At 69.9% G+C, this 55,539-nt stretch carries 57 protein-coding genes and 1 pseudogene (2 of these 58 running past the window's edge); 24 read left to right on the top strand and 34 right to left on the bottom strand.

All coding sequences use genetic code 11. The features are described 5' to 3' along the window. On the top strand, positions 1-80 hold the final stretch of the coding sequence (locus tag HPO96_RS31905; protein ID WP_171678095.1) for a DUF3499 family protein. The gene continues 304 nt to the left of window position 1, outside the view; 80 of the gene's 384 nt are visible here — the last part of the coding sequence; its start codon lies off the left edge, out of view; the stop codon is at positions 78-80. On the opposite strand, the gene HPO96_RS31900 is transcribed toward HPO96_RS31905, so the two are convergent. From HPO96_RS31900 to HPO96_RS31885, 4 genes are all read right to left on the bottom strand, one after another. Next, positions 77-1,561 carry a DUF5719 family protein gene (locus tag HPO96_RS31900; RefSeq protein ID WP_171678094.1) on the bottom strand — a complete coding sequence of 495 codons (1,485 nt, stop codon included), beginning with the start codon at positions 1,559-1,561 and terminating at the stop codon, positions 77-79. The two genes, HPO96_RS31905 and HPO96_RS31900, sit on opposite strands and share 4 nt — an antisense overlap. Then, entirely contained in the window at positions 1,558-4,470 is a 2,913-nt protein-coding gene (locus tag HPO96_RS31895; protein WP_171678093.1) for a glycosyltransferase, read from the bottom strand. Before HPO96_RS31895 ends, HPO96_RS31900 begins: the two co-directional genes overlap by 4 nt. Before the next feature lie 156 nt (positions 4,471-4,626). Beyond that, the gene (locus HPO96_RS31890; RefSeq protein ID WP_171678158.1) at positions 4,627-4,878 is read right to left on the bottom strand and encodes a WhiB family transcriptional regulator; all 252 of its coding nucleotides are present in this window, start codon (positions 4,876-4,878) and stop codon (positions 4,627-4,629) included. A gap of 357 nt (positions 4,879-5,235) precedes the next feature. Continuing rightward, positions 5,236-6,408, bottom strand: a complete 1,173-nt coding sequence (locus HPO96_RS31885) for a cation:proton antiporter (RefSeq protein ID WP_171678092.1) — start codon at positions 6,406-6,408, stop codon at positions 5,236-5,238. Between the two features lie 115 nt (positions 6,409-6,523). On the opposite strand from HPO96_RS31885, the gene cofD reads away from it, so the two are divergent. The 3 genes from cofD to HPO96_RS31870 all read left to right on the top strand — a co-directional run bounded on the left by cofD (position 6,524) and on the right by HPO96_RS31870 (position 9,279). Further along, entirely contained in the window at positions 6,524-7,501 is a 978-nt protein-coding gene (cofD, locus tag HPO96_RS31880) for a 2-phospho-L-lactate transferase (protein WP_171678091.1), read from the top strand. Beyond that, complete coding sequence (locus HPO96_RS31875; RefSeq protein WP_171678090.1) at positions 7,498-8,472, top strand: coenzyme F420-0:L-glutamate ligase; 975 nt, start codon at positions 7,498-7,500, stop codon at positions 8,470-8,472. Before cofD ends, HPO96_RS31875 begins: the two co-directional genes overlap by 4 nt. A gap of 87 nt (positions 8,473-8,559) precedes the next feature. Beyond that, positions 8,560-9,279 (top strand): DUF3105 domain-containing protein, encoded by a 720-nt coding sequence (locus HPO96_RS31870; protein ID WP_171678089.1) that lies wholly within the window; start codon positions 8,560-8,562, stop codon positions 9,277-9,279. Positions 9,280-9,479: 200 nt separating this feature from the next. Here the strand turns inward: HPO96_RS31870 and HPO96_RS31865 are convergent, their stop codons facing one another. The 5 genes from HPO96_RS31865 to HPO96_RS31845 all read right to left on the bottom strand — a co-directional run bounded on the left by HPO96_RS31865 (position 9,480) and on the right by HPO96_RS31845 (position 16,992). After that, entirely contained in the window at positions 9,480-10,577 is a 1,098-nt protein-coding gene (locus HPO96_RS31865; RefSeq protein ID WP_171678088.1) for a mannose-1-phosphate guanylyltransferase, read from the bottom strand. A gap of 11 nt (positions 10,578-10,588) precedes the next feature. Beyond that, positions 10,589-11,656: an NAD(+)/NADH kinase gene (locus HPO96_RS31860; RefSeq protein WP_337796892.1), complete on the bottom strand. Its 1,068-nt coding sequence runs from the start codon at positions 11,654-11,656 to the stop codon at positions 10,589-10,591. An 817-nt stretch (positions 11,657-12,473) separates the two neighbouring features. After that, positions 12,474-12,758: a DUF2470 domain-containing protein gene (locus tag HPO96_RS31855; RefSeq protein WP_171678087.1), complete on the bottom strand. Its 285-nt coding sequence runs from the start codon at positions 12,756-12,758 to the stop codon at positions 12,474-12,476. Next, positions 12,755-16,240 carry an HtaA domain-containing protein gene (locus HPO96_RS31850; RefSeq protein WP_171678086.1) on the bottom strand — a complete coding sequence of 1,162 codons (3,486 nt, stop codon included), beginning with the start codon at positions 16,238-16,240 and terminating at the stop codon, positions 12,755-12,757. Before HPO96_RS31850 ends, HPO96_RS31855 begins: the two co-directional genes overlap by 4 nt. Further along, positions 16,237-16,992: a hypothetical protein gene (locus HPO96_RS31845; RefSeq protein WP_171678085.1), complete on the bottom strand. Its 756-nt coding sequence runs from the start codon at positions 16,990-16,992 to the stop codon at positions 16,237-16,239. Before HPO96_RS31845 ends, HPO96_RS31850 begins: the two co-directional genes overlap by 4 nt. Before the next feature lie 94 nt (positions 16,993-17,086). Between HPO96_RS31845 and HPO96_RS31840 the strand changes: the two genes are divergently transcribed. The 4 genes from HPO96_RS31840 to HPO96_RS31825 are packed head-to-tail and all read left to right on the top strand — an operon-like array spanning position 17,087 to position 20,746. After that, a complete protein-coding gene (locus HPO96_RS31840; protein ID WP_337796891.1) occupies positions 17,087-17,773 on the top strand; it encodes a biliverdin-producing heme oxygenase in 687 nt (228 codons plus the stop codon). Next, complete coding sequence (locus HPO96_RS31835; protein WP_337796890.1) at positions 17,770-18,912, top strand: heme/hemin ABC transporter substrate-binding protein; 1,143 nt, start codon at positions 17,770-17,772, stop codon at positions 18,910-18,912. The genes HPO96_RS31840 and HPO96_RS31835 overlap by 4 nt, the downstream gene beginning before the upstream one ends. Next, on the top strand, positions 18,909-19,946 hold the full coding sequence (locus tag HPO96_RS31830; protein WP_171678083.1) for a FecCD family ABC transporter permease: 1,038 nt from the start codon (positions 18,909-18,911) through the stop codon (positions 19,944-19,946). The genes HPO96_RS31835 and HPO96_RS31830 overlap by 4 nt, the downstream gene beginning before the upstream one ends. Before the next feature lie 38 nt (positions 19,947-19,984). Beyond that, positions 19,985-20,746, top strand: a complete 762-nt coding sequence (locus HPO96_RS31825) for a heme ABC transporter ATP-binding protein (protein ID WP_337796899.1) — start codon at positions 19,985-19,987, stop codon at positions 20,744-20,746. On the opposite strand, the gene HPO96_RS31820 is transcribed toward HPO96_RS31825, so the two are convergent. From HPO96_RS31820 to tatA, 4 genes are all read right to left on the bottom strand, one after another. Then, positions 20,667-21,779 carry a hemolysin family protein gene (locus HPO96_RS31820; protein ID WP_171678081.1) on the bottom strand — a complete coding sequence of 371 codons (1,113 nt, stop codon included), beginning with the start codon at positions 21,777-21,779 and terminating at the stop codon, positions 20,667-20,669. The genes HPO96_RS31825 and HPO96_RS31820 overlap by 80 nt on opposite strands. Continuing rightward, positions 21,776-23,113: a hemolysin family protein gene (locus HPO96_RS31815; protein ID WP_171678080.1), complete on the bottom strand. Its 1,338-nt coding sequence runs from the start codon at positions 23,111-23,113 to the stop codon at positions 21,776-21,778. The genes HPO96_RS31820 and HPO96_RS31815 overlap by 4 nt, the downstream gene beginning before the upstream one ends. A 36-nt stretch (positions 23,114-23,149) precedes the next feature. Further along, the gene (locus HPO96_RS31810; protein WP_171678079.1) at positions 23,150-24,085 is read right to left on the bottom strand and encodes a hypothetical protein; all 936 of its coding nucleotides are present in this window, start codon (positions 24,083-24,085) and stop codon (positions 23,150-23,152) included. 66 nt (positions 24,086-24,151) lie between these two features. Beyond that, positions 24,152-24,343 (bottom strand): twin-arginine translocase TatA/TatE family subunit, encoded by a 192-nt coding sequence (tatA, locus tag HPO96_RS31805; RefSeq protein ID WP_171678078.1) that lies wholly within the window; start codon positions 24,341-24,343, stop codon positions 24,152-24,154. A gap of 43 nt (positions 24,344-24,386) precedes the next feature. Here tatA and HPO96_RS31800 point away from each other — a divergent pair, with 43 nt between their 5' ends. Both HPO96_RS31800 and HPO96_RS31795 read left to right on the top strand, forming a co-directional pair. After that, positions 24,387-25,067 (top strand): TIGR03089 family protein, encoded by a 681-nt coding sequence (locus tag HPO96_RS31800; protein ID WP_171678077.1) that lies wholly within the window; start codon positions 24,387-24,389, stop codon positions 25,065-25,067. A 3-nt stretch (positions 25,068-25,070) separates the two neighbouring features. Further along, entirely contained in the window at positions 25,071-25,844 is a 774-nt protein-coding gene (locus HPO96_RS31795; RefSeq protein ID WP_171678076.1) for an SDR family NAD(P)-dependent oxidoreductase, read from the top strand. On the opposite strand, the gene HPO96_RS31790 is transcribed toward HPO96_RS31795, so the two are convergent. The 4 genes from HPO96_RS31790 to HPO96_RS31775 form a co-directional block, all read right to left on the bottom strand. Next, positions 25,841-26,164 carry a hypothetical protein gene (locus HPO96_RS31790; protein ID WP_171678075.1) on the bottom strand — a complete coding sequence of 108 codons (324 nt, stop codon included), beginning with the start codon at positions 26,162-26,164 and terminating at the stop codon, positions 25,841-25,843. The genes HPO96_RS31795 and HPO96_RS31790 overlap by 4 nt on opposite strands. A 102-nt stretch (positions 26,165-26,266) precedes the next feature. After that, positions 26,267-27,223, bottom strand: a complete 957-nt coding sequence (gene galE / locus HPO96_RS31785) for a UDP-glucose 4-epimerase GalE (protein ID WP_171678074.1) — start codon at positions 27,221-27,223, stop codon at positions 26,267-26,269. Between the two features lie 183 nt (positions 27,224-27,406). After that, entirely contained in the window at positions 27,407-29,503 is a 2,097-nt protein-coding gene (locus HPO96_RS31780) for a spermine/spermidine synthase domain-containing protein (RefSeq protein ID WP_171678073.1), read from the bottom strand. 106 nt (positions 29,504-29,609) lie between these two features. Beyond that, positions 29,610-30,470 carry a S1 family peptidase gene (locus HPO96_RS31775; protein ID WP_238355692.1) on the bottom strand — a complete coding sequence of 287 codons (861 nt, stop codon included), beginning with the start codon at positions 30,468-30,470 and terminating at the stop codon, positions 29,610-29,612. Positions 30,471-30,728: 258 nt separating this feature from the next. Between HPO96_RS31775 and HPO96_RS31770 the strand changes: the two genes are divergently transcribed. Together HPO96_RS31770 and HPO96_RS31765 are read left to right on the top strand one after the other, a co-directional pair. Next, positions 30,729-32,198 carry an LCP family protein gene (locus HPO96_RS31770; protein WP_171678072.1) on the top strand — a complete coding sequence of 490 codons (1,470 nt, stop codon included), beginning with the start codon at positions 30,729-30,731 and terminating at the stop codon, positions 32,196-32,198. Positions 32,199-32,204: 6 nt separating this feature from the next. Then, entirely contained in the window at positions 32,205-33,209 is a 1,005-nt protein-coding gene (locus tag HPO96_RS31765) for a glycosyltransferase family 2 protein (RefSeq protein WP_171678071.1), read from the top strand. Between the two features lie 3 nt (positions 33,210-33,212). Here HPO96_RS31765 and HPO96_RS31760 read toward each other — a convergent pair whose 3' ends face one another. Further along, positions 33,213-33,914: a tyrosine-protein phosphatase gene (locus tag HPO96_RS31760; protein ID WP_171678070.1), complete on the bottom strand. Its 702-nt coding sequence runs from the start codon at positions 33,912-33,914 to the stop codon at positions 33,213-33,215. A 213-nt stretch (positions 33,915-34,127) separates the two neighbouring features. On the opposite strand from HPO96_RS31760, the gene HPO96_RS31755 reads away from it, so the two are divergent. Beyond that, a complete protein-coding gene (locus HPO96_RS31755; RefSeq protein WP_171678069.1) occupies positions 34,128-34,892 on the top strand; it encodes a S1 family peptidase in 765 nt (254 codons plus the stop codon). Here HPO96_RS31755 and HPO96_RS31750 read toward each other — a convergent pair whose 3' ends face one another. From HPO96_RS31750 to HPO96_RS31740, 3 genes are read right to left on the bottom strand one after another with little or no spacing between them, the layout of a single operon-like run. Then, entirely contained in the window at positions 34,893-35,528 is a 636-nt protein-coding gene (locus tag HPO96_RS31750; protein WP_171678068.1) for a hypothetical protein, read from the bottom strand. An 18-nt stretch (positions 35,529-35,546) separates the two neighbouring features. After that, the gene (locus HPO96_RS31745) at positions 35,547-35,870 is read right to left on the bottom strand and encodes an AzlD domain-containing protein (RefSeq protein ID WP_171678067.1); all 324 of its coding nucleotides are present in this window, start codon (positions 35,868-35,870) and stop codon (positions 35,547-35,549) included. Further along, a complete protein-coding gene (locus tag HPO96_RS31740; RefSeq protein WP_171678066.1) occupies positions 35,867-36,550 on the bottom strand; it encodes an AzlC family ABC transporter permease in 684 nt (227 codons plus the stop codon). Before HPO96_RS31740 ends, HPO96_RS31745 begins: the two co-directional genes overlap by 4 nt. Before the next feature lie 69 nt (positions 36,551-36,619). Here HPO96_RS31740 and HPO96_RS31735 point away from each other — a divergent pair, with 69 nt between their 5' ends. Continuing rightward, a complete protein-coding gene (locus HPO96_RS31735) occupies positions 36,620-37,174 on the top strand; it encodes a helix-turn-helix domain-containing protein (RefSeq protein WP_171678065.1) in 555 nt (184 codons plus the stop codon). 194 nt (positions 37,175-37,368) lie between these two features. Here the strand turns inward: HPO96_RS31735 and HPO96_RS31730 are convergent, their stop codons facing one another. Further along, positions 37,369-38,199 (bottom strand): SAM-dependent methyltransferase, encoded by an 831-nt coding sequence (locus tag HPO96_RS31730; RefSeq protein ID WP_171678064.1) that lies wholly within the window; start codon positions 38,197-38,199, stop codon positions 37,369-37,371. 196 nt (positions 38,200-38,395) lie between these two features. Here HPO96_RS31730 and HPO96_RS31725 point away from each other — a divergent pair, with 196 nt between their 5' ends. Beyond that, positions 38,396-39,223, top strand: a complete 828-nt coding sequence (locus tag HPO96_RS31725; RefSeq protein ID WP_171678154.1) for a helix-turn-helix domain-containing protein — start codon at positions 38,396-38,398, stop codon at positions 39,221-39,223. Here HPO96_RS31725 and HPO96_RS31720 read toward each other — a convergent pair. Beyond that, positions 39,220-39,702 (bottom strand): winged helix-turn-helix transcriptional regulator, encoded by a 483-nt coding sequence (locus HPO96_RS31720; RefSeq protein WP_171678063.1) that lies wholly within the window; start codon positions 39,700-39,702, stop codon positions 39,220-39,222. The genes HPO96_RS31725 and HPO96_RS31720 overlap by 4 nt on opposite strands. Before the next feature lie 56 nt (positions 39,703-39,758). Here HPO96_RS31720 and HPO96_RS31715 point away from each other — a divergent pair, with 56 nt between their 5' ends. Then, positions 39,759-40,328 (top strand): GNAT family N-acetyltransferase, encoded by a 570-nt coding sequence (locus tag HPO96_RS31715; protein WP_337796889.1) that lies wholly within the window; start codon positions 39,759-39,761, stop codon positions 40,326-40,328. Here HPO96_RS31715 and HPO96_RS31710 read toward each other — a convergent pair. Further along, on the bottom strand, positions 40,243-40,833 hold the full coding sequence (locus HPO96_RS31710; RefSeq protein ID WP_171678062.1) for a TetR/AcrR family transcriptional regulator: 591 nt from the start codon (positions 40,831-40,833) through the stop codon (positions 40,243-40,245). The genes HPO96_RS31715 and HPO96_RS31710 overlap by 86 nt on opposite strands. A gap of 54 nt (positions 40,834-40,887) precedes the next feature. Between HPO96_RS31710 and HPO96_RS31705 the strand changes: the two genes are divergently transcribed. After that, complete coding sequence (locus tag HPO96_RS31705) at positions 40,888-41,862, top strand: alpha/beta fold hydrolase (RefSeq protein WP_171678061.1); 975 nt, start codon at positions 40,888-40,890, stop codon at positions 41,860-41,862. Between the two features lie 99 nt (positions 41,863-41,961). On the opposite strand, the gene HPO96_RS31700 is transcribed toward HPO96_RS31705, so the two are convergent. The 6 genes from HPO96_RS31700 to HPO96_RS31675 are packed head-to-tail and all read right to left on the bottom strand — an operon-like array spanning position 41,962 to position 47,632. Continuing rightward, entirely contained in the window at positions 41,962-43,077 is a 1,116-nt protein-coding gene (locus tag HPO96_RS31700; RefSeq protein WP_171678060.1) for an epoxide hydrolase family protein, read from the bottom strand. 48 nt (positions 43,078-43,125) lie between these two features. Next, positions 43,126-43,320 (bottom strand): ferredoxin, encoded by a 195-nt coding sequence (locus HPO96_RS31695; RefSeq protein WP_171678059.1) that lies wholly within the window; start codon positions 43,318-43,320, stop codon positions 43,126-43,128. Positions 43,321-43,344: 24 nt separating this feature from the next. Then, a complete protein-coding gene (locus HPO96_RS31690; protein WP_171678058.1) occupies positions 43,345-44,556 on the bottom strand; it encodes a cytochrome P450 in 1,212 nt (403 codons plus the stop codon). 30 nt (positions 44,557-44,586) lie between these two features. Then, positions 44,587-45,759, bottom strand: coding sequence for an NAD(P)/FAD-dependent oxidoreductase (locus HPO96_RS31685; RefSeq protein WP_171678057.1), 1,173 nt, complete (start codon positions 45,757-45,759; stop codon positions 44,587-44,589). Then, positions 45,756-46,400 carry a TetR/AcrR family transcriptional regulator gene (locus HPO96_RS31680; protein WP_238355691.1) on the bottom strand — a complete coding sequence of 215 codons (645 nt, stop codon included), beginning with the start codon at positions 46,398-46,400 and terminating at the stop codon, positions 45,756-45,758. The genes HPO96_RS31685 and HPO96_RS31680 overlap by 4 nt, the downstream gene beginning before the upstream one ends. A 5-nt stretch (positions 46,401-46,405) precedes the next feature. Then, complete coding sequence (locus tag HPO96_RS31675; RefSeq protein ID WP_337796888.1) at positions 46,406-47,632, bottom strand: cytochrome P450; 1,227 nt, start codon at positions 47,630-47,632, stop codon at positions 46,406-46,408. Between the two features lie 126 nt (positions 47,633-47,758). On the opposite strand from HPO96_RS31675, the gene HPO96_RS31670 reads away from it, so the two are divergent. Together HPO96_RS31670 and HPO96_RS31665 are read left to right on the top strand one after the other, a co-directional pair. Then, a complete protein-coding gene (locus HPO96_RS31670; RefSeq protein WP_171678056.1) occupies positions 47,759-49,195 on the top strand; it encodes an MFS transporter in 1,437 nt (478 codons plus the stop codon). Between the two features lie 15 nt (positions 49,196-49,210). Further along, positions 49,211-50,134 (top strand): aldo/keto reductase, encoded by a 924-nt coding sequence (locus HPO96_RS31665; RefSeq protein WP_171678055.1) that lies wholly within the window; start codon positions 49,211-49,213, stop codon positions 50,132-50,134. Between the two features lie 17 nt (positions 50,135-50,151). On the opposite strand, the gene HPO96_RS31660 is transcribed toward HPO96_RS31665, so the two are convergent. Continuing rightward, positions 50,152-50,721 (bottom strand): dienelactone hydrolase family protein, encoded by a 570-nt coding sequence (locus tag HPO96_RS31660; RefSeq protein WP_171678054.1) that lies wholly within the window; start codon positions 50,719-50,721, stop codon positions 50,152-50,154. Between the two features lie 57 nt (positions 50,722-50,778). Between HPO96_RS31660 and HPO96_RS31655 the strand changes: the two genes are divergently transcribed. The 3 genes and pseudogenes from HPO96_RS31655 to HPO96_RS39335 all read left to right on the top strand — a co-directional run bounded on the left by HPO96_RS31655 (position 50,779) and on the right by HPO96_RS39335 (position 52,335). Then, positions 50,779-51,354 (top strand): helix-turn-helix domain-containing protein, encoded by a 576-nt coding sequence (locus HPO96_RS31655; RefSeq protein ID WP_171678053.1) that lies wholly within the window; start codon positions 50,779-50,781, stop codon positions 51,352-51,354. 353 nt (positions 51,355-51,707) lie between these two features. After that, positions 51,708-52,019: pseudogene (locus HPO96_RS39940) on the top strand (hypothetical protein); the annotation flags it as partial. Positions 52,020-52,122: 103 nt separating this feature from the next. Beyond that, positions 52,123-52,335, top strand: a complete 213-nt coding sequence (locus HPO96_RS39335; protein ID WP_337796898.1) for a GGDEF domain-containing protein — start codon at positions 52,123-52,125, stop codon at positions 52,333-52,335. Here the strand turns inward: HPO96_RS39335 and HPO96_RS31640 are convergent. From HPO96_RS31640 to HPO96_RS38645, 3 genes are read right to left on the bottom strand one after another with little or no spacing between them, the layout of a single operon-like run. Beyond that, positions 52,325-53,392 (bottom strand): beta propeller repeat protein, encoded by a 1,068-nt coding sequence (locus tag HPO96_RS31640; protein WP_171678051.1) that lies wholly within the window; start codon positions 53,390-53,392, stop codon positions 52,325-52,327. The two genes, HPO96_RS39335 and HPO96_RS31640, sit on opposite strands and share 11 nt — an antisense overlap. 39 nt (positions 53,393-53,431) lie before the next feature. After that, entirely contained in the window at positions 53,432-54,058 is a 627-nt protein-coding gene (locus HPO96_RS31635; protein WP_171678050.1) for a hypothetical protein, read from the bottom strand. Positions 54,059-54,076: 18 nt separating this feature from the next. Next, entirely contained in the window at positions 54,077-54,556 is a 480-nt protein-coding gene (locus HPO96_RS38645; protein WP_171678049.1) for a MarR family transcriptional regulator, read from the bottom strand. Between the two features lie 56 nt (positions 54,557-54,612). Between HPO96_RS38645 and HPO96_RS31625 the strand changes: the two genes are divergently transcribed. Together HPO96_RS31625 and HPO96_RS31620 are read left to right on the top strand one after the other, a co-directional pair. Next, entirely contained in the window at positions 54,613-55,533 is a 921-nt protein-coding gene (locus tag HPO96_RS31625; protein ID WP_171678048.1) for a glutamate-cysteine ligase family protein, read from the top strand. Then, on the top strand, positions 55,530-55,539 hold the beginning of the coding sequence (locus tag HPO96_RS31620; RefSeq protein WP_171678047.1) for an ATP-grasp domain-containing protein. The gene runs 944 nt beyond the window's last position; only the first 10 of its 954 coding nucleotides appear in the window; the start codon lies at positions 55,530-55,532; its stop codon lies off the right edge, out of view. Before HPO96_RS31625 ends, HPO96_RS31620 begins: the two co-directional genes overlap by 4 nt.

Below are 55,539 nucleotides of genomic sequence, written 5' to 3'. Positions count from 1 at the left end.
CAGGCGCGCCGGTCGAGGTGGCCCGCCGCGGCCACCTGCGCATGCTGCAGGACCCGGGCGCCAACACCTCAGAGGGCTAGTTGCCCAGGGCGGCCCGGACGTCGGGCTGCGCGCCCAGCTGCGCCCGGAAGACCAGCGACGTGTTCAACGGCCAGGCGGCCATCTGAGCCACGGCGTCGCTGTCTGCCTTCGCCGGGGGCGTCAGAGTGACACCCGCGATCAGCGAGCCGCGCGTCTGCTCGACGGTCAGGTAGGTCGGCTTGGTCTGCGCCTTCAGCTGGATCGGAACGGTCGTGCCACCCGAGACATCTACTGTCCGCGTCTGCAGCACCTTGCCGCTGGCGTCCCGCAGCTCCAGCTTGAGGCTGGCGGGCTTCTCCAGGGCGGTCAGCTGCAGCGTGGCCGGCTGCGCGTGCGGCGGTAGGACGACGTAGCCCGGGCCGCGGAGCGGATCCGACGAGCCGGTCGAGGCGAAGTCCTCGCCGCTCTTGTCGACCATCCGCACCGAGGCGGTGATCGGCTGGTCCGAGGTCAGGCTGATCGCGCTGGCGTCACCCTTCAGCACCACCTGGAGCGGGATCGCGACAACGGCCCCCGCAGGCAGGCGGACGCTCTCCTGGCCGGCCGGCTTGAACGGGCCGTTCGGGCCGTTCACGGTGACGCCGATGGTCGCCTGCAGGTCGGTCGGGTTGGCCACGATGAGCGTCCGGGCACCGGCGCCGGGGGCGACGGCCGGGACGAACACCTTGTTCGCCGGGGCGGCCGACGGGCCGATCCAGTCGACGCCGCCGGGGCTCTTGTCGGCCTTGGCCGCGTTACTGCGCAACGCGGGCGCCACCCGTCCACCGGTCGACTCGACGTGCAGCGCGAGGTCCTTCTGGCTGCGCGCGAACTGCCCGAGGAAGACCTCGGTCGTCGAGTGCGCGGCGACGACGATGCCCCGGGTGGCCGGGAGCTCCAGTTGGCCCTTGTTCGAGAAGATCGTCACGTTGACCGCGGCGTTGACGCTGTCCAGGTTGGTGAGCGTCAGGACGTCGCGGCGGTCGTTCGCCGTCGACGCGCCGACGAACCAGAAGTCGGAGCCGGGCGCCTGGCACGGCGCGCTCGCCATCCCCTGGTTCGCACCCGTCGTCGCAGTCGCCGTGCTGGTGCCGACCGTGCCGGCCGCGAGCGGACCGGTGCCGACGATCGACAGCGTCTTCGGCTGGGCGGACGGCGTCGTCGCGGCGATCTTGTTGCGGACGAGGACCGACCCGACCGGCGCCGGGTCCTTGCCGAGGGGCGTGATCGACAGCGGCTGCTCCTCGCCGGCCGCCGTCGGCGTGCCCTCGGGCAGCGTCGGGGCGACGGCGTTCACCACGGCGGTCTGCTTGCCCGCGGTCAGCGCCGGGCAGGCGAGCGCCGCGCGGTTGACCACCGAGCGGGCCGGGGACTGCGCGGCCGCCGTCGGCGAGACATCCGGCTTCTTCGGCTGCGTGACGACGGCGAGCCCGCCGACGGCAGCGATCGCCAGCACGCAGATGCCGAGCCGGGCGCGCGGATCCGACAGCAGGCCGCTCATCGGTCTCTCCTAGCGTGGGTGCCGTGCGGGACGGCGACAGTCCGCCGGACGGTCGGCAGACAGAAGACCAGCGCGATGATCCAGCCGATCAGGCCGAGGATGCGCCAGAAGCTGTGCGTGACGTCCTTCAGCGGCGACTCGCCCGTGCCGGCCGATCTGTCCACCAGCCACGACGCATCCCCTTCGTTGGCAGAGGCGCGCGTCAGACCGGGCAGCGAGTCGAGCGTCGACTGCAGCGTCGCATCGACCGGAGCCGGGAGGTAGACGTAGTCGACCGCCAGCGCGGCCAACTGACGGCCCTCTTCACCTGAGCCGCCACCGCCGAGTGTCGACAGGACGTCGGTGATCGGCTTGCTCTGCTCGGGTTTCGGCGCGGCCTCGACCGCACCCATCCGCGGGCCGCCGTCCTTGACCAGGGTGTACCGCATCGCGCCGCCGGTCGTCTTACGGACGACGAGAATCGAGTTCTCCGTCGGCGGGCCTTGCGCGGCCACGAGGTACGCCGGCAGGTCCTGAGCCGGGCCGCGGAACAGCGGCCCATCCATCCCGCGGACGAGCCAGAAACCAGAGGTGATGATCGTCGTGACCAGAACCAGGCCCAGCACGCCCTGCGCGATCAGGTCGCTCGTCTTGCCGACAGCGTCCCAGGCGACCGTGACGGCCACGATCCAGCCCGCGGTCATCAGGAACATCAGCGGGCCGCTACCGCCGCCGAGCCGGCTGGCGACCAGCGTTCCGACCAGACCGGCCAGAGCGGCCGCCCAGCCGAGCAGCTCGTACCGCTGCCGCGACTCGCGCACCAGGCTGACCAGAGCGACCAGAATCAGCGGCAGCGCGAACCACCACGGAGTCGGCCCGCCAACCGGCGTACCGGTCAGGAGATGCGCCAGGCTGTCGCCCGGACCGATCGCAGCCGTCGGACGGCCACCGGCCTCCTGACCGAGTAGCGACGGGTGCAGCACGAGCTGAATCGTCCACGGCAGCACCAGCACCATGCCGAGGACGACGGAGAACACCAACTGGCGGCCCTGTCGCCGCCACCCCAGACCGAGCACGGCGCCGATCACCAGCGTGATGCCGACCAGCACACCCAGCGCCGGCGTGAACGCGAACAGCACGGCTTGGCAGATACCTGCGAACCAGGCGGCCCGCCAACTGCCCTGGATGATCACCCGCCGCCGCCGCGCCACAGTATGCACCGCGGCGCCCAGCAGCGGCAGCACGATCGCCGCGACGACCGTCCCGAGCCGGCCCTGTGTGATGGCGCCGTTCGTGAAGACAGCGATGCCGTACGCCGAGGCGCCCCACGCTCGCGCGACCCGGTCGACGATGAACGACCGCAGCAGAGCCCAGGCCGCAAGCCCAGCCAGCGGGACCGCGCCGAGCAACAGAATGTTCGTCGCGCCGGACGGGCCGAACATGACCGTGGAGAACGCCCAGAACTGCGCCAGCCAGGCAGGCGGCGTCACCCCGGGCGGAGCGGACGCGGCGGCATGCCACAACGCGCCCAAGCTCTCATGTGCCGGCAGCAGCAGGCTGGACCGCAGGACGCCGCTGCCGATCAGACTGCGGGCCGCAACGAACGAACCGAGCGCCAGCACGACCCACGCGACCAGGAACGGCCGCCGGATCAGCTGCCGCCGCCAGCGCGGCTGGTCTACCGCTACCCGCGCGGTGCTCTTCGCACGCCGGGCAGTGGTGACGACCTGCTCCTCGGGCTCATCCGCCCAGGCTTCGCGGATCCGCTCGGAGATCGTGCTGGTGGTCTCCTCCAGGTTGTGCCGGAGCGCGTTGACCGACCGGGAGAAAAGGCCCTTGATGTCCTCGTACGGGACGCGGTCCAGACTGCGGCGGTCCTTACGGGCCTGCGTCCAGCCGCCGGCCAGGACGGTACCGAGCAGCGCCGTCCATTCGTCGACGGCGCCGGACGGCGTCTTACCGAGCAGGAACCAGACCGAGCGCAGGATCGTGCCCAGCAGGAAGCGCAGGATCAGCAGCGGCACCAGCTTGCCCGGTGCGTTCGCCAGGACCGTGTAGTAGGCGTGGGCGCGGTCGAGCTGGTACGCATGCCGCCGCGTGCCCGCCAGCGCCCGCTCACCGGTCGCGGCGGCCTGGGCGTGGTAGACGACCGCGTCAGGAGCGACGCCGACCTGGTAGCCGGCCCGGCTCGCGCGCCAGCCGAAGTCGATGTCGTCGCGGAACATGGGCAGCCGCGGGTCGAAACCGCGCAGCGACTCCCACACGTCGCGCCGGACGAGCATGCCGGCCGAGCTGACGGCGAGCACGTTCCGCGGCTGGTCGTGCTGGCCCTGGTCGAGCTCACCGCTCTCGATGCCGGTGTCGCGGCGGCCGCCCAGCGACGTCGTGACGCCGACCTCGAGCAGCTCGCGGTCCCGCGGCCAGAGCCGCAGCTTCGGGCCCCAGATCCCGACGTCGGGCGCGGTAGTGGCCTGGAGCAACAGCTTCTCCAGGGCCTTCGGCGCCGGCGCGCAGTCGTCGTGCAGCAGCCACAGCCATTCGACGACCGGGATCTGCGCGTCATCGCCGTACGGGCCGTAGGGCGACGGGATCGGCGCGAAACCGACCGCCTCGACGCCGCGGGAGACCGCCGTACCGAAACCCGTCCGGGCGGAGACGCTGACGACCGGCTCGACGCCGGGCATCGCGGCCAGCAGCTCGGCCGTCTCGTCGGTGGAGCCGGTGTCGACCGCGATCAGCCGGTCGGGGCGCGGGTTCAGCGCCCAGAGCGCCTCGGACAGCCGCGGCAACCAGGCGGCGCCTTCGTGCCCGACCACCACCGCGGTGACGACGTGCCTGATCCGCGGGCGACCCATCGGGTCGTCGATGTGGTCGGTCGGGAAGTCGACGGAGTCGAAGAACTCCCAGCCGGCCGGAGCTTCTTGTTCCATGCGGCGCAGTGACACCTCGGTCGGTACGGACGGTCTGGGTCACCATACAGCCGCGCCGGGAGCCTTCGGAAAAGCCGCGGGCCCCGGTGACAGGTGGTCCCCCGGGGCCTCGCGGAAAGATCGTGTGAAGTTGTGTGGCGGCTTCTGCTCAGACCGTCAGACGGCCCTCTTCTTCAGCTTGCGGCGCTCACGCTCCGACAGCCCGCCCCAAATTCCGAAGCGTTCGTCGTTGTGCAGCGCGTACTCCAGGCACTCCCCGCGGACGTCGCACCCGAGGCACACCTTCTTCGCCTCGCGGGTTGACCCGCCCTTCTCCGGGAAGAACGCCTCTGGGTCGGTCTGGGCGCACAGCGCCCGTTCCTGCCAGTTCGGCTCCTCCTCGATCGCCTCACCGTCGACAATCGCCATCAGGCTCTCTGTCACGGTCCGACCTCCTCGACCCTGTTCGTTCCCCTGTACATGTGGGTTTGCGGTCCACATGCCTGACCTCGTCCGTCCTGCGCTCTGCAACGGTCCCCGATACCGAGTGTCCAACGAACGACACGGTTGAAATTACATTCCTGCAATCCACGAAAGTCAAGCCGTGGTCTGCTATTGGCATCATCCGCAACATGGCTGCAAAACAACGAGAGGCCTGTGTACACAGGCCTCTCGTCATCTTGTGGTAGCGCGTGAAGTTCGCTGAACTTGTTTCAGGTCTGCCGGATCCGGTATCGCGGCAAAGGCTTGCTGCCTTTTCGCTGCCTGCTCAGGAAGAGTTCCCGATCAGGACGGCTGCGACCACCAGCCCTGCTGCCCCTGGCCCTGCTGCTGGTTCTGGTCGTCCTTGTCACCCTCGGAAACCCGCGGATCCACGCGGGTTTCGTCCGGCGCGGCCTCGGCCTTCGGCTGCTCGGCGGCGGGCGCGTCGGCAGCCGGAGCGTCTTCGACCGGCCAGCTCTGCTGCTCGCCCTGCCAAGCCTGCGGGGCCTCCGGCTGCGCCTGCTCACCCTGCGACGGCCACTCGGACTGCGGGTAGTCCTGACCGGACGACCACTGCTGCTGCTCCTGCGGCCACTGGGCGGCCTGCTGCTCCTGGCCGCTCCACTGCTGCTGGCCCTCGGAGCTCCACTGCTGCGTCGGCTCGGCGTTCTGACCACCAGCGGACCAGGCCTGCTCGGCCGGCTGCTGCGGCTGCGCCTCGGCGTCGCTCGCAGACCAGGCCTGCTGCTGCTCGCCCTGGTTCCAGCCCTGCTCCTGCGGCCACTGCTGCTCGCCACCCTGCTGGGCAGCGGCGTACCCACCAGCGGCACCAGCAACCGCGCCCGCACCGGCTGCCGCGCCGTAACCGCCGTACTGACCGCCCTGGGCCTGCCCCTGGTCGTACTGGCCTTGCTGGCCGTACTGCCCCTGCTGCTGCCCGTAGCCCTGCTGACCGCCGAACTGCGGCTGCTGCTGGCCGTACTGGTTGCCGTACTGGCCCTGCTGCGCAAACTGACCCGGCTTCGGGGCCCGCACCGGAGCCGGGAGGCCCTGGAAGGTCTTGAAGACGTAGAGGCCCGCAGCGCCGTACAGCGCCAGGCCACCCAGCGCCCAGACGAACGCGACGACCTTCAGGCCGGCGGTGCTGGTCTCGGCGAAACCGGCGAACGCCGTGATCAGGCCGAGCAGCGCAGCGACGCCGGTGATGGCCAGCGCGGCCAGCGTGACGGTCCGCGCGTTCTGGGTGCGCTCACCGGACTCGTTCACCAGCCAGACCGATGCGACCAGCGCCGTCAGCAGCACCAACGCGGGGATGCCGGGAGGGGTGAGAGTGCCTTGCACGCTGCCGGCGGAGGCAGTGAAACCGGCGCCGCCGACGAACAGCCGGATCAGCGCGGCCAGGACGAACAGGCCGGCGAAAGCGAGCAGGATGTACGCGACCGGCTCTCTGAGCTTCTTGGTTGCGTCGGTGACCACGAGGGCTCCTCGGGATGTTGGGGGGCCGTACAACTGAGCTGTGCGGATGTTCGGACCCACCGCAGCATAGTCGTGCGGTGGCTCGGCGCATTGACGACTCGTGCAGACTCTTCCCATGCGATTGACAGTGCTGGCCGGTGGCGTCGGCGGATCCACCTTCCTGCGCGGGCTCATCAAGGCCCGCCCGGACGCCGACATCACCGTGGTGGGGAACACGGCGGACGACATCACGCTGTTCGGGCTCCGGGTCTGCCCGGACCTCGACACGGTGATGTACACGCTTGGCGGCGGTATCTCGGCCGAGCGCGGCTGGGGCCGCGAGGACGAGACCTGGGTGATCAAGGAGGAGTTGGCGGAGTACGGCGTCGAGCCGACCTGGTTCGGGCTCGGCGACCGGGACGTGGCGACCCATCTGGTCCGGACCCAGATGCTGGACGCCGGGTACGGGCTGAGCGCGGTGACCGAGGCGTTGTGTCAGCGCTGGAAGCTCCCGGTGCGGCTGCTGCCGATGAGCGACGACCGGGTCGAGACGCATGTCGTGGTCGACGACCCGGAGCAGCCGGGCAAGCGAAAAGCCATCCACTTCCAGGAGTACTGGGTGCGCTGGCACGCGGAGGTCACGGCCCACCAGATCGTTGCCGTCGGCCAGGAGAAGGCGAAACCGGCCCCCGGCGTCCTGGAGGCGATCCGGGACTGCGACGTGCTGCTGATCCCGCCGTCCAACCCGGTGGTCTCGGTGGGCACGATCCTCGGCGTACCGGGGATCCGGGACGCCGTCCGGGAGACGTCGGCCCCGGTGATCGGGCTGTCGCCGATCATCGGCACCGGTCCGGTCCGCGGGATGGCCGACAAGGTGCTGGCGACCGTGGGCGTCGCGGCGACGGCGTCCGCCGTGGCCCGGTACTACGGGTCCCGCGCGTCCGGCGGCGTCCTCGACGGGTGGCTGATCGACTCGTCGGACGCCATCCAGGCGGATTCGATCGCCGGAGCCGGAATCAACGTGCAGGCGGTGCCGTTGTGGATGACGGACGAGACCACCACCGCCGCGATGGCCGACGCGGCTCTGAACCTCGCGGAGGCAGTGCGGCGATGAGGAAGCACCTGGAAGTCGTACCGGTGACCGGGCTGCCCGAAGTGGCCGCCGGCGACGACCTGGCCGCGCTGATCGGCGAAGCCGCCGACCTGCGCGACGGTGATGTGGTGTCGGTGACGTCGAAGATCATGAGTAAAGCCGAGGGGCGGATCACCACCGGCACCCGGCACGAGGCTGTGAACGCGGAGCTGGTCCGCGTGGTCGCCCAGCGCGGCGACACCCGGATCGTGCAGACGCGTCACGGGTTGGTGATGGCGGCCGCGGGGACGGATACGTCCAACACTGCGCCCGGGACAGTGCTCCTGCTGCCGGTCGACCCAGACGCGTCCGCAGCGGCGCTCAGAACGGCCCTGAAGGACCGGTACGACGTCAATGTCGGCGTAGTGGTCACAGACACGCTGGGGCGGCCGTGGCGGACCGGTCAGATCGATCTGGCGATCGGCGCGGCCGGCGTCCGCGTGGTTGAGGATCTGCGCGGTACGACGGACAGCCACGGCAATGTGCTCGCAGTGACCGAGCCGGCCCTGGCTGACGAGATCGCGAGTGCCAGTGAGCTGGTGAAGGGCAAGGCGGACGGCGTACCAGTGGCGGTGCTGCGCGGGCTGGAGGACGTCGTACTGCCGGTTGGCGAGCACGGGCCGGGCGCGCGGGCGCTGGTACGGGACGCCGAGCACGACATGTTCAGCCTCGGCACGCGGGAGGCGGCGCGGGCCGCCGTACTGGCCCGTCAGGCGCCCAGCGGGCCGCGGGCGGCGGATGCGTCGCTGTGGGAAGGGCTACTCGATACTGTCGAGGGTGTGCGGCTCGACGTGGCTGACAACGCTGTCACGGTCTTTGGTGAGGAACCGGTCACAGTTGGGGTCGTTGCGGAGCGGCTGGCGGTGCTGCTGCACGCGGAGGGCTACGGCGTGAGCGTGCGGACGGGCCCGGGGAGTGAGGCGACGGTCACGTTCGGCTCACGGTCCCGATAGTTTTCTAGGCAACTTCTTAGGGTCCTCTCGTACACTGCATCAGCACGGCGGCGCGGTGGCCGCCCCGACACCGGGAAGACCAACACTGTGGGTAAAGCGTCGTCGCAGAAGCAGTCGCGCCGCCAGATGATCGAGAAGATGCAGCGGGACCAGGCGAGGTCGGACCGGAACCGGACCGTCCTCATCGTGGTCGCATCGATCGTCGTCGGCCTGGCCATCATCGCCTACCCGGCGGTCAAGCTGATCCAGGATTCCCGGGCCAAGGGCCTCGACGTCGGCGAGTTCGGCGTCGCCGCCTCGGCCGCGTCCTGTGACGCGCCGACCGACGACGCGGCCAACGGCACCATGGACCACAAGCCCGAGGGCACCGTCATCGACTACTCGGTCTCGCCGCCCTCGTCCGGCCCGCACTACGCCGACTGGGCGCCGTTCTCGAAGAAGTTCTACACCCTCGACGACCGCCCGGCGATCCCGAACCTGGTGCACAACCTCGAGCACGGCTACACGATCCTCTGGTACCGCGACACCCTCCCCGACGAGCAGAAGTCGCAGATCGAGTCGATCTCCAAGGCCAAACTCCCCGACAGCACCAACGGCAAGTTCATCGCCGCCCCCTTCCGCGTCACCGACGGCAAGGAATGGCCCGCCGGCAAGAACGTCGCCTTCTCCCACTGGTCCGGCAACAAACCCGGCTCCGACAAAGCCTTCGGCCACCGCCAGTTCTGCGGCTCCGTCTCCGGCGAAGCCCTCACCCAGTTCATGGACAAGTACCCCGCCGCCGACGCCCAAGAACCCAACGGCGGCTAACCCCCAGAACAAAGAACTGGCCCCGGCGCACGTTGCGCGCCGGGGCCAGTTCCATGAACGGCCGGCGTCAGGCACGAAGCCGACCGCCGGCCACCCAAGCACATACGGCGCTGACTTCACCCCGCCCTAGCCGGAACTCTTGCGTCGCATACGGACGCTTTGTTTCCACGGAGCCGACGTCGCCGCCGGAGGCTTGCGTACTACAGGTACTTCTCGGCGTGGTCGGATTGGACTTGGGCTACCAGGTCTTTGACGCGTTCGCCGTCGGTGAGGGGGCAGACCATGGTGACGTCCTGGGTGTGGACGATGATGTGGGCGCGGAGGCCTACGGTGGCGATCAGGTGGTTGGGGTCGTCGGTGACGATGATGTTGTCGTGGGAGTCGAGCAGGCAGGAGAGGGTGGTGCCGTCGGTGCGGTTGCCGGCGGCGTCGGCGGCGTAGGTGCCGGCCAGGGCGGCCCAGGAGCCGACGTCGAGCCAGTGGACGGGCATGGGGACGACGACGACCTCGGCGTCCACCTTGCCCTGGGAGGCGGGCTCCATGACGGCGTAGTCGACGCTGATCTTGCGCAGGTTCGGGTAGATGGCGGCCAGGGTGGCGTCGCGGTCGGGGGTGTCCCAGACGGAGGCGACCTGGCGGAGGTTCGCGGCGGACTCGGGGAGCAGCTCGTCGAGCACGCTCAGCACGGTTTCCGCGCGCCAGACGAACATGCCGGAGTTCCACCAGAAGCGGCCGGTGGCCAGGTACTGCTCGGCGGTGGCCAGATCCGGCTTCTCGCGGAAGCGGTCGACGACGTACGCCGACGTCCCGTCGATCGCCGCGCCGCGCTCGATGTAGCCGAGGCCGGTGTGCGGGTGGGTCGGCTCGATGCCGAACGTGACCAGCGACCGGGGCCGTTCCTCGACGACCGCGAACCCGGCCTCGATCGCCGCGCGGAACTCGTCCTCCGGGCTGATCAGGTGGTCCGAGCCGACGAACGCGACGACGGCGTCCGGGTCGTTCCGGGCGACGACGGCCGACGCGAGGCCGACCGCGTTCGCGGTGTCCCGGCGGGCCGGTTCGCCGATGATGGCGTGCGGGCCGAGCTCCGGCAGCTCCTTGCGTACGACGTCGGCGTACGCGCCGACCGTGCACACGTAGATGTTCTCCGGCTCGACGAGCCCCTGCAGCCGGTTGTACGCCACGCGCAGCAACGACTCACCGGCCGCCAGCGGCAGCACCTGCTTCGGCCTGTCGTCCCTGGACATCGGCCACAGCCGCGTCCCCGAGCCCCCGGCCAGGATCACCACGTTTCGCATGGGGACAGACCCTACCGGGATTCGCCAACTCCAGGTGGCAGGCGCAGGTGCGCGAGGTCGGGCGGGACGGGCGAATCCGAAGGCAGGAAGAACGCATCGGACTCCCCGTCGACGCCGGTCGCGGGCGCATCCGTCAGCCGGAACCGGTCCCGCAGGCGGCCGTAGAAGTCCGTCGGCCGCAGTCGCACCAGCCGCAGCGGCCGCGCCGATCCATAGACGCCGATCCAGTCCCCCGGGTCGAGCACGCCGCGCAGCTGCCCGTCGATACTCACCGCCGCCTGCCCCGAATGCGGCAGCACCCGCAGCGCGATCGGCTCATCCGGCGCGGCGATCACGCTGCGGTTGAAGGTCATATGCGGCGCCACCGGCGTGAACACGATCGCATTCGTGTTCGGCGACAGGATCGGCCCACCAGCCGCGAAGCTGTACGCCGTCGACCCAGTCGGCGTCGCCACGATCACGGCGTCCGCCGAGTACGACGCCAGCAACCGCCCGGACAGGTACACCCCCAGCGCCACCTGGTGATCGCGCGCGAGCTTCTCCAGTACGACGTCGTTCAGCGCGGTCACGTCGAGCGCAAGACCCCAGCCGTTCCCCTCGGTGCTCTCCGGCCGCACCGCCGGCGGCGGAAGCGCCGGACCATGCCCGTACCGCAGCAGCGACTCGATTCCCTCCGGGATCTCCAGCGCCCGGGACGCGCGCATCGTCAGCGTCATCCGCTCCTCGATCGTCGCGCCGCCGTGGTGCACGGCCTCGAGCGCCGCCTCGACGTCCTTACACGCCACCTCGGTCAGAAACCCGACCTTGCCCAGGTCCACCCCCAGGACGGCGGCGTCGTTCTTGGCCGCGATCCGCGCGCCGCGCAGGAACGTGCCGTCGCCGCCGAGCGTGACAACCAGATCCGGATCCCCAGCATGGTGCAACTCGGCCATCCCACCGCGCCGATGCCCGTGGTCCTGCCAGACATCGATATCAGTACAGCCGATCCCATGCCGATCCGCCCACTCCCGCACGGTCCCCGCCGTCCGCACAGCCATCTCCCGCCCCTGATGAACCACCAGCCCGATCCGCTCCACCACAGCCCGCTCCTCCCTCACCCACAAGTCCCCCAACCGTAGCCGGAACACCCGCCGCCCCCGTCCCCCATCCGCCGCCCCGCAGGCCGACGCCCCTGGACGCCCCGAGCGCCGTACCCGCGCCCTTGAGCCACGAGCTTCGTAGGTGGACCCACGAGCTTCGTGGGCGGACCCGTGAGCTTCGTGGGCGGACCCGTGAACTGGTGGGTCTGCCACCTGCCTGCAGCAGGCCACCCCACCCGCCGATGGGCGGACCCACCAAACGCGGGGAGGCGGACGCCCGGTGGGTCCGGGGCGGGTGACCCGGCGGGCCGGGTGAGCAGGTGACCCGCGAGGCGGGAGGCCGGGGGTTCAGTGGCGGCCCGGTGGGTCAGGGCGGTAGCCCGGGGTGAGCGCGGGGCCCGGGTGGGTCGGCCCACGAACTGGTGGGTCGGCCACCTGCCTGCGGCAGGCCGTCCCACCCGCCGCTGGGTGGACCCACCAAACGCGAGGACGCGGACGCGCGCGTCCGGGGCGGGTGCCCCGGCCCGTCGGGTGGGCGGGTGGGGTGACCTGGGGTGGGTGACCGGTGTGTGGGTGACCAGCGGGCGGGCGAGTGGGCATCCGCAGGTCGAGCGCTTGGTGGGCGGGCCCAGCACTTGGTGGGTTGGCTACCTGCCTGCGGTAGGCCACCCCACCCGCCGATGGGCGGACCCACCAAATGCGGGGGGACCCGGTGGGAGAGCCGGGGTAGGTGGGTGGTGGGCCGGGGGGCCGGGTGGGTGGTGGGCCGGAGGGCGGGGGTCGGGGGGGCGGGGGGCGGGGGCTGGGGTGGGTGGAGTTAGCCGGCGGCTTCTGCCTCGTGGTGCATTCGGGCGAATTCGGTGCGGAATTGGGGGCGGTCGGTGATGGGTTCGGACCAGGGGATGCGGATTTGGACGGGGGTGCCGGTGGTTAGTTGGGCGGTGAAGATGGCGGCGGTTTGGTCCAGGGCGGTGAGTTCTGCGGCGGTTGCGTCGGGGCGGTTGCCGAGGACTTGGACTATTTCGAGGGAGTGGGCGCTGTGTTCGGCGTTCATGTGTTTGAGGACGGCGGCGATGATCTCCGGCGTGAAGGGGTGGGTCATGCCTTCTTCCTCCGGGTGGCGAGGGTGATCAGGACGCCGGCCAGCAGGAGGACGCCGCCGCCGATGGGCAGCCAGAGTCCCGCGCCACCGGTGTTCGCGAGTGAACCGGTCGGCTTGGTCGGGGTGTCGGTGACTGGCGGCGTCGTCTTCGTGGGAGACGGAGTCGGCGTGGGAGACGGGGTCGGCGTGGGCGTCGGGGTCGGCGTGGGAGACGGGGTCGGCGTGGGTGTCGGCGTCGGGGTGGTTGCTGACGACACCGAGAAGTTGGCGGCCGCGGTCAGGCCGGAGGGGCCGTTCAGCGTCAGGACGTGCTTGCCGACGGCAAAGTCGGCCGGCACCTTCCAGGTGAAGCGAACCTTGCCCTCGGCATCGGCCACCTGCTCACCGACGGCCGGCCCAGCGGACTTGGCCGAAGCGACGGCGGTCGCGAACTCCAGCGGAACCCGGACGTCGAACGCCCGGTTCGCCGTCGACCGGTGGTCGGCCCGCAGGTACAGCACGCAGCCCTTCGCGGTCTTGGCGCAGTCGGTCAGCTCGTCCTTCGAAGACACCGTCAACGTCGTCCGCGCGATCAGGCCGGCCCCGATCTTGACGACGATGTTCTCCGAACCGGCGTACGGGAAGTTGGTGATCCACGCCGACTGCCCGGATTTCCCGGTCATGTCGGCGCCGCCGATCGCCGGGGAGGCCTGCTGCCCCGGGCCGTTGTCGACGGCAGTCAGCGTGTAGAACCCACTGGGCGCGGCCGCGGTGTTCTCCTTGCTGTTCTTCAGTCCGCTGACCTTCACGGCGAGCTTCGCGCCGTCCGCCAGCCGCAGCTTGCCCCCGGCAACTGTCAGCGGCTTGCTGTCGGCGGAGCTGACCGTCACGGTCTGCCCGTTGCTGTTACTGAAGCTGTACTCCGTGGCCCCCGGCGGCGCCTCGGCGTCGACAACCGCCGACACCTTCTGCCCAGCCGGGAATCCGCTGCCGTCAGCAACCAATTCACCGCCCTGCTTCACAGTTTCCGGCGTCACGGCAACCTTCGGCTCGGCACCCGTCACGGTCAGCACGACCGCGGACGTCGTCGCCGAACCGGCTGCATTGCTGAACACGGCCCGGAACCGGGCGTCGTGGTCCGCCGCCTGGACGCCGGTCAGCGCGAGCGTCGTGGTGACAGCGGACGGCGACGCGATCGGCGCCCAGGTCTTGCCTGCGTCCGAACTGCGCTCCCACTGCACGGTCGGCGCCGGCGTACCGGTCGCCGCCGCGGTGAACTGAACATTGCTGCCAGCAACCACAGTCGCAGCCTTGGGCTGGGTGGTCACCACCGGCAGGACCGGCTGCGGGCCGGGGGTCTTGAAGGTGATCGCCTTGAAAACGTCCTGGGTACGGTCGCCGCGCAGGTCGATCACCTCGTTGTCGGAGGCGAGCGGCGAGTTGAAACTCGCGAAGTAGCAGGCAACGGCCTTGCAGTCGATCTGCACACCTTCGTTGGTGAAGGTGACCACTGCCGGGACGGTCGTCTGGAACGCACCGGCCGCCGAGGTGACGACGCGCTGTGCGCCGGTGAACGGCGACGGGTTCGACGTACCAGGAGTGCCCTGCGGGGTCTGAGCGACGTACAGCGCGCGGTTCGGCGCGTAGCCGGCGCCCTTCACGGTGACGGTCTGGCCGTCGGTCAGGTCGGTGCTCGGCTCGACCGTGAGAACCGGCGTGCTGCCGGTGAAGACGATCGGCTTGAAGAGCTCTTGGGCGGCGTTCGGGGCGGCCCCGCCGGCGGCGTACGTCGCGATCCCGTACGTGCCGGTGGCGGCGTCGGCCGGCTTGACGTTCAGCGTGGCCTCGAAGGTGCCGTCCGGCTTGAGCGTGACGAACGCCGGGTCCGGGCCGGGGCGGGACGAGTCGGGCAGAGCCCACTTCTGGTCCAGCACGCGGCGGGTTGCGGCCGGGGCGCCCTCGGAGGGTCGCCAGGTCTTGTCGAAGCTGCCGAAGACGACGTACACGCCGGTGGGCTGGCCGACCGGGACCGGCGGCCGCGTGGACAGATTCGCCGCCGGGTCGAAGCCGCTACCGCGGACGGTCGCGGTCACGCCCTGCGGCGGGACGGTGGTCAGCGGCTTGCCGTCGGGGCCGACGACGTCGAGCTTCGGCTGCCAGACCGGGGTCGTGGTGAGTTCGACGGCGAAGCTGATCGGGTCGAGCGCCGTACCGGCGGTGTAGAAGCCGGCGAAGGCGGGGACGCCGGCTTCGGTCAGGGTGGTGGTCGCGCCGAGGACGGTGGCGACGTCGTCCTTGATCACGACCGGATGCGCGGTCAGATCGACATTTGCGAGCTCGACGTCGTCGTACGTGGTCGGCTGGCCGGTCTCCAGGCTCTTGCTGGTCACGTCGGCGATGATCTTGCCGCTGCTGCCGGCGAGCGCGATACGAATGTCCTTCGCGGTCACCTCGAGGAGCGGGTTACCGGCCTGCATCTCGTGACCCTTGAAGTACACGCCGCCCTGGAAGGCGACTTGCGTCGCCGTGCCGGTGCCGTTCGCGAAGCGGAACGTGCCGTCGGCGTTGCGGGTCGTCGGCGGCTGGAGGGTGATCGAGCCGTGCGCGATCGGACCCTCGATGTACGTGCGGAAGGACGCCTTGAGCCCCCAGTCGAGGGAGCCCGTCGGGGGCGGGGTCGGCGTCGGGTTGTCGCCCGCGAAGGCGACCTTGACGCCGAGCTCGTGGGCCGCGTTGACCGCGCCGCCGCCGGGGTAGGTGTAGACGCCGTAGTTGCGCGGGTTCTCCGCGACGGTCTTCGCCTTCACGGTGACTTCGAAGGTGCCGTCCGGGTTCAGCAGCACCATCCGCGGCTTCTGCGCCGGGAAGTCCCGCTGCACCTGGTCGAACGACGGCTGCGGCACCGCCCACTTCGTGTCGATCAGAGTCCGCGTGCTCGCATCCGCCCCCGTCGACGGCTGCCAGGCCTCCGCAAAACTCCCGAAAACCACATACACCCCAGCCGGCTGCCCAGGCGTCACCGGCACCCGAGTCGACACATTAGCCGCCGGATCAAACCCAGACCCCTTCACCAACAGGTCCTCCCCATTGGTCACCCCAGTCGTCTTCGACACCTCGATCTTGGGAGTAAACGCAGCCGGCGCCTGCGGCGCCGGGTTGGAGGAAGAGCCGGGGTCGAAGGAGGAGCCAGGGGCGGAGGTCGAGCCGGCGTCGCCGGAACCAGAACCCGAGCCCGGGCCGGTCTCGCTGGCGAGAGCGCCTGCACCGGCCGCGACGGGCGCCTGCGGCGTCGGGTCTTCGGCGTGAGCAGGCAGCGTCAGACCGAGCGCAGCGAGAGCAAGCGCCGCGACGGAGGCTGCAGCCCGCACACCGCGACGCCTCGAACGCGCAGCCAAACCCGCGGCAGCGGGAGACGCCGCGGGCGCGTGCTCCGACGGGGCTCGGCGGCTGCGGCCGAGGATGCGGCGGGCTGCGGTGCGGGTGGGCCGGGGGCGGCGGGTCATGCCTGGGGCTCCTTGGTCTTGCGGCGGGAGAGGAGAACTAGGGCGGCGCCGCCGCCTAGGAGGGCTAGGGCTGCTGCGCCGAAGCCGAGGGCGAGGCCGCCGGTGTTGGCGAGGGAGCCTTTGGGTTTGCTGGTGTCGTTACCGCCACTGCCGGTGGTGGGGGCGGTGGTGGGTTGGTTCGTGGGGTTCTTGGTGGGGGTGGTGGTCGGGTTTCCCCCGGAGCCGCTGCCGGTGAAGGTGACGGGGATGAGGACGTCGGCGGAGCGGTCGGCGGTGCGGGTGTGGTCGGCGCGGGTGCCGATGACGCAGCCGAGCGGGGCGGTCTTCTTGTCCAGGCAGTTGGTGAACTGGTCCTTGGCCTTGACGGTGAGCTGGACCTCGAAGGAGCCCTTGCCACCGGATTGGGTGAAGGGGCGGGCGAGGCCTTCGCCGTACGAGGGCGGGTTGGAGGAGATCCAGACCGAGGAGCCGGACTCGCCCTTCATGTCGACGCCGCCCAGACATGGCGACGGTAGTTGCCCTGGGCCCTTGTTCACGCAGAAGGCGACGTAAATGCCCTTGTTCGGATCGAAGCCGCTGCCCTTGACGGTCACCTTGGTCCCGGCCGGGTCGAGTCCGCTCGTCCGGGACGCCGTCACCGTCTGGCCGTTCGGCCCGGAGGCCGCGGGGGCGGCGGCCGCGGGCAACGCCGTACCGGTCACTCCGAGGGCCAGCACCAGCCCGGCCAGCCACAGTCCCACCCTGGTCGTCACGCTCTGTTCCTCCCCAGCTGCACTTCTGTGCTGGACACAAAAAGTGCAGGTTAGCCTCACCTAACATGCAATTGGTTAGGCTAACCTAACTCTCGTGACCCCACAATCGGGCCCGCCGGCCACCGCACAGCCGTCGTTCTCGCAGCGCCTCCGGGAGCGGAGTATGCGTATGCATCAGGACGCCGAAGGAAGCAGCTATCTCACGGCCCTGACCGGAGGCCGGCTCGACCTCACGGCGTACGCCGCCCTGGTCGCGCAGCACGCCGCCATCTACCAGGCCCTCGAAGACCTCGCGGACCGGTTGAGCGGCGACCCCGTGGCCGGCCGATTCGTCTTCCCGGACCTGCACCGGCGGACGGCGCTCGAGGCCGACCTGGCCTTCCTGCGCGCCCGTGGCGTCCCGATCCCGGAGCCGACCGCGGCCACCCGCGAGTACGCCGCCCGCCTGGCCGAGCTGACCGAGTGGCCGGCCGGATTCGTGGCCCACCACTACGTGCGCTACCTGGGCGACCTGTCCGGCGGGCAGGCGATCGGCCGGCTGATCGCGACGGAGTACGGGCTGGTCCCGGGTGGCGACGGCGTCCGGTTCTACGTGTTCGACAACGTGAAGCCGAAGCCGTTCAAGGACGCCTACCGGCTGCTGCTCGACGAGGCGCCGTTCGACGACGCCGAGCAGGAGCGCGTGCTGGAGGAGGTCCTGCTCGCCTACCGGTTCAACGTCGACGTCCTGGCCTCGCTGGCCGATCAGATCCTGCCGCACTACCCCCAGGTCGCCTCGTGACGCTGGACCTGTCCCGCACCTACCGGACGGCGATCCTCGTCGTCCTGCTGCTCATCGTCACCGTGGGGTGCGCCGGACCGGCCACCACCCCGGCCGCCGGGCAGCCCGCGACCGCCGACGCCTGCCGCCCACCGGTCAAGGGTTTCGCGGTCACGACCGACGCCGACGGCAAACCATTGCCCAAGGCAAGCACCACCGAACAACCCGGCCCGGACCCGCACACCCTGACCGGCCCGGCCACCGCGACGCTCAGCGACCACGCGATCCACCCGGTCGTGGCGTCGAGTGAACCGAAGCTGCCGGTCGACGTGAAATCGTGTGACGGCAAGCAGGTGCAGGTCAAGGACGTCAGCCGGATCATCCCGGTCGACCTGTACGGCACGCTGGCCGAGATCGTGTTCAGCCTCGGCCTCGGCGACAAGGTCGTCGGCCGGGACACCTCGACCGGGTTCCCCGAGGCGGCCAAACTGCCGAAGGTGACGCCGTCCGCACACGATCTGAACGCCGAGGCGATCCTGTCCCTCGACCCGACCGTCGTGCTGACCGACAAGAGCATCGGGCCGCCCGAGGTGATCGAGCAGTTGCGGGCGTCCGGCGTACCGGTGATCTTCTTCAGCGACGCGCGGACGATGGACGGGATGCCCAGCCAGATCCGCGCGGTCGCGGCGGCGCTCGGCGTCCCGGAGCGCGGCGAGGAGCTGGTCAAGCGGACCGCGGAGGAGATCTCGACGTCGCTGGCGCTCGCGCCGGCGTCCGGGAAGCCGTTGCGGATGACGTTCCTGTACATCCGCGGGTCGGCCGGGGTGTATCTGATGAGCGGGCCGGGGTCGGGCGCGGACGCGATGATCCAGGCGATCGGCGGGATCGACACCGGGACCGACATCGGGCTGGACAAGACGTTCGTGCCGCTGACCAGCGAGGCGCTGATCCGGGCGCAGCCCGAGGTGATCATCGTGATGACCGAGGGGCTGAAGTCGGTGAAGGGCGTCGACGGGCTGCTGAAGATCCCCGGGATCGGCCAGACGCCGGCCGGGCAGCGACAGCGAATCATCGACATGAACGACACCGAGCTGCTCGGCTTCGGACCGCGGACCGGCCGGACAGTCGCCGCACTCGCGAAGGCGGTCTACACGCCTTGAGCCGGTTGCGATCGCTGGGCCTGGTCGGATTCCTGGTCGTCGCGCTGGTGGCGCTGGTGATCGTTGCCGCGGGCATCGGTCAGCTGCGGATCCCGCCGGCCGAGATCGTCGGATCGATCCTGCATCGGCTCGGGCTCGACCTCGGGCCGATGCCGGCCCATCCCCAGGGTGACAACGCGTTGTGGAAAGTGCGGTTCCCGCGAGTGGCGCTCGCCGTCCTGGTCGGGGCCTCGCTGGCGACCGCGGGTGCGCTGATGCAGGGCGTGTTCGGGAACCCGCTGGCCGAGCCGTCGGTGGTCGGGGTGTCGTCGGGCGCGGCCGTCGGCGCGAGTCTGGTGATCGTGACCGGCGTGAACTTCCTCGGGAACTGGACGATCGCGGCGGCCGCCTTCGTGACCGGCCTGGGGACGACGCTGCTCGTGCACTCGCTGTCGCGGGCCGGCGGGCGCACCGAGGTCGTGACACTGGTGCTGACCGGGATCGCGGTCAACTCGCTGGCCTTCACGCTGATCTCGTTCGCGACGTTCATCGCGAACACGAGCGCGCGTGAACAGCTCGTCTTCTGGCAGCTGGGCAGTCTGAACGGCGCCACCTGGCCGGCCGTGACCGCCGTCCTGCCGTTCACCGTGGTCGGAGTGGTCGCGTCGATCATCCTGGCCCGGCGGCTCGATCTGCTCTCGCTGGGCGATCGGTCCGCGGCGCATCTCGGGGTGGACGTCGAGCGGCTCCGGCTGACGGTGATCGTGGTGGTCGCGCTGCTGGTCGGGGCGGGGGTCGCGTTCGCGGGGATCATCGGGTTCGTGGGCCTCGTCGTACCGCACCTGATCCGGATGATCGCCGGGCCCGGGCACCGGTTGTTGCTCCCGGCAAGCGCATTGGGCGGCGCGGTGCTGACCATCGTGGCCGATCTGCTGGCGCGCACGCTGATCCGGAACGCCGACCTGCCGATCGGCATGATCACCTCGCTCGTCGGCGCGCCGTTCTTCTTCTGGCTGCTCCGCCGGACCCGCATCCGCCAAGGAGGCTGGGGATGAAACGCCGCCTCCCGACCCGAATGGACTCCGGCGCCACGATCGCCGAAGCCCGCGACGTCTCCCTGCGCCTCGGCGGCGCGGTCATCCTGGACGGCGTCTCCCTCACCGTCCGCACCGGCGAAGTCCTCGCCCTGGTCGGCCCGAACGGCGCCGGCAAGTCCACCCTCCTCGGCGTCCTCTCCGGCGACCACACCCCCGACACCGGCGCCGTCCACCTGGCCGGCGAGCCCTTGTCCCATTGGTCTCCCGTCGAAACCGCCATGCGCCGAGCCGTCATGCTCCAGCAGTCCGCCATCTCCTTCCCCTTCTCGGTCGCCGACATCGTCGCCATGGGCCGCTCCCCCTGGCACAACACCCCCCGCGCCACCCACGACGAAGCCGCCATCCAAGAAGCACTCACAACCGCCGACATCACCCCCTTCACCCACCGAACCTTCAACTCACTCTCCGGCGGCGAACGCGCCCGAGTCTCCCTCGCCCGAGCCCTCGCCCAACAAACCCAGCTCCTCCTCCTGGACGAGCCAACCGCAGCCCTCGACCTCCACCACCAAGAAGCAGTCCTCCAACTGGCCCGCGCGCAGGCCGCCGACGCAGACGCGGTGGTGGTTGTGGTGCATGACCTCAACCTGGCAGCGGGGTATGCGGATCGGGTGGTGGTGCTGGATGGGGGGAAGGTGATGGCTGAGGGTGGGCCGAAGGAGGTTTTGACGGCGGAGGTGCTCAGTGGGGTTTATCGGCATCCGGTGGAGGTTTGGGAGCATCCGGGGCACGGTGGGCCGGTGATTCTGCCGCGGCGGTGATGATGGGGTCGGTCTCGTCGTCGAATTCGCCGATGACCTGCTCCAGCAGGTCTTCGAGGGCTACTACGCCGAGGGGGTCGGCGCCGGTGCAGACGACGGCGAGCTGGGAGCGGCGGTCGCGCATGGTGCGGATGGCGGTGGCCACCGGGGTGGTCGGGGCGAGGTTGAGCGGGGCCGTCATCAGGTCTGCGGCGCGGAGAGTGGTGCCGCCGGTGGTGGTGGCGCGGACGGCGTCGCGAACGTGCACGATGCCGCAGATGGTGGGGCCGGTGACGACCGCCAGGCGTGAGCGGCCCTCGCGGCGGCTGGTGAGCTCGACGTCGCGGGCCGAGGCGTCGTAGGGGACGGTGACGAGGCGCTCGATCGGGGTCATCACCTGGGCGATGGTGATGTTCTGCAGGGCGAGCATCGCGGTCAGCAGGTCGTGTTCAGGGGCTTCGAGGGTGCCGTGTTCCCGGGACGAGTCGATCAGCAGCCGCAGCTCGTCGGGGCCGTGCGCGCTGGCGAGCTCGTTCTGCGGGGTGACGCCGATCAGGCGCAGGCAGAGGTTCGCTATCCCGTTCAGCGTCAGCAGCAGCGGACGGACGAGGGTCGTGAACCCGCGGAACGGCATCGCCAGCGCCTGCGCCGCGCGCTCCGGGTTGCTGATCGCCCACGACTTCGGCGCCATCTCGCCGAGCAGCACATGCAGCAGGCCGATCCCGCCGACGGCGATGATCAGCGCGATCACATGCCCGACCCCCTCCGGGAGGTGCACGAGCTCGAACAGCGGATGCAGCAGATGCGCGACCGCCGGCTCACTCAGCGAGCCGAGCCCGAGCGTGCACAACGTGATCCCGAGCTGCGCCCCGGCGAGCATCAGCGACAGCTCGCTGATCCCCGCGATCGCGGACCGCGCCGACCGGCTGCCGGCCGCCGCGGCCTCCTCCAGCCGATGCCGCTTCGACGCGACCAGCGCGAACTCGGCGGCCACGAAGAACCCGTTCGCGGCCAGTAATCCGAGCGAGATGAGCAGTGCGAGCGTCGTACTCATGCGATCCGCTCCATCTCCACGAGGCCGGGCACCCGGCGTTCCAGCGTCTGGACGACGAGTTTCACGAACTCCGCCGGTACCGGACGTCCTTCGTGGTCGAGCCGATGCGGCAGCTCGACGACGACCTCGTCGCCGATCACCGGGATCCGCCCGAGCCGCGCCAGCACCAGCCCGGACACCGTCTCGTAGTCGTCGCTGTCGGGCAGCGCGATCCCGGTCGCCTCCTCGACCTCGTCGAGCCGCCAGCGGGCCGGCAGCACCCACGACCCGTCACCGCCTTGGACAGGCGACGTCTCGGGCAGATCATCCTCGTCGCGAATCGCGCCGACCAGCTCCTCGGCGACGTCCTCCAGCGTGACGATCCCGGCGAACCCGCCGTACTCGTCGACGACGATCGCCAGCTGCCGGTGCGCCGTCCGCAACCGCTCCAGGACGGCGGGTAGCGCGAGCGTCTCCGGGACGACGACCGGCGGCGACGCCAGCGACCCGACGGTCACCTGCAGCCGGTCGACCGGTTCGACCTCGACGACATCCCCGATCGCGATCACGCCGACCACCTCGTCCACCGAGCCGGCGATCACCGGGAACCGGCTGTGCCCGGTGTCCTGCAGCGCGACCACCTTGGTCAGCGGGTCGTCGCGATGCACGGTGACGACGTCGACCCGCGGGACCATCGCCTCGTCCGCCGTCCGGCCGCGGAAGTCGAGCCCGCGGTCGAGCAGCCGCATGGTGTCCTCGTCGAGCAGGCCCTGCTCGTAGGACGACACGATGATCCGGTCCAGCTCCTGGGCGGTCGCGCCCTGCGGCAGCTCCTCGACCGGCTCGATCCCGACCCGGCGCAGGATCCGGTTCGACGCGGCGTCGAAGACGCGGATGATCGGACCGGCGACCGTCAGGTAGATCAGCGTCGACCGGGACAACCGCAAGGCGATCGCCTCGGCCTTCGCGATCGCCAGGTTCTTCGGCGCGAGCTCCCCGAGCACCATCTGGATGATCGTCGCCAGCAGCAGCGCGAGGACGACGGACAACGACAGACTCACCGCCGTCGGCACCCCCGCGCCCTCGAGGACGCCCTCCAGACCTTCGCCCAGGTAGGGCTCGGCGAAGTACCCGGCGAGCAGCGCGGTCACGGTGATCCCGACCTGCGAGCCCGACAGCACGAACGACAACCGCGCCGTCACCTTCAGCGCCCGCGCCGCCGCCGCGCTCCCGCCGTCGGCCAGCGTCTGCAGCCGGCTCCGGTCGACCGCGACGTACGCGAACTCCTGCGACACGAAGTAGCCGGTGGCAACAGTCAGCAGCAGGACGACGCCCAGCCCGACCAGGATCAACATGCCCCAGACTTTATGGGATGCCGGGCTGCCGTCCGGTCAGGCGGTCGGCTCGAGGTCTGGTCGCATCCGGGCCAGCAGCTCGGCCAGCTCGGGCTCGGTGATCTCCGTGGCGAACAGATGCCCGAACGTGGTCGCATCGGCCCAGAAGCAATGTGCTTCGACGAAACCCGGGCCCTGCAGCGACGCGCACCGGATCGTCTCGTTGCCACGGCCGCCGGGGTGGTCGCTGACCCCGTTCAGGAGTTTGCCCTTCTTGCCCAGCGCCACGAAGGCGCGGTCGAAGGTGGCGCTCGGCTGCTGGTTGCCTTCGAGGCCGTAGAAGACCATCACACTCGCCTCCGGGCCGCGCACGCCCTTGTACTTCGGGTGCTCGTACGTGCCGTACTTCAGCGAGCTGCCGTTGCGGAGCTGCCGCTGTGCGTCGGCCTCGACCGCGGGCGGCGTCGGCACTCGCGGGATGCCGCCGGCCACCTCGGGGATCGCGATCCGGCCGTCGAGCCGGACGTCGTAGTGCACGCCCATCGCGAGGATGCCCGCGATCAGGGTCGCGATGGCGAAGCCGCGCAGTAGTTGGGCGCGCTGCAGCTCAGGTGAGGTGAGCGGGCGCGGCGGGCCTGGCGGGACGAACGGCGGCGGCGGGCCGGCGAACTGCGGCTGCCCGAACGGAGGTTGCGCCGGTGGGACGCCGTACCCGGACTGCGGCGGCGGAGGCCCGCCGAACTGGGGCTGGCCGACCGGCTGGCCGAATTGGGGTTGGCCGTATGGGGGCTGGGCCGGCGGGATGCCGTGCGGCTGCTGGGGTGGCGGGGCGAGGTGCGGGGGTGGGAGTTTCGCGCGGGCGGCGGCGACGCGGCGGTTGGTGAGCAGCACCCCGACGACGCCGACGAGCAGCGCGATCAGCCCGATGACGACCGTGACGGTCAGGGCGTTCGGCGGGCCGAATCGCAGTCCGTAACTCGACAGTCCCAGCACGTGACACCCTCTCGGCCGCCTACCCGGCGACGCGCCGGTCAGCAGCAGGGTAAGGCGTTTCCGGGGTCAGCTCCGGGGCTGTTCGATCGGCGTCGAAACGGGCTCGTCGGGCTCGTTCTGGACCTTCTTGAACTCTTTCATCGCCAGCGCGGCGTTGCGGGTCAGCTCAGGGAGTTTCTTCGCGCCGAAGAGGAGTACGACGACGGCCAGGATGACCAGCCATTCGCCGCCCTCCGGCAGTGCCAGGAGTGTCGCCATACCGACCACGGTAGGCCGGTTCGGGAACCGTAGGCTGGGCCATATGTCACGACTTCTGCCTGAGCTGTTCGCGGCCGCGGTCCGGCGCGACGGCGCGAGCCCGCTGCTGACGTACTACGACGACGTCAGCGGTGAGCGGATCGAGCTGAGCGCGCTGACCACGGCGAACTGGGTGGCCAAGACGGCCAACCTGCTCGTCGACGAGTACGACCTGGAGGCCGGAGAGACGGTGGCGATCGGCCTGCCGCCGCACTGGCTCGGGGTCGTCTGGGCGCTCGCGACCTGGTCGGCGGGCGCGTCGCTGACGTCCGGCCAGGGCACGCTCGCGATCACCGGCCCGGACTTCGCCGTCCGCGGCGAGCGGGAGACAATCGCGTCCGCGCTGCTGCCGCTGGGCGGCCGCTTCCGCGAGCCGCTGCCGGACGGCGTCCACGACTACGGCGCCGAGGTCTACAACCACGCCGACGTGTTCGTCCCGTTCGACCCGCCGACCGCCGACTCCCCGGCGTACGACGAGCTGACGCACGCCGAGCTGATCGCGACCGCGACGCCGTTCGCGGATCGCGTGCTGACCACCCGCGACCTGACCACGCCGGCGGGGCTTCAGGTGCTGATCGGGGCGATCACCGATGGCGGCTCGATCGTGCTGTGCCGCAATCTGGATCCCGCGAAACTCGACCGCCGGGTGGCGGACGAGAAGATCGACCGAGTCTTGGAGGACTGAGCATTGCAGCGGTTCGAGGGGCGGGTAGCGCTGGTCACGGCCGGCGCGCAAGGGATCGGCGCCGCGGTGGCGCGGCGGATCGCGGCCGAGGGCGGGAAGGTCGTGGTGACCGATCTGCAGGAGGACAAGGTCAACGAGCTCGCGGCCGAGCTCGACGGGCTCGGGTTACGGGTGGATGTCACGCAGCGGGCGGATGTCGACGCGGCGGTCGCGGCGACGATCGAGCGGTTCGGCCGGCTCGACGTCCTGGTGAACAACGCGGGTGGGTGCATCGTCACCTCGGTCCCCGAGGACACCACCGACGAGGAGTGGCACCGCCAGCTGGATCTCACGCTGGTCGGCGCCGCGCGCTGCATCCAGGCCGCGCTGCCGCACCTCGTGCAGGCCCGCGGCAACGTCGTCACGATCAGCTCGGTGAACGCGATCGGCGCGTTCGGCAATATCGAGTACGCCGCCGCCAAGGCCGGCCAGCTCGCGATGACGACGAACTATGCGGCCCGGTACGGCGGCCTCGGCGTCCGCTTCAATGTCGTTGCCCCCGGCACCATCCGGACGCCGAACTGGGACAACCAGCTGGACACGCTGGAGAAGTTCAAGAAGATGTATCCGCTCGGTCGCGTCGGCGAGCCCGAGGACGTCGCCGCGGCGGTCGCGTTCCTGGCCTCGGACGACGCCTCGTGGATCACCGGGCACACGCTGCCGGTCGAGGGCGGCGTCCTGACCGGCCCGGGTCTGCTCGACCTGACGCCGTCGGGGCCGTTTCGCAAGGAGTACTAGAAGTTGAACCAGTAGGCGACGCGCAGCGGCAGACCTGGGACGGCGATCCCGAACCAGAACGCACGCCCGACCAGGCAGCCGCCGCGATGCCCACGCCGTCCCTGCACGATCAGCGCCCCGAGCACCAGCGCGGCGAGCACACCGAGCACGGCCAGGCCGAAGATCGTCCAGCCGCCGATCAGCGAGCCGACGCCGAGCGCGAGCCAGATCAGCCCGCCGATGAACGACGCCGGGCTGTACGCGCTGTCGCGGCTCCGCCACGGCTGCCGCACCTCGCGCCCACACCCACACCCCGCGGGCGGCTGGTTGAGGTAGCTCATAGTCGGGACTGTAGCGGGGATGCGGACCGCCGGCGCTGCACAATTGCCCGGTGCCTTGCCTGCTGAGCGGGAAGGCGCGGCCGGCGCGTCAATTGTGCAGTTCTAGCGGTTCGCGGGCCAGGCGGCCCAGGCGGACGCGAACATCTCGTCGACGGTGTGGGTGTTCTGCCAGCCCAGGTCGCGGGTGGCGAGGTCGCCGTTCGCGACGACGCGGGAGGGGTCGCCGGGGCGGCGCGGGGTCTCGCCGGGGGTGAAATCGATCCCGGTGACGCGGCGGGCGGCGTCCATGATCTGGCGGACGGACGTGCCGGTGCCGCTGCCGAGGTTGTAGACCGGCGCGAGTTTCGTGCCGCCGTCGAGGGCGCGCGCCGCCGCGACATGCGCCCGGGCGAGATCGGCGACGTGGACGTAGTCCTTGACCGACGTCCCGTCCGGGGTCGGGTGGTCGGTGCCGTAGATCTGCGGCGTCTTTCCCTGGCTGAGCAGGTTGCAGACGATCGGGAACAGGTTGTACGGGCTCGCGTCGTACACCTCGGGATCACCCGAGCCGACCACGTTGAAGTACCGCAACGACGTGTGGTGCAACTCGGTCGCGGCCGCCTGATCACGCAGCAGCCACTCCCCGATCAGCTTCGTCTCCCCGTACGGCGACTCCGGCGCCGGCGCGGTCTCCTCCGTCACCACCTCGTCCGTGGGCGTGCCGTAAACCCCAGCACTCGACGAGAACACCAGATTCCGCACTCCGACGGCGTCCATCGCCTCGAGCAACGACACCATCGCGCTCACGTTCTGCGTGTACGTGTGCAACGGCCGCTCCACCGACACCCCGGCGTACTTGTATCCCGCCAGGTGCACCACCCCGCTCACCCCCGCCAGCGCCCCCCGCACCGCGTCCCCATCCAGCAGGTTCGCCTGCACGAACGGCACCCCGTCCGGCACGAACTCCGCCTTCCCACTCGACAGATCATCGACCACCACCACATCGATGCCGTCAGCAAGAAACGCCCGCACCACATGCGCCCCGATATACCCAGCCCCACCGCTAACAAGCCATGTCATACCCGAATCCTCGCACCCCACCCACACCAAACCCCCCGGAACGGGCCGAACCCGTACCAGCCCCTTCCCCCACCGTTTGCTGGGCCGACCCACCAAACCGTGGGAGGGCCAACCGCGTGCAGTTGGCCCTCCCACTCTCGGACGAGCCGACCCAGCAAAGGCGAAGGGAAGGCGAAGGGGAGGCTAGGTGGAGACTCCGGCTCGGGATTTGGGGGTGAGGAGGAAGGCGCCGACGTAGAGGAGGGCGGCGATGATGAGGAGGCCGTCGAAGCCGATCATCAGGGCGCCGTATTCGAGGCAGCCGCCGAGCATGGCGCCGAGGAGGTTGGCGCCGAAGGAGGCGGTGCCGTCGGCGGTGTCGGTGAAGCGTTTGGCGAAGATGACGTTGGCGGCGAAGATCGGGGTGAAGGCGATCAGGACGGCGACGACGGCGCGGAGGCCGACGGGCATCGAGAGCAGCCAGTCGTCCGGGAAGATCCAGGACAACAGCAGACCGCCGAACAGGATCGCGTACATCACCTTGGTGGGTGGGGTTCTGAAGCGTCTGGTGACTTCGACGGCCGCCAGCACCGCGACCAGGACGCCGGCGAAGACGATCGCGTTCACCACCCACGTCGTCCCGAAGAGCAGGGCGAAGCCGGTGATGCTCTTGGTCTCCAGCAACATGAACCCGGCGCCGAGCAGGAACAGGTCGGCGTACGGGCGCATCCGCTTGTACGACGAGCCGCCGCCGCCGATCCCGACGCCGATCACACCGGCGACCAGGATCAGGCCGATCGTGATCAGGTAGAGCGACGGGATCCGGTCGGTGAACAGGTAGAGGAACGGCCGGTTGTCGGTGGCCGGGGGCGGGGTGGTGGACGTCGTCCCGGCCCAGGCGGCGCCGCAGTTCTGGTCGGTCTCGGTCAGGCCGACGGTGACGACGGCCTGCTGCAGGTCGTCGCCGACCTTGTCCACACAGGGTTTGTGGCCGAAGGCCTGCTCGGCGGTCGAGGCGAGCCGGTCGATCAGCCAGGTCTCGCGGTAGTAGTTGTACATCGCGAACGCGCCGCCCGGGGCCAGGTGGTCGCGCGCGGACTCGAACGCCTGCTGCGTGAACAGGTAGCTCTCCAGCCGCAGCGAGCTCGCGCCGTTCACCAGGGTCAGCGAGTCCGGCAGGGCGAGCAGGATCAGGTCGTACTTCTTGTCGGACCGGGACAGGAACGCGCGCCCGTCGTCGATATGCGACGAGACCCGCGGGTCCTGGTACGGCTTGTCCGGGTGCAGCGCCTTGCCGATATCGCGGATCCGCGGGTCGATCTCGACCGCGTCCACGTGCTCGGCGCCCTTCTTCAGCGCGATCGCGACATCCGAACCGGAGCCGGCGCCGATGATCAGCACGTTCTTGGGCGCCTTACCGGCGTTCGCCCGCTCGTACGGCAGTCCGTACTGCGGCTCCCACTGCAGCCGGAAGTCGGCCGGGATCGCCTGCTGATGCGGTACGCCGTTCACCGTGATCGTCAGCAGCGGCACATCTTGGTGCACCTCGGACTTGGTCTGCACCTTGTAATACGGCGACCAGCTGTTCTCCGACTTCGTCGACTCGGTCAGCAACACCCCGACCATCGCCAGCAGCGGCACCAGCACCAGCGCGCCGGTCACCACGGTCGCAACCACCGACTGCACCGGTACGCCGGCGCCCCGCGACCGCGGGATCATCAGCGCGGCGAAGACGATCGTGACGATCAGCCCCCACCAGACCGGCGGCGCGCCCAGGAACGACAGCGCCGTGAAACCGAGGATGCCGATCAGCGATCCGACCAGGTCGAACCGGTACGCCGTCAGCCGCGGCAGCTCGGTGAAACAGCGACCGACCAGCTCAGCCGGACCAGCCAGCACGACAGCGGCCGCGATGAAGATGATTGGCAGGATCACCCAGACGGGCGGGCCGGTGGTGCTCAGGCTGGTGAAGTAGACGACATCGGACGACGTGCCGCGATCGACCGTGACGGGTTTCCACGCGATCACGAGGACGAGCAGGCCGAGCATCAGCGGCGAGTAGTACGGCAGCCGCTTGGCCTTACCGGCCCGCAGGATGCCGATGCCGATTCCGAGGAAGGAACCGAGCAGCACGAAGTTCGAGAAGTAGCTGAGATGGACGACGTTGGACCCGGTCCAGCGGATCAGTGCGAGCTCGGTGAACAGCATCAGCGCACTTGCTGCCACGAGTCGCGTCCGGACCCCGAAGGGGCTGGGCCAACTGGTCGTCGTCACCGGAGGGGTGGAGGAGTCGACTGCCATGCGGCGCGACGTTACCTCAATCACAGTGGGCTACGTCACTGCCCCTGCGGCGCATACTCCGTTGGGTCGGCCGCGCGCAATGACGGCCGACCCCGGAGAGTGACAGCTACTTCGCGAGCTGGCACCCAGCCTTGTTGAGATCGATCGTCCGGCTCGCCGTCAGACAGGTGTAGAACCACCAGGTCTGCTGGCCGTACGCCGCGCCCTGATCGACCGTGATGTTGCCGTTCGCGTCGACCTCACACGGGTTGTTCAGCGTGCAGCGGCCGCCGTCCTCGTTCCCGGTGTTGTTGACGCCGATCACCTCACCGGTGCTGGTGCTGACGATCGGCGAACCCGACGTGCCGCCGATGGTCTCGCAACCCGGCTGGCGGTACTTGATCGAGTTCTTCATCACCCAGCCGTCCTCGCGCAGCTCGGGAATGGTGGCCTGGACCGAGCAGGTGTAGATCCGCTCCCAGTAACCGGAGATGACGGCCATCCCGGCGCCGTTCGCGGGCGCGGACTTGGCCAGCGTCAGCGGGTTGACCCCCGGCAGCCGCGACTGGATCGCCGCGTACGTCTCGGTCAACCGGTACAGCGCGACGTCGGTCTTGGTCATCGTCGCGTACAGAACGCGGTTCGCACGGACGGTGCCCGCACGGGTCGGTCGCACCTCGGACTTGTACAGCCTGAAGGTCCGGCTGGACGCCTGGTTCACGATCACCCGGTTCGGCGCCGGCATCCCGCTCTCGAGGCAGTGACCGTTGGTGAGAATCAGCGCCGGGTCGGAGGGCTGCGACTCGGCGAAGCGGACCAGCGAACCCGAGCAGTTGCTCAGCCCGGCGATCCCGGTGAAGTCGGCGCCCGGCGCCTGGACGGCGGTGGGCGCAGCGACGGACGCCGGCGCTGCCTGGGCGGTGCTCAGGCCGGTCAGTCCGACGGTGGCCACCGTGACGGCAGCCAGAAGGGGACGAAACAGTTTCATGGGGCGGTTCCTCACTGTTCGGTGTGCAGAACAGATAACCGATCGGTAGCGCGCTGCACCATCACAACCGTGTGAAACCGGGCGACCACAGGGTGTATGCAGGGGTTTTCCTGCACTGGGTGGCCGCCCTGCTACTCTTCGTTTCCGGACCCGCCCCGGCTCGAACCATCGCGGCCTCCGGCACGTCGTACCTCGTGACGGTGGGAGCGACACGGTACGGTCGGCACAGCCCGCCCGAGCCGAGAACGGAAGGACCTCATGCCGCAGGAGAAAGCAGACCTGCGCAACCTCAGCGAGCCGGTGCGGTTCAAGCGGGCCCTGGCGCTGGTGTTGATGACCCTGGTGCTGCCCGGGTCCGCGCAGATCGTCGCGGGTAGTAAACGCGCCGGGCGGTACGCCTGGCGGATCATCGCCGGGTTGCTGGCGATCGTGATCTTCCTGGTCCTGCTGGGATTGATCTGGCGGTCCGGCACGATCAACCTGCTGGCCCGGCCGGGCACGCTGCGCGTCGTCCAGATCCTGCTGATCCTGCTGGCGATCGGCTGGGCCGCGCTGTTCGTCGACGCCTACCGGCTCGGTCAGCCGCTGACGCTGGAGCGCAACCACCGGCTGACCGCCAGCATCCTGGACGCCGTCCTGGTGTTCGTCGTGGCCGGGGCGCTGATCTGGGCCAGCGCGTTCGTGAACACCCAGCGTGACTTCGTCGCCAGCGTCTTCGGCAACGGGCAGAAGTCCAAGGCCGAGCACGGCCGCTACAACGTCCTGCTGATGGGCGGCGACTCCGGCTCGGACCGGATCGGCACCCGGCCGGACAGTATGACCGTGGCCAGTATCGACGCCGACACCGGCCGGACGGTCCTGATCGGCCTGCCGCGGAACCTGGCCAGGGTCCCGTTCCCGGCCGGAACCGCGATGAACAAGGAGTTCCCGGACGGCTTCCGGTGGAAGAAGTGCGCGGCCGAGTGCCTGCTGAACGCCGTCTACACGTACGCCGTCAATCACAAGAACCTCTTCCCCGGCGACCCGAACCCGGGTGAGACCGCGACCACACAGGCCGTCGAGGCGACCACCGGGCTGAAGATCAACTACTACGTGCTGATCGACCTGGCCGGCTTCCGCGACCTGCTGAACGCCGTCGGCGGGATCACCCTGGACATCGGCAAACGGGTCCCGATCGGCGGCGGCAGCTCGCCGATCAAGGGTTACATCGAGGCCGGGAAGAACCAGCACCTGGACGGTTATCACGCGCTGTGGTTCGCCCGGTCCCGCGCCGAGTCCTCGGACTACGAGCGGATGACTCGGCAGAAGTGCGTGATGTCTGCGATGCTGAACCAGCTGTCCCCGCAAACGGTGCTGACCAAGTTCCAGGGCATCGCGGCGGCCAGTAAGCAAGTGGTCAAGACCAGCATTCCGGCCGGTGAGCTCGGTACCTTCACCGACCTCGCGCTGGACGCGAAGAAGCTGCCGGTGTCAAGCTTCTCCGCGGTCCCGCCGTTGATCCACACCGGCAATCCGGACTTCGAGCTGATCCGCTCCAAAGTGGCCGACGCGATCCGGAAATCGGAAGCGCTGGACAAGGCCGCCGAGGAGGGGGACGGTAAGAAGTCCGAGGCACCGAAGAGCACCGCCACCAAGAAGCCGAGCACGTCGACCTCGAAGAAGCCGACGAGCTCACCGACCAAACCCGCCAACGACGTCGACGACGTCGCTTCGATCTGTAAGGCCTGACCTGATATGCCGTTGTCCCACTGGCCGCCCGTGTCCGTCGTGATGCCCGTGCTGAACGAGGAGCGCCACCTCGAAGAGGCGGTCGGCCGCGTTCTCGACCAGAACTACCCCGGCGAGCTCGAAGTCGTGCTGGCCATCGGGCCGAGTAAGGACCGCACCCACGAGATCGCCGGGAAGCTGGCCGATCGCGACCCGCGGATCAGCATCGTGGACAACCCGACCGGTAAGACGCCGGCCGCGCTGAACGTCGGGATCGCGCACGCGCGGCACGACATCCTGGTCCGGGTCGACGGCCACGGCGCGCTCACCGACGGGTACATCACCCGCGCGGTCGAGGTGCTGGACGAGAGCGGCGCGGACAACGTCGGCGGCGTGATGGCCGCCGAGGGCCGGACGCCGACCGAGATGGCGGTCGCCTGCGCGTACCGCTCGCGGCTCGGGCTGGGCGCGTCGACGTTCCACCAGGGCGGTAAGGCGGGGCCGGCCGACACGGTCTACCTCGGGGTTTTCCGGCGGGCGGCGCTGGAGCGGGTCGGCGGGTTCGACGAGACCATGCACCGCGCGCAGGACTGGGAGCTGAACTACCGGATCCGCAAGACCGGCGGCCTGATCTGGTTCAGCCCGGATCTGTCGGTGACGTACCGGCCGCGCTCGTCGCTGTCGGCGGTCGCCAAGCAGTTCTTCCACACCGGGCAGTGGCGGCGCGAGGTCGTCCGCCGGCACCCGGAGACCGCGAACAAGCGCTACCTCGCGCCGCCGCTCGCGGTGATCGCGATCGCCCTCGGCACGCTGCTCGGCATCGTCGGCCTGATCACCGGGATCACCTGGCTCGATCTGGGCTTCCTGGCGCCGGTCGGGTACGGCGTCCTGATCCTGTTCGGCTCGGTCTTCGAGGGGCGCTACCTGCCGTGGAAGGCGCTGGCCCGGATGCCGATGATCGTGATGACCATGCACATGTCGTGGGGGCTCGGCTTCCTGGTCGGTCTGCGCGAGCAGCCGCGGACGGTCTGAGGCTCACTCGACCAGGCGGTCTCGCAGCCGACTCAGGTCGGCGTCGGTGAGACCGCCGTGCCGGAGGTACGCCTCGGCGCCGCCGTACACCTCGTCGATGTGCCGCAGGATCGCGACGATCGACTCGGCGCGGGTGTCGCGGAACTCGATCATCTCCGGGTGTTTGGCGGTGTCGGGCTCCGCGGCCAGCTGCTCCTCCAGCCACGGCTGCAGCCGGCTCTGCGTCAAGAAGTAGTCGGCGACGATCGCGTCGTCCGGCACCCCGGCCACCCGCAGGGCCAGCGCGACCACCATCCCGGTCCGGTCCTTCCCGCCGTGGCAGTGCACGACCACCGCGCCGTCCTGTTCATCCGCGATCGCCTTCACCGCCGCCGCGAACAACTCCGGACGCCGATCCAGCATCCACGTGCACGCGGCGACGATCGTCGGCTGCCCGTGCTGCGGATCTGCCGGATCCGCCACCCGCTGCCGCACCGCCAGCGCACTCCCCGTGAACGGCGTCGGCCCCACCTCGACCTCGCCATCACTCCGCAGATCCAGAATCCGCCCAACTCCCGCACCCTCGACCGCCGCCACCCCCTCCGCCGTCAAGTACTGCAAACTCTCCGACCGAATCAACACCCCCGACCGAACCCGCCCCCCATCCCCCGTCGGCAACCCACCCACATCCCGCACATTCCGGCACCCCGGCCACACCAAATCCATCCCCCCATCCAAACAGAACCCCGGTGAACCGGGGAGAAGCCAAGCAGCCACCCGGCGCCCGCCCTCCGGCCGGAAGACAAAGGAGAGCCGAGCCCCGGACGAGCCCACCAGCAACCCCCGGGGATCAGCCGGCATCCCCCCGCCTTCAACAGGCGGCGGGCGGAGCCCGCGTATGCGGCAGGTGGTGACCGGGTGGGTGGTTATTGTGCGGACATGGGACGGACTGGGCGGGTGCTGCTGGCGTTGGTGATGGTGGTTGTGGGGGCTGGGGTGGGGGCGCCGGGGGCGCGGGCGGTGGTGGGGGGTGAGGTGGTTGCGCCGCCGTCTTGGATGGTGGCGGTGACCAGTCCGGGGATGTTGTTGCGGCCTTCGGGGCAGTTCTGTGGTGGGACGCTGGTGAAGGGGGACAAGGTGGTGACGGCGGCGCATTGTGTCAGTGCGCTGCGGTTGACGCCTTGGTTGGTGCGGGGGATCTTCGGGCGAGCCGATCTGAAGGGGAAGGACGGGGAGAGCGTCTCGGTGAAGAGCATCTGGGTGCATCCCGGGTTCCGCGAGACGAAGTTCGGCGACGACGACGTCGAGCACAACGACGTCGCGGTGCTGACGTTGAGCAAGTCGGTGAACCGTACGACGTTGCCGGTGATCGAGCCGGGTTCGGCGTACCCGGCGGGTGACTCGGCGCAGGTGTTCGGGTGGGGCGGTACGGCGGAGGGCAACACGTCGAACACGCGGTTGCGGACGGCGTCCCTGCCGATCGCGGCCGACTCGACGTGCGCATCGGCGTACGGGAGTTCGTTCGACGCGAGCACGATGGTGTGCGCGGGAACGCCGCAGGCTGACACCTGTCAGTACGACAGCGGTGGGCCGCTCGTCCTGGCGGGCAAGCTGGCCGGGCTGACGTCCTGGGCGCGCGGGTGTGCGCGGGCCGGCTTCCCCGGCGTCTACACGCGGCTGGCGGCGCTCACCCTGCCGTTGTGATCAGCGATCCTGCGGACGGTCCGGGTTCGGGCCGGGGACGTACGGCGGGGGCGCCGGGAAGCTCTGGTTGACCGGCGGCGCCGGACTGCCCGGCGGCGGCGTGTACCCCGGGACGCGACCGACCGGCGCCCGGCGACTCCTGACCATGCCGATCGTGAACAGGATCGCGCCGATCGCCCCGAAGACCAGGAACGATCCGATCGCCCCAAAGATCGACAGCACGAACGACGTCACCGTGGTCCGCGGGCCGACGCCGTACTCCGCGCCGTCCACCTCGTCCGTGCACTCGACGGCGTAGTCACCCGCGGGGACCGGCTCGGCCGACCGGGCGACGACGTACCAGCTGTCGCCGTTGACGGTGATCTGCTCGGTGCCGCGCGGGTCGACCAGCGGGACGTCGTTGCCCTGGGCGTCCTGGACACCGCACGGCTCGCCTTCCACCGGGATCGAGGACCAGATCGTCAGGCCCTTCTCCGTCAGCGTCACAGTGCCTTCGGCGGGCTGTGGCGTGGCAGGAGCGGACGCGACGATCCGCACGACGAAGAACGCCGTGAGCGCCAGGCCGACCAGCCAGCAGGCGATACCGATCCAGACCAGTGTTCGGCGCGGCGCAGCAGGGGCGGAGTAGCTGCTCATGGCGCCACCGTAGCCGGATTACTCAACCCCGAGTAGACGCAGTCCAGCAGCTGTTGCGGCGGCCGCGACCACCACCACGATGAACGGCGCCTTGCGCCACGCGAGGACGCCGCCGACCAGTACGCCGGCCGGTCGGGCGACCCCGACCGGGCCGTGCCCCTCGGTCAGCGCGGCCGTCGCGACCACCGCGCTCAGCAGAACGACGGCCGCCGCGGCGAGCACGCCCTGAACGCGCTCCGACAGCTCGAACCGGCTGCTGATCGCCGGGCCCGCGATCCGCAGCGTAAAGGTGCCGACGGCAAGGATTCCGATCGCGACCAGCAGCAGCGGGACGTTGGTCATCGGGTCGCCTCCACGAGTTTCGGACTGCGGTAGAACGCCAGCCCCAGCAGGGCGCACAGCACCGGGACGCCGGCCGGCAGGAACGGCGTCGTCGCGAGCGCGATCACCACTCCGACGAGCACCGCCGTCCGGGTGGAGCGGTCGCGGAGCGCGGGCAGAACGAGGGCGAGCAGGACGGCGGGGAAGGCGGCGTCGAGGCCGAAGGCGTCGGTGTCGGTGATCACCGAGCCGGCCGCGGCGCCGATCAGGACGCCGAGATTCCAGCAGACGAAGATGCCGACCCCGCAGGCCCAGTACGCCGCGCGCCGCCGGCGCGGATCGTCCTGGCCGATCGCGAACGCGACGTTCTCGTCGGTCATCACGTGACTGCCCAGCCAGCGCCGCCAGCCGGTGCCGACGGCGTCGCTGACCGCCAGGCCGAAGGCGACGTGCCGGGTGTTCACGAGCAGGCCGGCAACCGTTGCGGCGATCGGGCTGCCGCCGGCCGCGACGATCCCGACGAACAGGAACTGCGAGGCGCCGGCGAAGACCACGACCGACAACAGCACCGGCACCCACCAGGCCAGCCCGCCGCCGACGCTGATCGCGCCGTACGAGACCGCGACCACGCCGTCCGCGAGACAGACCAGCGCGATATCCCGGGCGAGCCGCCGGTCGAGTGTTCGCCAGATCGAACGCATGGCCATTATGATGAACACGTCAGCTTTCGTTCGTCAAGCCGAACACCTAGACCGATGGAGCGAACACCGATGGACACCAAGGCCCCACTCGACGTGATCGCCGCCTCGCTCCGCCGGCACCGCGCCCGCGCCGGTCTCTCGCTCAGCGAGGCGGCCAAACGCGCGGGGGTCGCGAAGTCGACGCTCTCCCAGCTCGAATCCGGGACCGGTAACCCGAGCGTCGAGACCCTCTGGGCCCTCGCCGTCGCCCTCGACACCCCGTTCGCCGCGCTCCTCGACCCGCCCCGCCCCCAGGTCCAGCTCATCCGGGCCGGCGAAGGCCCCGTCCTCTACTCCGAGAACACCGAGTACAGCGCCACCCTGGTCGCCTCCTCCCCGCCCTACGCCCGCCGCGACATCTACCGCATCGCCGTCAACCCCGGCCCCGGCCGCCGCTCCGACCCCCACATGCCCGGGGTCGTCGAACACGTCCTCCTGGGCACCGGCAGAGCCCTCGTAGGCCCCGCCGACAACCCCGTCGAACTCCACCCCGGCGACTACCTCGCCTACCCCGGCGACCACCCCCACCTCTTCCAGGCCCTCGCCCCCAACACCCTGGCCACCCTCATCTCCGAACACCCCTAAACCGTTGCCCCCAGCAACAACTCCGCCCGCGGCAGGCGCACCCAACCCCCGGGGGACAGGCCTGCGGCGAGTACAGCTCGGCGCCGTGGCTGCTTGAGCCGGGCGGAGGGGCGGCGCCGCGTTGGGGAACCGGAGTGGGGACGACGAGCGCCCGGAACCAGGGTGGTTCCGGGCGCTTCGGCGTACGAGGGGTTCTAGAGTTTACGGCCGACGGCGCCGACGATGCATTCTTCGACCTGGTTGAGGGGTTTGACGCGGGGGCCGTCCGGCCACCAGTCGTCGCAGAGGACGAGGCCGGGGGCGACGAGCTCCTGGCCGGGGAAGAACTCCATCAGCTCCGCGCGGGTGCGGAACCGGCCACTGCCCATCGGGCTGTGGATGAACTTGTCCTCCATCTTCTGGGCGACCGCCGTGTGCTCCGGCGTCTCGGGGTCGAAGAAGTGCGAGATCACCGTGTACGACCCGGGCACCACCGCGTCGACGTACTGCTGCATGATCTGCGCGCCCTCGGAACCGATGTAGTGGTGCAGCGTGCCGGCCTGCATCACGGCGATCGGCTGGGTGAAGTCGAGGAAGTCCTGCTCCTTGACCACCTTCAGGACCGCTTCGGGCTCGAAGATGTCGGCCGCGAGGAAGAGCGTGTTCTCGTTCTCCTCGAGCAGCGCGCGGCCGTGCGCGAGCACCACCGGGTCGTTGTCGATGTAGAGCACCTTGGCATCGGGCTGGATCCGCTGCACGACCTGGTGGGTGTTCTCGGCCGTCGGCAGACCCGATCCGCAGTCGAGGTACTGCGTGATCCCCGCCTGGCCCGCGAGGAACCGGCAGGAGCGGATCAGGAAGTTCCGGTTCGACCAGGCCAGATCCTGGGCCTGCGGCGCAGCCGCCTGGACACCGCGGAGCACCTCGCGGTCGACCTCGAAGTTGTCCTTGCCGCCCAAGAAGGCGTCGTACACCCGGGCGATACTGGCCCTGGTGGTGTCCACCCCGACCGGAACCGAACTGGGAGCCTTGCTGGTATCTGGCATGCGCTGAACCTCGTGGATGTCGGGAAGTCTGTGAGGAGACTCTACTGACAGTAAGGCCCGCTGAACACGTCGTGCACGCGGGTCCGGGGTAGACGCGGTTACATTCGGTTGTGAAATGATCGCTGCGCACCGAGCGGATGGGGAGGAACGAGGCGTGACGGAACCGGCGTACGGCGGGCCGACCGCCCTGCGCATCATGCTGGGCGCCCACCTGCGCCGCCTGCGTGAGGACGCCGGGATCAGCCGGACGGACGCCGGCTGGGCGATCCGCGGCTCGGAGTCCAAGATCAGCCGCCTCGAGCTCGGCCGGGTCGGCTTCAAGGTTCGCGACGTCGACGACCTGCTCACGCTCTACAAGCTCGAGGACGACGTCGAGCGCGACCGGCTGCTGACGCTGGCCCGCGAGGCGAACAACCCCGGCTGGTGGCAGCGCTACGACGACCTGACACCGAACTGGTTCCACTCCTACCTCGGCCTCGAGATGGCCGCGGACCTGATCCGTACCTTCGAGCTCCAGTTCGTCCCCGGCCTGCTCCAGACGCCGGACTACGCCCGCGCCGTGGTCGAGCTCGGCCGGCTGGACGAGCCGCTCCCGCGCGCCGAGCAGGATCGGCTGATCACCTTGCGGATGCGCCGCCAGGACGTGCTGACGCGGCAGCGGCCGGCGCGGTTGTGGGTCGTCATCGACGAGGCCGTGCTGCACCGCCCGATCGGCAGCAAGACGATCCTGCGCAACCAGCTCGAGTACCTGATCGAGGCGTCCCGGCGGCACAACGTGACGCTGCAGATCATCCCGTTCAGCACCGGCGGTTACACCGCGACCGGCGGCGCGTTCACGCTGCTGCGGTTCACCGACGCCGACCTGCCCGACATCGTCTACATCGAGCACCTGACCAGCGCCGTCTACCTGGACAAACGCGACGACCTCGACACATACGTCGTCACGATGGACGCGCTGTCCATCGCCGCCGCCCAGCCGCGCGACACCGAGCGCCTGATCCGCGCGGCGATCGACAAGCTTTAGCTCGCCAGCTCCCGGCGGACGGCGCCGGGCCCGGGGCGGATGGCCACCTCGCGTGGGATCGGCGCATGCCCGGCCTCGCACTGCAGCACCACCTGCACCTGCCCGCCGCACTCGCGGTGCCGCGCCTCGATCGGCGGGCCGCCGTCGACAGCGACGTACTGATCGCCCCACTGCATCAACGCGACCAGCACCGGGTACAGCGCCAGCCCCGCCTCGGTGAGCCGGTACTCCGACCGCTCCCGCTGCCCCGGCACCCGATACGGATGCCGGCGGATCACACCGCGCTCGATCAACCCGGCCAGCCGATCCGTCAGCACCTGGCGCGGGATCAGCGCGCGAGCCCGGATGTCCTCGAACCGGCGGACGCCGACGAACAACTCCCGCAACACGTGGAACGTCCACTTGTCGCCGAGGATCTCCATCGTCCGGGAGATCGTGCAGTTCTCGGTCGACCAGTTCATCGCCTCCGGTTCCGCCATACCCATCACGATAAGTCTCCTTGACAGACTCAGCAATCCCCAGCCAAGCTGAATCCGTGAACCAGACCCAGGTCACCACCCCTGCCCTCACCATTCGCCCGGCCGCCGAGTCCGACCTGGAAACCCTCGGCGCCCTCCTCACCGCCCTCTCCGATCTGAGCCGCTACCACCGCTTCCAAGCCCCGATCCCCACCCCACCCCGCCCAGCCCTCCTCCGCCATCTCCTCCACCCCACCGGCGCCGCCTGGCTCGCCACCCGCGCCGACCACCCCCTGGCCCACGCCATGTGGGCCTGGGCCACCCCCACCTCCGTCCCCGGCGCCAGCAGTCCGGAAAAGATTGCCGAGCTGGCCGTGGTGGTGGCTGACGGGGAGCAGGGGAAGGGGTTGGGAGTGCGGATGCTGACTGTTGCCGCGGCGGATGCGGTGGAGGCGGGGGCTACGCATTTCTTGTTGGTGGTCGGCGCTTCGAATGAGCGGAGTTTGGGGATGGTGCGGCGGCGGTGGCCGGGGGCGGTGGGTGAGCGGGATGGCAGCTTGCTCAGTTTTGTGGTGCCAGCCAGGCCAGCTGCAGGGCCTCGATCAGAAGTTCGGCCGCGGGAGTTGTGTCGTACGACGGGTCGCTGAGCGACTCCTGGACGATGGCGTCGATACCGCCGCCGATGATGAGAGCCGCCGTGCGGAGGTCGACGTCGTCGGCCAGGCCGTGGGCTGCGCGAGCAGCGCGGAGGAGTTCGGCGAGCGGGGACCAGCGGGCGGCGCGCTGCTCGACGAGCTGCTCCGGGGGGACGACGTTCGTCATCGCCTCGATGATCATCCGGGTGTGCCGCGGGTTCGCGCGTAGGTGACCGATCATCGAGCGGACGTATGCCGCGGGCGCGCCGGCGGGCCCGGCCGCGTCGACCGCCGCGCCGACGGTGGCCACCAGCGCGGACAGAACTTGCGCGTGTGCCGCCTCGACCAGCGCGTTCTTCGAGGCGAAGTGGTAGATGACCGCGGCCTTGGTGATCCCCGCGGCGGCGGCGATCCGCGCCAGCGAGGTGGCCGGGTAGCCGTGCTCGGCGACTTGGTCGATCGTGACGTCGATCAGCTGGGCCCGCCGGGCCTGCTCGGTGAAGGTCCGTTCGCGCATGACCCTCAACTTACCGTATGGTTAAAGGACTTACCACTTGGTTAGGGAGTCGTCATGACGAAGAAACCCCGGCGCCGCCGCCGCCTGCTGATCGCTCTGGGCGTGGTCGCCGTGCTCGTCGTCGGGTTCGCTCTCGTGCTACGTTCGCCGTCCCCCGTCGGGCACTGGAACAGCGCGACCGGCTACCAGGACTACGTCGCGAAATACGACCTCGCGATGCGGGACCTGCCGAAACCCGCCGCGACCCTCGACATCCGCACGGACTACGGCCTGGTCCGCGCGTACCGGTTCGCCGGTGCCCAGCCGAAGGCGCGCCCGCTGGTCCTGCTCCCCGGCACCTCCTCGGGGACGCCGGTCTGGGCCGACAACCTGCCGTCGCTGCTCCAGCTCGGCGACGTCTACGCGATCGACCTGCTCGGCGAGCCCGGGATGTCGATCCAGAATCGCCCGATCACGACGTCCGAGGAGAAGGCGGCCTGGATCGACCAGACCCTGGCCGCGCTGCCCGGCGACAAGTTCCACGTCCTCGGGCTGTCGATCGGCGGGTGGACGGCGATGAACCTCGCGGTGCATCGCCCGGCGCACGTCGCGACCGTCACCACACTCGACGGGGTGAGCATCTTCGACTCGATCCCGGTCGAGACCGTCATCCGCTCGCTGCCGGCCGCCGTGAAATGGCTGCCGCGCTCGTGGCGGGACAGCTTCAACTCCTACACCGCCGGCGGCGCGCCGGTCGAGCAGGTCCCGGTCGCGGAGATGATCGAGTCCGGGATGAAGAACTACACGATGCGCCAGCCGCAACCGCAGCGGATCACCGAGGAGCAGCTCAAGGGGCTGAAGGTCCCGGCGCTCGCGATCATCGCCGGCAAGTCGGTCATGCACGACCCGGCGAAGGCGCGCGCGACCGCCGATCGCGCACTCCCGGCCAAGACGGTCAAGTTCTACCCGGAGGCCTCACACGCGATCAACGGCGAGTACCCGAAGGAGATCGCCGCCGACCTCGCCGGCTTCATCGCCGCACACCCCTGACCGGCAGCACGAACGACAGGAGGTACGCCGCCGGCGCAGCCCCGCGGCACGCTTGGCGACCCGGCCGCGCCGGCCGCCGTGGCCAGGCACCTCCTGTCGTTAGCGTCGGAAGAACTCGCGGATGTCGGCGACCAGCAGGTCGGGGGCTTCGAGGGCCGCGAAGTGGCCGCCGCGGGTGAACTCCGACCAGTGCGTGATGTCGTGCCGCCGGTCGAGTACCCGGCGGATCGCGGGGTCGGTCGGAAACACCGCGACGCCGGTGGGCACAGCCGATTTCGGGTGCGGCGGTTCGGCCCGGCCCTCGTAGTACAGGTTGGCCGAGGTCCCGCTCGTGTTGGTGAACCAGTAGATACTCGCGTCGACGAGCAGATGCTCGACGTCGACGGCGTCCTCGGGCAGCGGGCGGGCCGGATCGGTCCACTCCCAGAACTTCTCCACGATCCACGCGAGCTGCCCGATCGGTGAGTCGCTGAGCCCGAACGACACCGTCTGCGGGCGGGTGCCCTGCAGTTCGGCGTACCCCGTCCCGACCGCGCGCAACTGCTCAGCCGCGGCGAGCCGCGCGCGCTCGACCTCGGTCAGGTGCGGCAGGTCCGCGGGCAGGACGTCGGGAAACGCGAGCCCGCCGTTCAGATGGACGCCGATCACGTGCTCCGGATCGAGGACGCCGAGCCAGGGCGAGACGACCGACCCGGTGTCACCGCCCTGAGCGCCGTACCGGTCGTAGCCGAGGGCCGCCATCAGCTCCGCCCAGGCCCGCGCGATCCGCCGGTGATCCCACCCCGATTCCAGCGGGACGGAGAACCCGTGCCCCGGGACGGACGGCGCCACGACGTGGAACGCGACGCGCGGATCATCGCCGTACGCCGCCGGATCGGTCAACGGGCCGAGCACCGGCAGGAACTCCGCGATCGACCCCGGCCAGCCGTGCGTGAGGACCAAAGGCAACGCGTCCGGCTCGGGTGATCGGACGTGCAGGAAGTGGATCAGCTGCTCATCGATCCGGGTGGTGAACTGCGGGAACGCGTTCAACCGGGCTTCCCATGTCCGCCAGTCGAAGTCGAGCCAGCGGTCGGCGAGCATCCACAGGTAGTCGACCGGCACCCCGCGCGACCAGCCGTCGCCGGGCAGCTGCCGCGGCCAGCGGGCTCGACGCAGGCGGTCGCGCAGGTCGTCGAGCTCGCTGTCCGGTACGGCGATCCTGAACTGGTCCATGGATCGAACCTACGTCGCCGGGCGGGGCGGCCCCGGCGACCCGGCCGATCAGTCCTCGACGACGATGGCGAGCGCCGGGCAGACCGCGGCAGCCTGGTGCACATCGGCCGCGAGCTCGGGCGACGGGTTATCGGTGAGCAGGACGACGATGCCGTCCTCGTCGCGCTGGTCGAAGACGGTGTCGGCCGCGGTCACGCATTGACCGGAGGCGACGCACTTGTCCTGATCGACGATGATCTTCATGTCAGTCTCGATTCTGTCGCGGGGTTACCAGGTGACCGGGAGCGCGTAGACGCCGTACACGCCGCCGTCGTGTTTGAAGGGGATGTCGGTCAGCTCCGCCGCGCGCCGGAGCGTCGGAATCCGCCGGTAGAGGGTGCCGTAGACGACCTGCAGCTCGAGTCGCGCAAGTGGTTGCCCAAGGCATTGATGGACGCCGAACCCGAACGCGACGTGCCGCCGGGCGTCGCGGTCCAGGTCGAGTTCGTCCGGATTCTCGAAGACCGCGGGGTCGCGGTTGGCGATGTCGTTCGGGAAGATCACGCCGTCGCCGGCCCGCAGGGTCTCGCCGTCGAAGTCGATGTCCTCGAGGACGACGCGACGGCGTCCGTTGTGGGTGATGTTCAGGTAGCGGAGCAGCTCCTCGACGGCGCCGGCGACCACGGCCGGGTCGTCGGACTGCTGCAGTTTGGCCAGCTGGTCCGGGTGTTCGAGGAGCGCGAGGGTGCCGAGGGCAATCATGTTCGCGGTCGTCTCGTGGCCGGCGATCAACAGCAGGACGCCGATCCCGGCGGCGTCCCGGCGGGACAGCTCACCGGCCTTGACCCGCTCGGCCAGCCCGGAGAGCAGGTCGTCGCCCGGGGTCTCGAGTTTGTCGCCCATCAGCTCGTTCAGGTAGCCGCCGATGTTGCCGCGGGCCTTGATCCGCTCCTCGATCGGGGCGCTGGTGCGGAGCAGGATGCTGCTGTTGCGCTGGAAGAACTCGTGATCCTCGTACGGGACGCCGAGCAGCTCGCAGATCACCAGCGACGGGATCGGCAGCGCGAACGCCTCGACCAGGTCGACCGGTTTCGGCCCGGCCAGCAGGTCGTCGATCAGCCCGTCGACGATCTGCTGGATCCGCGGGCGCATCGCGGCGACGCGTTTGATCATGAACGGCGCGGTGACCATCCGGCGCAGCCGCGCGTGCTCGGGGTCGTCGAGGACGATGAAGCCGATACCGGCGTTCTCGTCCGGGCTGAGCGGCTCCTTGGTGGTGCCCGGGAAGCCGGGCCGGTAGACGTCGGAGCTGAGCCGCTGATCCGCGAGCAGCCTGCGCTGGTCGGCGTACCGGGTGACCAGCCACGCCGGCCGGCCGAACACCTCGACCTTGACCAGCGGCGCCTCGTCCTGCAGTTCCTTGAGCTGCGGCGGCGGGTCGAACGGACAGCCCTGCGCGCGGGTCATCGGATACGCCGGAGCATGATCGGTCGTTGTCATCGAATCCCTTCCCCAGTGAGGTTTTCGGGTTTACGCCGGCAACAGGTGTTTCCTGTGCAGGCGAGTCTGTTTGGGCATGTTCCAGCCGAGGACGGCGACGATCCGCCCGTCCTTTCGGTAGTGCGCGACGAACCGGCGCTCGTCGATCGACCCCTCGGCCACCGTCACTTCGGCGTCCGCGGCCGGGATCCCGTGCACCTGGATCTTCGTCGTGAACTGATCCGTCCAGAAGTACGGAATCGGCTCGTACTTGGTCGGCTGCCCCGCGATGTTCGCCGCCACCACCGCGGCCTGTTCACTCGCGTTCGTCCGATTCTCCAGCCGCAGCAGCCGATTCAGCCCGCCGTGCCACCACCGAGCCACATCCCCCGCGGCCCAGATCCCCTCCCCCGCCCGGCACCACTCGTCACAAACCACCCCATCCGCCACCTTCAGCCCACTCCCCTGCAACCACTCGGTCGCCGGCGCCGCCCCCAGCGCCACCACCACAACCTCAGCCGCCAGCTGCTCACCCCCAACCAACTCCACCCCACTAACCCGCCCACCCACCGCCGTCAGCCCACCAACCGCCGTCCCCAACCGCAACTCCACTCCAGCCGCGCCATGCACCTCCCCCAACAACCCCGAAACCACCTCCCCCAACTGCCCCCACAACACCCCACGCTGCGGCCCCACCAACACCACCTCACACCCCAACCCCCGAGCCGTAGCCGCCACCTCACCCCCCAAAACCCCATCCCCCACCACCACAACCCGAGGTCCATCCGTTGTTATGTCTCCTGCGGAACGGGCGAGGAGGTCTTCGCGGAGGGCGGTGGCGTCGGCGAGGGTGCGGAGGACGTGGACGCCGGTGAGGGGTTGTTGGTTGGGGAGTTTGCGGGGGGTGAGGCCGGTGGTGATGACGATGTTGTCGGCGGTGAGGGTGCGGCCGGAGGCGGTGTGGACGGTTCGGCGGGCGGCGTCGAGGGCGACTGCCGGGTCGCCGAGGTGGAAGGTGGCGTTGAGGTTGGCCAGGTGTTGTTCGGGGCGGAGGGCGGGGTGGGGGTTGGTGGTTGCGAGGTAGTGCTTGGAGAGGGGTGGGCGGTCGTAGGGGAGGTCGGGTTCGGCGCCCAGCAGGGTGATGGGGGCGTCGTAGTTGTGGCGGCGGAGGGATTCGAGCGTGGCGAGGCCGGCGGCGGAGGCGCCGATGATGAGGGTGCTCATGGGGTGGTGAAGGGAGCGGACCAGATGGCGACGATGCCGTCGATGAGACCGGTGGCCATGTCGTGCCAGGTCGAGCGGGCGGTGAGCTGGTTCTCGGCGAGGGCGCGTTCGAAATCGGCGTTCATCTGGACGATCAGGATGCGCGCCATCGCGCCGCGCTCCATCCGGACGGCGGGCGGCTGCGCCCCCATCGACTCCGAGAGGGCGTCGATCACGCGGAGCATGGTCGGCGAGCCGAGCATCTCTTCGAACATCACATCGCGCAGCGCCGGGTCGGTGGCGAGCTGGGCGGTGAAGCGCGCCATCCAGCTCGGTACGCCGAGGGTCGCGAGGTAGTCCGTCGTCGGGCGGACCAGCACCTCCACCCAGGCGCGCAGATCGGCGTCCGGCGGCAGCGCGGCGACCAGCTCCTGCCGGCGCTCCTCGACGGCGCCCGAGTGCCGGCGCAGGATCGCGCGGATCAGATCGGCCTTGGTGCCGAAGTGGTAGCCGACCGCGGTGTTGTTGCCCTGCCCGGCCGCCTCGCTGATCTGCCGGTTCGACACCTCGTGGATCCCGCGCTCGGCGAACATCCGCTCCGCCGTCACCAGGATCAGCTCGCGGGTCGCGTTCACCCGATCGGTCCGGACCGTCTTCGCCATCATCATCACCACACCACCGGCACTTCCTGCAGACCGCCGACCAGCAGCCCTTCCACCGGTCGCAACCGAGCCGAGGGTACGGCGAGCGCGAGCCCGGGCAACCGGCGTACGAGCACTTCGAGCACGACCTGCAGCTCCGTCCGCGCCAGCGACTGCCCGACGCAGGACTTCGGCCCGGCGCCGAAGGTGATGTGCACGTTCGGACTCCGCGTCAGGTCGAGCGACTCCGCGTCCGCGAATACGCCGTCGTCCCGATTCGCGGCCGCCATACTGCAGACCGCCGTCGTCCCGGCCGGCAGGACGCCGCTCGGCAGCTCGACATCCTCGGTCAGGTATCGCGTCAACCCGAAGCCGGGGTTGGCGTCGTACCGCAGGATCTCCTCGACCGCCGTCCGGATCAGCGCGGGATCGGCGACCAGCTGCTCCCAGGCCGACCGGTCCGACAGCAGCATCGCCATCATCTTGCCGATCATGTTGGTCGTGGTCTCGTGTCCCGCGATCAACAATCCCTTGCCTGTGGCAACCAACGCCTCGGTGCCCAGCTTCGCCCCCGCGGCATCCGCCCCGGTGATCAGATCGCTGAGCAGATCCTCCCCCGGCGCCAGCCGCTTCGCCTCGACATGCCCAGCCATGTACGCCGTCAACTCGGCCTGCGCGGCATCGATCTCCGCCTGCTGATACCGGCTCAGGCTGAGGAACGTGTCCGACCAGTACGCGAACCGGTCCCGATCCGAATCCGGTACGCCGAGCAGATCGCAGATCACCCAGACCGGCAGCGGATACCCCAGCCCGGCCTTCAGATCAGCCGGCGCCCCATGAGCCACCATCTCGTCGACCAGCTGCGACGCCATCGCCTCGATCCGCGGCCGGAGCGCGGCCATCCGCTTGGCGGTGAACCACTTCGTCAGCATCCGCCGCCACCGCTGATGTCCCGCTCCGGACTGCGGGATCGGCGACGGCTCGTCCCGCCGGTCGAAGATCGTGCTCGCGCCCTCCGCGCCGATCCGCGCGCCGCCCTCCTCCTCGGCCGTCCGCCCGAACCGCGGATCCGCGATGAGCTGCCGGACGTCGCCGTACCGGGTCAGCAGCGTCGCCTGATCACCGCTCGGCAGCCGGACGTGGGCGACCGGGCACTGCTGCCGCAGCTCGGCCCACTCGGGCGGCGGCTCGATCGCATCTATCGGGGGCATCGGGTAGTCCAGCGCACGCTCGATCGGCTCACTCTGGGTCACGAGACATCACCTCCGCGTTGATCTCGCTTCCCACCTTGCCTCGCGATCTTGTTTAAGTCAACTGCCTGACTTAATCTATGGTTGCAGAAACCAACTATCTTCCGATCGTTCTCCCGGAGGCGTTCGATGTCCGCTGTCCCCGCCGAACCCGCAGTGCGCGCCGGCGCCGTCGTCCCGGTGCTCGCCGCGGCCGGCATCACGGTCGCGCTCATGCAGACCCTGGTGATTCCCCTGATCCCCGAGCTGCCGCGATTGCTGCACGCCGCCGCCGGCGATACCGCCTGGGTGATCACGGCCACCCTGCTCGCCGCCGCGGTCGCGACCCCGATCATGGGCCGCCTCGGCGACATGTACGGCAAGCGCCGGATGCTGCTGATCAGCATCGGCCTGATGGTCGCGGGCTCGGTCGTCGCCGCGCTGAGCAGCTCACTGCTGCCGATGATCGCCGGCCGCGCCCTGCAGGGGATGGCCTCCGGCGTGATCCCGCTCGGGATCAGCATCATGCGCGACGAACTGCCCAGTGAGCGGCTCGGCACCGCGACCGCGCAGATGAGCGCCTCCCTCGGCGTCGGCGGCGCGCTGGGCCTCCCGGCGTCCGCCCTGCTGGCCGAGTACGCCAGCTGGCACACGCTGTTCTGGGTCTCCGCCGCGCTCGGCCTGGTCGTCTTCGGCCTCGTCGTGCGCTTCGTACCCGAATCGTCGGTCCGCTCCGGCGGCCGCTTCGACGTCCTCGGCGGGATCGGCCTCTCGGTCGGCCTGGTTTCGTTGCTCTTGGCAATCTCCCAGGGCGCCAAGTGGGGCTGGACGAGCAGCCGGACGCTCGGCCTGTTCGCCCTCGCCGTCGTCGCCGTCCTGGCCTGGGGCTGGTGGGAGCGGCGGACGCCGGAGCCGCTCGTCGATCTCCGGACGACGGCCCGCCCGCAGGTCCTGCTGACGAACGCCGCCTCCCTCGTCTTCGGATTCGCCATGTTCGCGATGTCACTGGTCCTGCCCCAACTGCTGCAGATGCCGAAGGCAACCGGATTCGGGCTCGGCCAGTCGATGCTCGGCGCCGGTCTGGTGATGGGCCCGTCGGGTCTGATCATGCTGGTCGCGGCGCCGCTCTCGGCCAAGCTCTCGAAGGCGCGCGGCCCGAAGGTCACGCTGATGCTCGGCGCAGTCGTCGTGGCGGCGGGGTACGGCGTCGGCATCGCGCTGATGGGCTCGGTGTGGGAGCTGGTGCTCGTCTCACTGCTGATCGGCGCCGGCATCGGTCTCGCCTACGGCGCCATGCCCGCGCTGATCATGGCTGCCGTACCGGTCTCGGAGACGGCCGCCGCGAACAGCTTCAACACACTGATGCGTTCGATCGGCACGTCGGTGTCCAGCGCGGTCGCCGGCACCGTCCTGGCCCAACTCACCATCAACCTCGGCGGCTACGCGCTCCCCTCGCAGAACGGGTTCCGCGTCGTCCTGGCCATCGGAGCCGGCGCCGCACTGCTCGCGCTGGCAGTCGCAGCCTGCATTCCGACCCGCCGGACGCCGGTCGAGGCCCCGGCCGCCGTGGTCCAGGCAACCGCGTGAGCTAGCGTCGGTCGTATGACGACGGTCGAGTTGGGCAGCAGTGAAACGACGGCATCGCGCGTGATACTCGGGCTGATGCGAATCAAGGAGAAGACCGACGCCGAGATCCGCACCCTGGTCGGGACCGCGCGCGAGGCCGGCGTGACGATGTTCGACCACGCGGACATCTACGGCGGTCCGCACGGCTGCGAGCAGCGGTACGGCGATGCCGCGCCGGTCCCGGCCGCGGAGCGGGACCAGATCCTGTTGCAGTCGAAGGTCGGGATCCGGTCCGGCTTCTTCGATTCCTCCCGCGAGCACATCCTGTCCAGCGTCGACCAGTCGCTGGCCGCCCTCCGGACCGAGTACCTCGACGTCCTGCTGATCCACCGCCCCGACACGCTCGTCGAGCCGGACGAGGTCGCGGCGGCGTTCGACGAGCTGCACAGCAAGGGCAAGGTCCGCGCGTTCGGCGTCTCGAACCACACGCCCGGGCAGATCGAGCTGCTGAGGAAGTCGGTCCGCCAGCCGCTGATTGCGAACCAGCTCCAGTTCAGCATCGCGAACGCCGCCCTGGTCGCGCAGGGCCTGGCCGCGAACATCATGGGCCTGGAGCAGTCGGCCGACCGCGATCTCGGCATCCTCGACTACAGCCGGCTGAACAACATCACCCTCCAGACCTGGGGTTCGGTGCAGAGTCCGGCGTCCGGCGTCTTCATCGGCGACCGCACGAACTACCCCGCGCTGAACGACGCACTCGACGAGATCGCCAACGCGCACAGCACCAGCGCCGACGCGATCGCCATCGCCTGGCTGGCCCGGCACCCGGCGCAGATGCAGATCGTCATCGGCACCACCACCCCGAGCCGAGTGCAGGACGCCGCTGCGGGCGCGGCAATCCGGCTCAGCCGCGAGGAGTGGTACCGGCTCTACACGGCCGCCGGGAACACGTTGCCCTAAAGGCGTTCGAGACTGCCTCAAAGGCGTTCGAGGAAGGTGAGCGAGCGGGTGAGGAGCAGCTGCGCGGCCGCTTCGTCGTACGACGGCAGCGACGAGTCCGCGAACAGGTGCTCCTTACCCGGGTAGAGGAACAGCTCGACGTCGTCGGTGGCGGCGATCAACTGCTGCGCGCCCTCGGCGTCCTCGAGGTAGAACTCGTCCTCCTCCTTGGCGTGGATCTGCGCGGGCACGCCCTGCGGCCACGTCTCGCCGAACTCGGTGTACGGCAGGACCGAGTAGTAGAACAGGCCGCCGCGAGCGCCGGGCCGGGTCTGGGTGAGCTGCTGGGCCGGCATGACGCCGAGCGAGAAACCGGCGTACACCACCTCGCTCGGATACCCCTCGGCCGCCTTCAGCGCGCGCTCGAGCAGCGTGCCGAACCCGGTCTCCTGGGCGTAGCCGATGCCTTCTTCGAGGGTGGCGTACGTGTTGCCTTCGTACTGGTCGGGCGTGTGGACGGTGTGCCCGGCCTGCCGGAGCTGTTCGGCGAACGCCAGCACGCCGTCGGTCAGGCCCTGGGCGTGGTGAAACAGCACAATCTCGGTCACGATGCGCTCCAATGATCCAAATATCTCGAACAATCGGCGATGTTAGTATGTTCGACTGTGACAGGCAACAGCCCGGTGCCCGACTACGAGCTCGCCGAGACGCTCGAACTGACCACCGCCGAGCAGGTCCGCGCGATCAGCGATCCACTGCGGACGACGATCCTCGGCCTCCTGCACGAACGCGCCGCGACCGTCACCGAACTGGCCACCGCGGTCAAACGCCCGAAGAGCACGGTGGCCCACCACGTCAAGGTGCTCGCGGACGCCGGCATCCTGCGGATCGTCCGGACCCGCAAGGTCCGCGCCATCGAGGAGCGCTTCTACGGCCGCGCCGCCCGGATGTTCTTCGTCGGCCTCGGCCGCCAGGCCAACGGCGTCCCACTCCCTCCCGACTTCAACGACTTCGAAGTCGCCGCCGAAGAATCCCGCACCGCGTACGACGCCGGCCAACTCCGCTCCTTCATCCGGCACGCCCGCATCCCCGAAGAGCGCGCCGCCGAGTTCTGGCAAGCCGTAGACCACCTGATCCACACCTTCGACCAGCTCCCCCGAGCCGGCGACACCACCTACGGCTTCACCGTCGGCCTCTACCCCATCCTCGACTACCCCACCCTCCCCCCACCGACCGCGTGACCATTTGCTGCCACCGCCCGCCGAACCCCGGCGGCATCCGCTACGAATAGGAGCCGACGCCGGGGAGGCACACGATGGAGCGACCGTCGCTGCTCGAAGCAGCCCTCGCCCTCTCCCGCTCCTGGCTCTCCCCCTCCGGCCCCGTCCACGAGGAGCCCCCGCCCGAACCCGACGAACCGAGCGACGGGTAGTAGTCACCTCCCGACCGGTTCGCTGGGCGCGACCAACGGCCTGACGGCCCACCACTACCCGTTCGTCGGTACCGAAGGTGAGACGCGGCAGGAAGCGGCCATCGGGCGTGCGGAGCGGGTTCGGGTCGTAGCTTGGGGTGATGGGTGGGCGGCGGCAGAGCGATGGGGCTCGGGCGGAGTCTGTGGATCTTCGCCGGGGTGATCACGCTTCCGCCGCCGTTGGTGGCATCGCTGGTCGTCCTCACCTCGGTGCATGCGACGTTCAGGCTGCGCAAGGTCCCGGCCCATCGGCGGGTGTTCTCGATCTGCACCCTGATCTTGGCCGCCGCTGCCGGCGCACTGTGCCTGGCGACTCTGACACCGGTCCAGTACCCCGGGTACCCACCGGGGTTCACTGGTCTGGCCAATACGCTGTTCTGGCACGAAACGGCGGCCAAGCAGTTGCAACGCGGCGCCGAGCTCAGCGTGCTCTACATCGACCTCGATCACTTCAAGCGGGTCAACGATCTACTCGGCAGGCTGGGCGGCGAAGAGTTTGCCGTCCTCCTGCCGCCGGACGCCGGTCACCGACGCGGCCGTGATCGCGGAGCGGATCCGGCGGCGGGTCGAGGGCCTTGCCATCGAGGTGGACACCCCGAATGGCAAGGCCCAGTTGACGAATCTGACCTGCTCGGTGGGCACGGGCGGGTACCCGAACCACGGCGACACGCTGGACGCCGTACTGCTGGCGGCCGATACCGCGACTTACCAGGCCAAGAACAGCGGCCGGAACCGCGTCGTCATCGCGTGATGGCTGAGAGGCCCTTGTAGGGGGTGGTGAAGTCGTCTTGGGCGGTGCCTACGGTCAGGAGTTGATTGTTGGTGACGGTTACGCCGGTGAGGACGCCGAGAGGGGTCTTCGGGGCGGGGGCGGCGACGAAGGCTTTGCCGTTGTAGGTGAGGACGTCGGGCTGGTTGCGGGTGTAGTCGCCTTCGTCGATGAAGTGCTCGCCGACGGCCACGGGCCGATTGTTGTGCAGGGCAACGTCGTACAGCTGGGCCCAGCCGGCCGGGACGGGGACGTTCGTCCAGCGGGCGCCGTCGTAGTGCATGGCGAGGCGCCGTTCGCGGGCGGTGTGGTCGACGCCGACGAGCCAGATGTCCTTCGGGCCGGCGACGGCGAGGCCGGTCGGGATCTTGCTGCCGTCGGTCGGGAGGTCGGCGACCAGCTTCCAGGCTTTGCCGTCGAAGCGCGCGAGGCCGGCGTTGAGGCCGAGCCAGGCGTCGTTCGGGCCGACGACGGCGAGGGTGTTGCCGTTGATCGAGCCCTCCAGGCCCTTGATCAGCGGCTGCCATTTACCGCCGACGAACCGGTACGCCGTCGCGTGCTCCCGCCCGGCGACCTCCGCCCAGCCGGAGACCCACGGGACGCCGTCCGGCCCGATCGCGACACTGCTCAGCGAGCCGGTCGGCACCGCCGGGGCGGGGACGACCTTCCAGCGGGTGCCGTCGAAGCGCAGCACGAGCGGTTTCGGCTGCCCCGCAACGCTGTTGTCGTCACCGACCGCCCACACGTTCTTCGGGCCGCCGACCGCGACCGCGTGCAGCGACGCGTTCGTCTTCACCGGATGCGCGACCGGCTTCCATCGACCGGCGTCGAGGCGGAGCACCACTGCCTTCTGCTCACTCTCACCCGTCGCGCCGACCGCCCAGGTCGCATCGACGTCGTCGATCATCACCGAGGCCTGATTCACCGGAACGTCCTGCCACTGCAGAGCGGCCGGCGTGGCTTGGGCGGTCAGCGCGGACGCCGTGAGCAGCCCCACCGCCCCGGCTCCGAACGCCATCCGCCCACTGCGACGCCTCACCAGCTGAACCACGAGCTCCTCCAAGTCGTTGGAATTACGTCAACGACTGGATGCTCCTACCGCGGATTTTGTTCGCGACCACGCGACGAAGTGCAGAACCGGCCCCCACAACGCGACCATCACCAGGAACGGCAGCAGATCGCCCAGCCCGAACTCACCCGACCACCACAGCTGCGCCGACGCGTACGGCGCGAAAAACGCGCGCACCGACTCCGGAAGCGCGAAGTACAGACCGAGCGGAATCACGATCGTCAGCACGCCCGCGATCCACGCCCGCCCGAGGAGGACGCCGAGACCGATACCAGTCGTCTGCGCGACCAACTGGGTGACGAAGGCGCCGAGCACGATCACCGGCGCGTACTGCCATTGGTCGCCGGACGACGACGGGATCAGCACGGCAATCAGCAGCGCCGCGGCCAACCCGATCGCACCGAGCAGCAGCGCCCAGACATATGCCTCGCGATAGGCCGGCTGCGCCGCCGTCCGCCGGTAGCGGACGCCGATCTGCGCGCCGATGAACGGTAAGCCGATCGAGATGATGCTCAGCGCGGTCGTCGCCGCGAGCGCGAGCGTACGATCCGCTTCCGCTGCGCCGAGTTGAGCGGCGACGGCGCCCAGGACGCCGATGGCGACGGTGACGACGGCAATGACACGGTCAGTGCGCATGGTGGCCCTCCCCAAGGGTCACTCCGAGGCGCGGTCCGCCTCGGACGCCCATTCTTCCAGGACATCCGCGACCCGCGCCAACACTTGCCGTGCGGTGGAATACTCCGCCGGACCGAACTCCGCGGCGAACCGCTCCTCCAGGTCCCGCAGATGGTCGTAACCGCTCGCCGCGACCTCCAACCCGCGGTCGGTGTAGGTGACGATCTTGGCCCGTTTGTCCTCCGGGTCGGGCGCCATCTCGAGGATGCCGAGCGCGACCAGCTCGCGGATCACCTCACCCATCGACTGCCGGGTCATCCCGGCCCGGACCGCCATGTCGGCCGACCGCGACCCCTCCCGCTGCAGCGTCGCGAACACCCCGTTGTAGGCGTGTTTGGCCTCCGGGTGACCGGACCGGCGCATCGTCTCGACCATGTCGTTCTGCAGCGCCCGATTCGCGCGATCGACCAGCGCGATGAACGGTTTGACCCCGATCCGAGGCAACTCAGGCCTTGACACTCGTAAGGATTCCTTCCAATATTTCGACAGGAATCCTTACAGTATCAGGAGTGGCCATGAACCCGCAGGAGCTGTCACCGTTCGTCGGGGCGCTGTTCGCCCGGGGCCGCCGGCGCAGTGTCCGGGTTGCCGTCGAGCAGGAGTTCCTGGTCGCCGACGCGGTCACCGGCGCCGCGGTTCCGATCGGCCGGACGCAGCAAGCCGCGGGCAGTACGCCGTACGTCGGCTTCGAACCGGGCGGTCAGCTGGAGCTCAGCCTGCCGTGCGGACTCGACCCGGCCGGCCAGCTCCGCAACGCCGTCGCAGGCCTCACGAAACGCCTGGCTGCCGACCGAATCACCCTGTACGCGTTACCGGTCGACCCGCGGCCCGAACATGAGGTCCCGCTCCAACTGACGAGCCCGCGGTACGTCGCGATGCACCGGCACTTCGACTCGATCGGACCGGCCGGACGCCGGATGATGCGCCGGACGGCGTCCACCCAGATCTGCCTCGACTGGTGGCCTGGCCGCGCCGGGGCCGAGCAGTGGCGGGTGCTCAACCTCGCGGCGCCGTTCCTGGCCGCGACGTTCGCCCGCAGCTCCGGCCCTCAGGGCCGATTGGCCACCTGGCTCGAGCTCGACCCGGCCCGCACCGGTTTCGACGATCGATTGCTGTACGGCGACGACCCAGTCGCGGCGTACACGTCGTTCGCGGCCGGCGCGACGGTCTTCACCACCGGCGGCCCGGCCGAGCATCTGACCACCATGTTCCCGCCGGTCCGACCGCGGTCGACGTACCTGGAGGTTCGCTTCCTCGACGCCCAGGAGCCGAGCGCCGTCGATCAGGTGATCACGACGCTGACGAGCCTGCTGTACGACGACGTGCGCCGCCGGTCCGTCCTGCGCGCACTCGAACCTGAACGAACCAACCTCGCCGCACACTGGCAGGCCGCCGCGGCCGGCGAACTCCTGCACTGCAAGGAGTTGGCCGCATGAACGGCG

Source organism: Kribbella sandramycini (assembly GCF_013131805.1).
Taxonomy (GTDB): Bacteria; Actinomycetota; Actinomycetes; order Propionibacteriales; family Kribbellaceae; genus Kribbella; species Kribbella sandramycini.
The sequence above is the reverse complement of the archived record's forward strand: the minus strand, read 5'-3'. Positions and strand labels throughout refer to the sequence as shown.

Coding starts and splice junctions, on each gene's coding strand:
- HPO96_RS31700 (WP_171678060.1), bottom strand. CDS start 43,077: ATGGACCAGTTCAGGATCGCCGTACCGGACAGCGAGCTCGACGACCTG.
- HPO96_RS31850 (WP_171678086.1), bottom strand. CDS start 16,240: ATGACCCGCCGCCCCCGGCCCACCCGCACCGCAGCCCGCCGCATCCTC.
- HPO96_RS31625 (WP_171678048.1), top strand. CDS start 54,613: ATGAACCCGCAGGAGCTGTCACCGTTCGTCGGGGCGCTGTTCGCCCGG.
- HPO96_RS31890 (WP_171678158.1), bottom strand. CDS start 4,878: ATGGCGATTGTCGACGGTGAGGCGATCGAGGAGGAGCCGAACTGGCAG.
- HPO96_RS31725 (WP_171678154.1), top strand. CDS start 38,396: ATGCTGGGCGCCCACCTGCGCCGCCTGCGTGAGGACGCCGGGATCAGC.
- HPO96_RS31765 (WP_171678071.1), top strand. CDS start 32,205: ATGCCGTTGTCCCACTGGCCGCCCGTGTCCGTCGTGATGCCCGTGCTG.
- HPO96_RS31690 (WP_171678058.1), bottom strand. CDS start 44,556: ATGACAACGACCGATCATGCTCCGGCGTATCCGATGACCCGCGCGCAG.
- HPO96_RS31735 (WP_171678065.1), top strand. CDS start 36,620: ATGGACACCAAGGCCCCACTCGACGTGATCGCCGCCTCGCTCCGCCGG.
- HPO96_RS31670 (WP_171678056.1), top strand. CDS start 47,759: ATGTCCGCTGTCCCCGCCGAACCCGCAGTGCGCGCCGGCGCCGTCGTC.
- HPO96_RS31665 (WP_171678055.1), top strand. CDS start 49,211: ATGACGACGGTCGAGTTGGGCAGCAGTGAAACGACGGCATCGCGCGTG.
- tatA (WP_171678078.1), bottom strand. CDS start 24,343: ATGGCGACACTCCTGGCACTGCCGGAGGGCGGCGAATGGCTGGTCATC.
- HPO96_RS31865 (WP_171678088.1), bottom strand. CDS start 10,577: ATGCGAAACGTGGTGATCCTGGCCGGGGGCTCGGGGACGCGGCTGTGG.
- HPO96_RS31760 (WP_171678070.1), bottom strand. CDS start 33,914: ATGGATTTGGTGTGGCCGGGGTGCCGGAATGTGCGGGATGTGGGTGGG.
- HPO96_RS31755 (WP_171678069.1), top strand. CDS start 34,128: ATGGGACGGACTGGGCGGGTGCTGCTGGCGTTGGTGATGGTGGTTGTG.
- HPO96_RS31790 (WP_171678075.1), bottom strand. CDS start 26,164: ATGAGCTACCTCAACCAGCCGCCCGCGGGGTGTGGGTGTGGGCGCGAG.
- galE (WP_171678074.1), bottom strand. CDS start 27,223: ATGACATGGCTTGTTAGCGGTGGGGCTGGGTATATCGGGGCGCATGTG.
- HPO96_RS31750 (WP_171678068.1), bottom strand. CDS start 35,528: ATGAGCAGCTACTCCGCCCCTGCTGCGCCGCGCCGAACACTGGTCTGG.
- HPO96_RS31875 (WP_171678090.1), top strand. CDS start 7,498: ATGAGGAAGCACCTGGAAGTCGTACCGGTGACCGGGCTGCCCGAAGTG.
- HPO96_RS31855 (WP_171678087.1), bottom strand. CDS start 12,758: ATGACCCACCCCTTCACGCCGGAGATCATCGCCGCCGTCCTCAAACAC.
- HPO96_RS31900 (WP_171678094.1), bottom strand. CDS start 1,561: ATGAGCGGCCTGCTGTCGGATCCGCGCGCCCGGCTCGGCATCTGCGTG.
- HPO96_RS31815 (WP_171678080.1), bottom strand. CDS start 23,113: ATGTTGATCCTGGTCGGGCTGGGCGTCGTCCTGCTGCTGACTGTTGCC.
- HPO96_RS31770 (WP_171678072.1), top strand. CDS start 30,729: ATGCCGCAGGAGAAAGCAGACCTGCGCAACCTCAGCGAGCCGGTGCGG.
- HPO96_RS31800 (WP_171678077.1), top strand. CDS start 24,387: ATGTCACGACTTCTGCCTGAGCTGTTCGCGGCCGCGGTCCGGCGCGAC.
- HPO96_RS31720 (WP_171678063.1), bottom strand. CDS start 39,702: ATGGCGGAACCGGAGGCGATGAACTGGTCGACCGAGAACTGCACGATC.
- HPO96_RS31680 (WP_238355691.1), bottom strand. CDS start 46,400: ATGGCGAAGACGGTCCGGACCGATCGGGTGAACGCGACCCGCGAGCTG.
- HPO96_RS31820 (WP_171678081.1), bottom strand. CDS start 21,779: ATGAGTACGACGCTCGCACTGCTCATCTCGCTCGGATTACTGGCCGCG.
- HPO96_RS31695 (WP_171678059.1), bottom strand. CDS start 43,320: ATGAAGATCATCGTCGATCAGGACAAGTGCGTCGCCTCCGGTCAATGC.
- HPO96_RS31710 (WP_171678062.1), bottom strand. CDS start 40,833: ATGCGCGAACGGACCTTCACCGAGCAGGCCCGGCGGGCCCAGCTGATC.
- HPO96_RS31730 (WP_171678064.1), bottom strand. CDS start 38,199: ATGCCAGATACCAGCAAGGCTCCCAGTTCGGTTCCGGTCGGGGTGGAC.
- HPO96_RS31685 (WP_171678057.1), bottom strand. CDS start 45,759: ATGAGCACCCTCATCATCGGCGCCTCCGCCGCCGGCCTCGCCACGCTC.
- HPO96_RS31775 (WP_238355692.1), bottom strand. CDS start 30,470: ATGAAACTGTTTCGTCCCCTTCTGGCTGCCGTCACGGTGGCCACCGTC.
- HPO96_RS31705 (WP_171678061.1), top strand. CDS start 40,888: ATGACGAAGAAACCCCGGCGCCGCCGCCGCCTGCTGATCGCTCTGGGC.
- HPO96_RS31740 (WP_171678066.1), bottom strand. CDS start 36,550: ATGCGTTCGATCTGGCGAACACTCGACCGGCGGCTCGCCCGGGATATC.
- HPO96_RS31780 (WP_171678073.1), bottom strand. CDS start 29,503: ATGGCAGTCGACTCCTCCACCCCTCCGGTGACGACGACCAGTTGGCCC.
- HPO96_RS31745 (WP_171678067.1), bottom strand. CDS start 35,870: ATGACCAACGTCCCGCTGCTGCTGGTCGCGATCGGAATCCTTGCCGTC.
- HPO96_RS31895 (WP_171678093.1), bottom strand. CDS start 4,470: ATGGAACAAGAAGCTCCGGCCGGCTGGGAGTTCTTCGACTCCGTCGAC.
- cofD (WP_171678091.1), top strand. CDS start 6,524: ATGCGATTGACAGTGCTGGCCGGTGGCGTCGGCGGATCCACCTTCCTG.
- HPO96_RS31635 (WP_171678050.1), bottom strand. CDS start 54,058: ATGCGCACTGACCGTGTCATTGCCGTCGTCACCGTCGCCATCGGCGTC.